Source organism: Collinsella sp. AF08-23, from assembly GCF_003479805.1.
In the GTDB taxonomy this organism is placed as follows: domain Bacteria; phylum Actinomycetota; class Coriobacteriia; order Coriobacteriales; family Coriobacteriaceae; genus Collinsella.
On the sequence record NZ_QUHV01000012.1, the window covers coordinates 1 to 57671 of the forward strand.

The window sequence follows — 57671 nt, forward strand, 5'->3', positions numbered from 1 at the left end:
CACGGAGAGCATTTCCCAGTTGACAAAACTATAGGAACACCTCCCTACAGGCTCGCGAGCGCCTGCTCGACGTCGGCAATCAGGTCTTCGGTGGACTCGATGCCGCAAGACAGACGCACCATATCGGGCGCGATGCCGCACGCCTCGAGCTCGGCGTCGTTCATCTGGCGGTGCGTGGCGTTCGCCGGATGCAGGCAGCAGGTGCGCGCGTCGGCCACATGCGTGGCGATCTGGGCGATTTTGAGGCTCTTCATGAACTGCTCGGCAGCGGCGCGGCCGCCGGTGAAGCCGAAGCTCACGACGCCGCAGGAGCCGTTCGGCAGATACTTCTGGGCGAGGTTGTAGCACTTGTCGCCGGGAAGGCCCGGGTAACGCACGAAGCGCACGGCGGGATGGTTCGACAGGAATTCCGCCATGGCCTGGCCGTTCTTGCAGTGCTGCGGCACGCGCACATGTAGACTTTCGAGACCAAGATTGAGCAGGAAGGCGTTCTGCGGGCTCTGAATGCATCCGAGGTCACGCATGAGCTGGGCGGTTGCCTTGGTGATGAAGGCACCGCCTTGGCCGAATTTCTCGACGTAGGTCACGCCGTGGTAGGTCTCGTCGGGGGTGGTGAGGCCCGGGAACTTGTCGGCATGGGCCATCCAGTCGAAGTTGCCCGAATCAACGATGGCGCCGCCCACTGCGGCGCCGTGGCCATCCATGTACTTGGTGGTGGAGTGGGTCACGATGTCGGCGCCCCACTCGAAGGGACGGCAGTTGATCGGCGTGGGGAACGTGTTGTCCACGATCAGCGGCACGCCGTGGGCGTGAGCCGCAGCGGCGAAGCGTTCGATATCGAGGACCGCGAGTGCAGGGTTGGCGATGGTCTCGCCGAACACGCACTTGGTGTTGGGTCGGAACGCCGCCTCGAGTTCTTCGTCGCTCGCGTCAGGCGCCACGAAGGTGCACTCCAGGCCCATGCGGCGCATGGTGTGGGCGAGCAGGTTGTAGGTGCCGCCGTAGATGGCGGAGCTTGCCACCACGTGGTCTCCCGCGCCGGCGATGTTGAAGACGGCGAAGAAGTTCGCCGCCTGGCCGGAGCTCGTCAACATGGCGGCGGTACCGCCCTCGAGTTCGGCGATCTTTGCGGCCACGTAGTCGTTCGTTGGGTTCTGCAGGCGGGTGTAGAAGTAACCCGACTCCTCGAGATCGAACAGGCGGCCCATATGCTCGGAGGTGTCGTACTTCCACGTGGTGGATTGGTAGATCGGCACTTGGCGGGGCTCAGCGTCCCCGGGACGGTAGCCGCCTTGCACGCAGGTCGTTCCGATATGCTCGGCCATGGGCTCTCCTTCGCTCGCATCGACACGGCGAGCAGCCGCATCGTTTCATAGATAGGTAAAATGGTATACCGTTCACCGCAAACGCGAAGGAAGAACCATGGCAATCAATAAATCGGTTACTTTGACGGATCGTGAGGCGCTGAAGAGGGCCGCCGCGGACTATCACGCGCGCGGCTTCAACTGCGCCCAATCCGTGATCTGCGCCTTTGCACCGGCGCTCGACATCGACGAGAAGGCGGCATTCGCCCTCTCCGAGGGGTTCGGTGCCGGCATGGGCGGCATGTCGGAGACCTGCGGGGCGATCTCGGGCGGCATCATGGCGCTCGGCCAGATAAAGAGCTCAGGTTTCGACGCTCCAGGCAGCAAGGGGGCCACGTACCGTCTCGCTCGCGCGTACTGCGATGCGTTTAGGGAAAAGAACGGCTCGACCATCTGCCGCGAGCTCAAGGGCGTGGGCGGGGACGCTGGTCCGCTGCGCTCTTGCGCCGGTTGCATCGACGACGCCATTGATCTGTTCGTGGACATTATCAAGGGGTAACCGCCTCAGACCGTGCTTTGTTATCCGCACGATCGAAACGCAAAAGTCTGCGTAACTGGCTAAAAACTACCGATTTGTATCGCTTGATCCGCCAAGCGTCTACGTTCAGAACAATTGAGCGCAACAAAACTGCAGGTTGCATGGGCGCAAAACGACTGAAAGGCCCATACGCAACACAACGAGGCTTGCCTGAAGCGGCATTTCGAGACGAACCGGGCGGTTTCACCGCGCCTCTCGATACAAATCGGTAGTTTTTAGCCAGTTACGCGGTTACCCCAGATGGGAATCCAGGGCAGAACTTAAAACTCGTCGAAATGGGGGCTTCCTATCTCGATGCGCTCGCGCCCAGCCATGAGCTCGGTGAGCTTCGGCGCAAGCGCGAGCTCCTCGCCTTCCCGATACACGGCGTGGATAACGACCTCGTCGGTGTAGTCAGTCGCGGTGACCTTGCCGCGCGTATCGGCAATCTTGCGCACAACTTGCTCGTATTGGGGATATGCAACAGTAATGTCGACCGCCACCACACTCGTCATCTTTACAATATCGCCCGCCTGGCGGGCGGCCTCGACCGCCGCCTGCGCAGCAGCCGTATAGGCGCGCACCAGACCGCCCGGCCCCAGCAGCGTACCGCCAAAGTAGCGCGTGGTCACGCAGCAAACGTCCTTGAGCCCCGCGCCGCGCAGCACCTCGAGCGTGGGCATGCCACTTGTCCGCTGCGGCTCCCCATCGTCGCTTGCGCGCTCCGTTCCATCCACCAAGATAAATGCGGGGACGTTGTGACGAGCGTCATAATGCCGCGCTCGGACTGCAGCCTGATGCGCCTGCGCCTCCTCAACGGATTGCACGTGGACCAGCTGCGCAATGAACCGGCTCTTGCGATCCTCGAACTCCCCGGTGACCTCAGCCCCCGCCCTCAACGTGAAATAACTCTCCGCCATAACCCCTCACAACCGTGCCCAATAATATATAAAGGCTTCTTTCGTCTTTTTCATTACACCGTATTGAACCACAGCTCCCTGGACCGGCGAACAGCGCGGCCGCATCTTCCACGCGCAGTTCCGCACGCAAAGGAGAGCCCAGTGGGATCTCCGTCTTGCGCGGGATTGTTTGAGCACGGACGATGTGGGAGTGCGGGAGAGGGGGAACAACTCCTCGAGCTCATGGTACAATACCTCATCGCGAAGCGGGCCAGACGATCGCGCGACCAGTCACTACGTGACAGGCGTGAGGAAAGTCCGGGCTCCATAGGGCAGGAAGCTGGTTAACGGCCAGGCGGGGCGACCCGACGGATTAGCGCCGCAGAAAAGAAGACTCCCGCTGCCCGCATTCATGCGGGTGAGAGAAAAGCTGAAACGGTGGTGTAAGAGACCACCAGCGTCGTGGCAACACGGCGGCTTGGCAAGCCCCTTCCGGAGCAAGCGCGAATAGGAGCGCCATGGGCCGGCCCGGCCCGCGCTCGGGTAGCGTGCGAGGAACTGCACGGCGACGTGCAGGCGAGATAAATGATCGTCCACGACAGAACCCGGCTTATCGGCCCGCCTTCGCCCCTTTAAGGATCTTTGACCGAATCCCCTCCCAATAAATACGGGACCTGTCCCACCACACCTTGTAGCTGGTTCTTCCTTACAGAAGCCTTACATTCCGTTCGTGCTTCAGCTCCGTGTCATGTGTTTGTAAGGAGTAGAATAACAAGGCTGTGTAAACGGGCGCGCTCGCGCGCCGAACGGGAATGTGGTATCAGTGGACGTATCCTTCTCCTATTTCATTGCGCAAGTCTTTTCAAATCCAATACTTGCCATGACGGTCCTGCTCACGCTGGGCGTCATCTTCGTCAACGGCTGGACCGACGCGCCCAATGCCATCGCGACCTGCGTCACGACGCGTTGCCTTCCACCCAGGACCGCGATCATCATGAGCGCCATCTTCAACTTCCTCGGCGTGTTCATCATGACGCACATCAACGCGAGCGTGGCCTCGACCATCTCCAACATGGTCGACTTCGGCGCGAACACCCAGATCGCACTCATCGCGCTGTGCGCTGCGCTGTTCTCCATCGTGGTGTACTCCGTGGGCGCGAGCATCTTCGGCATCCCCACCAGCGAGAGCCACAGCCTCATCGCCGGCCTCACCGGCGCGGCGATCGCCCTGGGCGGCGCCGACGGCGTCAACATGAACGAGTGGGTCAAGGTCCTCTATGGCCTCGTCCTCTCCCTCGGCCTCGGCTTTGCCATGGGCTGGGTCGTCTGCAAGGTGGTCACCCTCCTCTTTGCCTCGACGGACCGCCGCAAATCCAACACGTTCTTCCGCTGGGCCCAGATCGCCGGCGCCGCCGGCATGAGCTTCATGCATGGAGCCCAGGACGGGCAGAAATTCATCGGAGTCCTGTTCCTCGGCGTCGCCTTCTGTAACGGCCAGTCCTCGGTTGACAACATGATCATCCCGGTGTGGCTCATGCTGCTGTGCTCCGTCGTCATGGGCGTGGGCACGTCCGTCGGCGGCGAGAAGATCATCAAGTCCGTGGGCATGGACATGGTCAAGCTCGAGAAGTACCAGGGCTTCTCCGCGGACCTCTCCAGCTCGCTGTGCTTGCTGCTCGCGACCCTTACCGGCATCCCGGTTTCCACCACGCACGTCAAGACGACCGCGATCATGGGCGTGGGCGCGGTTAAGCGTATCTCCGCCATCAACTTCGGCGTGGTCAAGGACATGCTGCTCACCTGGGTGTTCACCTTCCCCGGTTGCGGCCTCATCAGCTTCCTCATGGCAAAGCTGTTCTTGTTGTTTATCTAAGACGAAACGGGCAAACCGAACCATCTTCTGAAAGGACCGATCATGGCCAAGAAAAACGACGCCTTCTACTTTGACAGCTTCGCCAGCGCCGCGGAGCTCGCATGCAAGGCAGCCCAAAAGCTCGACGAGATCATGCGTCATTTCGATCCCGCCACCATCGAGGAGGCCGTCGCCGAGATGCACGAGATCGAGCAGGAGGCCGACGAGATCGTCCATACGGTCAACGACGCGCTGATCACCGCCTTCATCACCCCCATCGAGCGCGAGGATATCGCCACCCTGAGCAACAGCATCGACGTCGTCATCGACCGCATCGAGGGTGTCCTGCACCGCATCTACTTCACTAACGTTCAGGAGATCTACCCCGCCGCGCTCGAGATGTCCGCCAAGGTCATGCGCGCAACTGAGCAGATGCACGACCTGGTACTCGAACTTCCGCAGTTCAAGCGCTCCAAGAGCCTGCGCGAGCACGTGGTAACGGTAAATACCATCGAAAGCGAGTGCGACGACATCTACATCGCTGCGATGCGCGGCTTGCACACCGCGGACCTTGACCCGCTGACCGTCATCTCCTGGCGCGATGTCTATACGTTCCTCGAGTACTGTGCCGACTCCTGCGAGTTCGTCGCCGACACCGTCGAGTCCATCGTGATGAAGAACAGCTAAACGAACGAGTGCTCGACACATGCCGAGCAGGATTAAGAGATCTGAAGCTCAAGTTTCCGCGCGCTAGCGCGTTGCCGCAGAAACTTGAGCTTTTTCGTATTAGTTTTCGAAAGTAACAAGTAGAAGACGACGAATATTCGTTAAAACACCAGCAAATGGCTGGATGAAAACCCACTATACATCGACTTTTTAAAATTCAATACGAAAAAGCTGAACTTTGAGCAGTGCACGATTCAACAGATGGGCATCTGCATATCAAGTCGGTCATACAGTGTCCACATGCCTCGATTTTTCAAATTATGTCTCTACAACGCAGTGAGCCCACGCCATATGGCACGGGCTCACTTTCAACGATGGTGAAATCAAAGTGTCGCACTGCATCTCAGACCGAGCGACCGCTCAAATCGAATCGAGCCCCGGTCTTGACCGATGTCTAGTCCAGATCGTCGGAGCCGAAGTTCGGGAGTGGTGCGAACGGGTCGTCGACGGGCATCGGCTCAGGGGCCGGTACGGACACGGGCTCAGCAACAACGGCCTCGGAACCCGTAGGGGTGCCCATGAGCAAATCGGCAGGAAACTCATTTTGAGCCTCATCCATGAAGTGCTGGATCAGCTTGAGGTACTCGGCCTTGAACTCCTCACGGGAAGCCTTGAGACGATCGATCTCGTTGATCTCATTCTGCTTCTCGGCGAGAGCCTGACGAATGACCTCACGAGCCTTGGCGTCGGCTTCGGCGCGAATGCGGTCGGCGTTCTCGCGAGCGTCGGCGACAATGTTGTCGGCAGACTGCTGAGCCGCGATGAGCGCAGCGGAGATCTGGCTTGCCGTAGCCGTGTACTCGGGATTCGCAACGGGCGCAGGAGCCGGTGCAGCCACGGGAGCCGGAGCAGCCTGAGCCTGGGTCTGGGCGGCCGCGAGCTCCTGCTCAGCTGCCGTCAGACGCGTCTTGAGATCAACGATCTTGTTGAGCATGGCGTCGACCTCAGAGGCGAGCCTCTCAAGGAAAACGTCGACCTCGGCGGGATCGTAACCGCGCTTGGCCTCGGAGAAGGTCTGCGCCTGGATGTCAGCGGGAGTAATTGCCATGAGTCAATCCTTTCGTACGCGAGGGGCACCAACTGGGGGTGCGCTCCGCTCGGCGTCAATCGCTACAATAATAACCTTATTATGAGGTTCTCCAGCAGATTCAACACAAGTATCGCAAGAACGGGAGACCAGTCGATTCCCCCCATGGGAGGCAGGAATCTACGGAACAGGTTCAGATACGGTCCGACGATGCTCTGCAGAACCGCAGCGATGTCCTCCATGAGACCACCGGAACGAATGGGAAACCAACTGAGCAGGCAGTAGGCCAAAACCAAAAAACTGTAGAAGTTGAACAGCGTCTGAACAAGTCGTGCGATGGTAAGGGCGTTAATCGAAATCACGTCAGGCGGCTCCTACTGCTTAAGATAGCCATCTTTGCGGAGGTTGGCGAGATCGGTCTGTTTGACCTCGCAGCCCTGCGGCAAAACAATGAATACACGGTCGCCCACCTCGCGAACGCTCGCTCCAGATCCACAGGCGAAGCCGTAGCTGAAGTCGAGGACGCGCTTGGCGACCTCGGTGCGCACACCCGCGAACACGAGCGCGACGGGCTGACGCGTGCGGACGCGGCGAACGACGGTCTCGACATCATCGTAGCTTTCGGGACGCAGAACGTACGCGGGGAGCTGAGGCGTGCCTTCGAGCACGGCGCTTACACGGGCTTCGGTGGACGTTGGAGCGGCGGGAGTCGGCACGGAGCTCATCGCGGCGCGCTGCGACTGCGCCTGGGCATAACTGGAGGGCGTGTCATAGGCGCCCGGGCGATAGGCACCATCGCGGCCGGTTGCCGTGGGGGCGCCATAGGAGCTGGCATGACGATCCGCCTCGCCGACCAGCTGGCCGGAACGTGTGTACACGGCAACGGACTCCGCCTCGCCACGGCGCGTCTGACCGAGCATGCCGTTCCCGGAATCCGAGGGCTCGTAACCGCGGTAGGTATCCTGTGCGGGCTGTCCGTATCCCGCCGGGTAATCCTCGTAACCGGCATCGCCGTCTTCGCCATAGTAATCGTCATACTGATCATCGCCGTACGGCTCCGAGGCGCTACCGCGCCCTGCGCCAAAACGGCTCTTGATATCATCGAAAAAGCTCACGTCTCTACCTCTCTTCGCGCCTTGTATGGGCGTACCCGCCTATCTTACTGCAAAGGATGGGTCAAAGACCACACGCCCGAGTCGAACGATGGTGGAACCCTCCTCAAGCGCCACCTCGAAGTCCTCGCTCATACCGCACGAAAGTTCCGAAAGCGGCAGGCCGCTCTCCCGCGAAAGCTCGTCACGCAACTCGCGCAAGCCGGCAAAACACGTACGAGCCGTATCTTTATCCCCACGGGGAGCCATAGTCATAAGCCCCTTGATGCGGATTCCACAAAGACCCTGCAGTTCGTTGAACTCACGGCGAAGATCCGCAGGAGAAAATCCCCCCTTTGTCTCCTCGCCGCTCACGTTCACCTCGATGAGGACGTCTTGCGGTACGTCGAGTTCGCCAGTCTCCATGCGACGCTCCACACGCGATGCAACGGCGCATGCGAGGTGCAGCGAGCCGATGGAGTGGACGAGGCCGACACGCCCAAGTACGGCATTAATCTTATTCGTCTGAAGATTGCCGATCATATCGAAGCGCACGTCGGGCAGGTCGTGAACAGCCGATAGTCCTTCGAGCTTGCGATTGAGTTCCTGCGGTCGGTTCTCTCCGAACACGCGATACCCGGCGTCGATCGCAGCGAGAACCTCCCCCACCCCAACCGTCTTCGACACCGCCACGAGGGTCGCGTCACCGGACGTACGGCCGCTCACTGCCAGTGCCGCATCCATACGCGCGAGGATCTCCGCACGACGCTCAACGATATCATTTGCGTACGAAGCATTCATGGTCGGTTACTCGCCATCCGTCCCGACGCGGGCAATGAGGGCCGCGAGCTCGGAACCAACCTCGTCGGGCGCAAGGGCGGAGACGTAACGCGCATCACTCACGGGGTCGAGCGTCACGCCCTCGCCCGAGGGGATGCGCATGCTCTCCAACTCCTCCTCATCCGCATCGGCGATGTCGTCGGCGCCCCAACGCTGACCGGTGAGCAGGAACACGAGGCGATAGGCGGATTCCATGGCGATGTTGGCGATGCGGTCCAGGTAGCGCGAGACCATGACGGTACGACGGAAGTCGTCCATCTGGGCGTCATCGGCCACTTCCATCGTCTCAGTGCGGTTAAAGACACGGAAGAACTCCTGATACGCACCGTGCACGGCCTCGTCCTCCTCCGAGAGGGCGAGCACCGCGGCGAGATCGTTATTCACGAGTGCCGCGACGGTTGAGCCGAGAACCTGGTAGACGCTCGCCGCCTCCTGCTCGATGAGGGCAACCATCTCGGCGGGGAACTCGATGTCGTTGTTCACCTTGCGCTTGGCGGCACGCGCGATACGACGGACCTTGTCGCTCATGCGCTGGAGGTTGAAGTCGATGTAGATGATGGTCTGCAGCAGACGGAAATCTGAGGCGACCGGCGACTGCGTGGCGATGAGGTTGTAGCAGACGGCCTCGAGGTTGGCGCAACGTGCGTCGATCTTGTACGTCTTCTTCTTGGCGCGGCGCGCGAGCTCCATGTCGTCGGTCACGAACGCGGTGACGGCATCGTGAAGCGTGAGGTCGATCGACTCGAAAATGGAAAGCATCTCGTGGCGCGCCTCGATGAGCTGGCTTGAAAACAATTTGCGCATGTGCGCCTCCTAACGGGCAGGTGGTAGAAATGTGTGAAAAGGGGCCTGACCCCCCAATCGCACATCATGATGCAGGTTACCCAAAACGACCGGTGATGTAATCCTCGGTGCGCTTATCCATGGGAGTGGTGAAAATGGCGTCGGTCTCGCCGTATTCGATGAGCGTCGCGGGCTCCCCTGCAACCTCCTGCAGGAAGAACGCGGTGTGGCCGGAGATACGCGCGGCCTGCTGCATGTTGTGGGTGACGATGATGATCGTCATCTCGGGCGCGAGCTCGGCCATGAGGTCCTCGACCTTCTGCACACTCGTGGGGTCGATGGCGGAACAAGGCTCGTCCATGAGCAGTACGTCGGGCTGCACCGCGAGCACGCGGGCAATGCAAAGACGCTGCTGCTGACCGCCCGAGAGGGCCAGACCGTCTTTAGACAGCTGGTTGGAGACCTCCTTCCAGAGGTTGGCACGCTTGAGGGACTCCTCGACGATGTCATCCAGATCGCTCTTGCTCGTGACGCCCTGCAGGCGCGGGCCGAACGCGACGTTCTCGTAGATCGACTTAGGGAAGGGATTGGGCTGCTGGAAGATCATGCCCACACGGCGACGCAGGTCAACGGGGTCGACGCCCTCCGCGTAGATGTTGGAGCCGTCGAGCTCCATCGTGCCCTCGTTGCGCGTGCCCTCGATAAGGTCATTCATACGGTTCATGCAGCGCAGGAACGTGGATTTACCACAACCAGAGGGTCCAATGAAAGCGGTGATCTTGTTCTTGGCGATATTCAGGTTCACGTCGGTGAGCGCATGGAAGTCGCCATACCAAAAGTTGAATTCCTTGACGGTGATGGCGCTCTGCGCCGCCTCGGGCGCGTTACGGTAGACGGTCACGTGGAGCTCCTTACTTGCTCTTGCGGGAAAGCCAGCGGGCGAACAGGTTGAAAGCGAGAATGATGGCCATGAGCAGCAGGGCGGTGCCGTACGCCGCATTCATGTTGATGCCGTCATTCGCCAGCAGGTACAGATGGACCGTCATGGGGCGGCCGGAGTCGAGGGGCGTGATGGGCATGTTGATGGCCTGTCCCATCGTATAAAGCACCACGGCCGTCTCGCCGATGGCACGACCGATGCCGAGCACGATGCCCGTGGCGATGCGACCGAACGCCGAGGGCAGGACGATCTTGCTCACGACCTGCCACTTGGTGGCGCCCAGGCCGTAGGCGCCCCAGCGGATGTAGCGGGGCACGGCGCGGATGGCCTCCTCGGTGGTGCGCATGATGATGGGCAGCATGAGCAGCGCGAGGGCCAGGGCGGCCGAGATCATGGACAAGCCAAAGCCCATCGCCTCGACGAACAACGCGTAGCCGAACAGGCCCATGACGATTGAGGGCACTGAGGCGAGCGTATCGGCTGCGTAGCGGATAATGTTGACCAGACGGCCCTGCTTGGCGTACTCGGCGAGGTAAACGGCCGCGAGCACGGCGATGGGTGTGCAGATGAGCATCGCAAGGGCGGTCACGTAGACGGTCGACACGATCGTGGGCCAGATGCCGCCTTCGGCATTGACGCCCTCGGGCCACCCGAAGATGAAGTCGAGTGAGATATGCGGGAGGCCGTTGACCACCACGTAGGCGATGATGGCAACGAGCACGAGCGTGGTGATGGCCGCAGCGACGCGAAACACACCGAGCATGATCTTGTTGCTCGTGTTCTTGGAGATGCGTTCCTTCTTACCAGAAGCGAGCGCGCGCTTGATGCGCTGGGCGGAGGACTCGGCCTGGACAACCGCCTCAGGAGCGGCGTTGGGGACCTTGGAGGCGTCTTGTGCTTGGGACATGGCCTACCCCTTCCTCATCTTGGAAAGCAGGCGGACAATGCCCACGAGCGATGCCGACACGATAAAGAGCACCACGCCCATGCCGAACAGGGCAGTGCGGTGCAGACCGGAGGAATAGCTCATGTCGAGCGCGATCTGGCTCGTGAGCGTGGAGACCGGGCTCGAGATGGACTCGGGGATGACCGGGGCGTTACCCACGACCATGAGGACTGCCATGGTCTCGCCGATGGCGCGGCCCATACCGAGCACGACGGCGTCGACGATGCCGAATTTCGCGGCGGGAAGCACGACCTTGTAGATGGTCTGCCATTTGGTGGCCCCCATCGCGAAACTCGCCTCGCGGATACCCATGGGTATGGAATTAAGCGCGTCGATGGTGAGCGTGGTGATCGTGGGGACGATCATGATGGCGAGCACGAACCACGCGGTGAGCGCGCCGAAGCCCAAACCGCCCGTGAGATCGGCGACGAAGGGGCGGATGATGACCATACCGAAGAAGCCGTAAATAATCGACGGGATGCCCGCAAGCAGATCGACGGCAGGGCTGATGAGGGCGCGCACGCGAGCAGATGCGATCTCGGTGAGGTACACGGCGGTTCCCACGCCGAGCGGAACGCCCAGGACGAGTGCGCCGACCGTCACGAGCGCCGTGCCGGCAGCGAGCGACAGGATGCCATAGTGTCCTTCAGTGGGCGCCCAGGTGAAGCTGAAGAAGTTCGCCAGGCCGATATCGGTGAACACGGGGACGGCCTGCATCATCGTGAACGCGAAGATGAGCACGACCGTGACGACGGCCAGGAACGCGCAGCCGAAAAACAGGTATTGCAGCGCCTTCTCCTTAAGATAGGTGCTGCGCGAGACGAGCGCCAAGTCACGCTTGCGCGGAGCGTTCTGCTCGGTCATTTGGCTCATGCTCCCTCCCCACTCGTTTCGACCGGAATGAAGCCGGCCTCGCGGATCTGCTCATCCATCTCGTCGGAGAGGACGTACTCGATGTACTCCGCAGCGGCGCCCGTCGGTTCGCCTTTCGTGAAGAAGTACAAATCGCGTGAGATGGGGTACTCGCCCGTGGCGATGGTCCCCTCGGACGGAGCAACGCCGTTGACGCTCATGGCGCGCACGCTCGTTTGAGCGTACTTGGACTCGACGAAGCCCATGGAAATATAGCCGATGGCACCGCGGGAACGACTCACGACATCGCGCACCTGGCCCGTGCCGGAGAGCACGGCGGCGCGACGGTCGAAAGCGGAGCCGTCCATGACGATCGATTTGAACGCCTCGCGGGTGCCGGAGGCCTCATCGCGGTTGACGAGCTGAATCGTCAGATCCTCGCCACCGACCTCGCTCCAATTGGTGATTTGGCCCGAATAGATGCCACGCAGCTGCTCAATCGTGAGGTCATGCACGGGATTCTCCGTGTTCACAATCACCGCGATGCCGTCATGGGCCACCGGCACCGTGGTGAGGCCGAGCTTGGACTCCTCGGCATTGAGCCCGCGCGAGGACGTCGCAATCTCGGCGGTACCGGTCGAGACGGCCTCGATGCCGGCAGAGGACCCAAGACCGCTCACGAGCACGCCGATGCCGGCCTCTTCCTTAAAGAGCTCAGCGGCTTGTTCGGCGATGGGCAGGCAGGTCGTAGAGCCGGCCACGGTAATGGATTCCGTCGCACCCTCCGAGCTGCAGGCGGACAGGGCCGCCATAGTCGACAGGGACACAACCGCTGTCGCGAGAAACAGCGGGATGCGGCGGCGCTTGAGCGGAACCGAACCTTCTTGCCCTCGATCTGCGAAAGATGTCGCTGCACGCGCATTGCAGAACTGGGCGGAGGGAATACGTCGCACGGAGGGACTCCGATCTCTTCGAGCGATTGACGCAGGCACGCGGGTGCACCCTACACCCGCGCCACATCCCGATATGGTATCAAATGTTGTACCTGCGCAAGTGCTCGACGAGCCCAAGCCCCTATAAACACCCTTTGGGCGCGACTATTCCGTCTGTTCGGTATCGGCGCCGTCTTCGATAAGCGACGCGAGCGCCTCGCCCACCTCGTCGGGCGCAAGGGCGGCGACGTAGCGCGCGTCACGAGCGGGATCGAGCGTCACGCCCTCACCCGCGGGAACGCGCATGCTCTCCAGCTCATCCTCATCGGCATCGGCGAGGTCATCGGCGCACAGGCGCTGGCCCGTGAGCAGGAACGTCAAACGGAACGCGGCGTCGATGGAGATGGCGGCGATGCGATCGAGGTAGCGCGACACCATGATGACACGGCGCAGGTCGTCGAGCGATGAATCATCTGCCATGTCCTCGGCGTTCATACGGTTGAAGGTGCGGAAGAACTGCTCGTAGATCTCGTGAACCGCCTCGTCCTGGTTGGAGAGATCGAGCACGATCCCCAAATCGTTGTTCACCAGGGCGGACACCGATGCGCCGAGCACGCGATACACGCTCTCCGCCTCACGTTCGATAAGGTCAACGAGTTCGGCGGGAAGCTCAATTTCCTGAGCGACCTTGTGACGCGCGGCACGTGCGATACGGCGGACCTTGTCGCTCATGCGCTGGAGGTTGAAGTTCACGTAGATGATTGTCTGCAGCAAGCGGAAGTCCGAGGCGACCGGTGACTGCGTGGCAATGAGGTTGTAGCAGACCGCTTCGAGGTTGGCACTGCGCGCATCGACGTGATCGGCGGCCCGCTGAGCCTTCTTGCCAAGATCCTTATCGTTGGCGATAAACGCGTTCACGGCATCGTGCAGGGAAAGGTCGACCGCCTCGTAGATGGAGAGCATCTCGTGACGTGCCTCGATGAGCTGGCGGGAAAACAGTTTGCGCATGGGGGTCCTTCGCGACGTGTGGTTTTATACCAGGCAAGTCTAACGTCGGCCCCGCACGCCTCGCGTAAACGCAATGTCAGGGAAATGAAAGGGCTGCCCTAAGGGAGGCCGTTGACCATCATCGATCCAGATGGTAACAACGTCGAAAACTAGGCTTCAAATCGCGCCGCTTTTCGACATTGTTACCCTCCTTCGGCTTCGACTCCGAGCATCCTGCCAGAAACACACATACAACGGCGTCTAACGAGAGCGCTGGCCAACCCAAGGCTCCCGGCTAGGCGATCACCGCGACAGCGGCGTGCCGCCCGCACGTCCCGCCCTCGGCTCGATATGAGAAGAAGCGGTCGTTATCGCGAACGGTGGACAGGCCCTGGTCCCAAATGCTCGACGCGGGGACGCCGGCCTCGACGAGCGCCTGCCGGATGGCGCGCGACAGGTCGAGCAGGCGCGTCACACCGGAGCCGTGCCAGCCGAACTCTTCATCGAATCGCCCGATGAGCTCATCGGACACCTCGTACTCATCGCCTTGGATGTGCGGCCCGATATAGGCCCGTATGTCCTCGGGCGCGCAGACGGCCTCGTCCGCGAGAGCACGGGACGCCTTGGCGGCGATGCGCGCGATCGTCCCCTTCCAGCCGGAGTGGATCACGGCGAATCCGGATGGAGCCGTAAGGACGACCGGCACGCAATCGGCAAAACAGAGCATCACCGGCGTACCGGGGGCCACGCAGACGATCGCATCGGCGCCCGCGGCGATTTCGGTCCGCACAGAAGCCAGGGAGGTGGGGTCCGAATCGCGCACCACGGCGACATGGTCGCCGTGGACTTGGTTGGGAACAAGGAGACGGTCGAGCAGACCGTCAAAGCCCTCGGCCGCCCACGCGCCCGGGCGGCCGCCGAAAGGCGCGGCTTTACACAGCGCATGAAGCGCGCGCCGCCGGTTCTCCAGAACGGCTTCGAGATCGTCTCCCACGTGGGACCCGAGGTTCAGCGAGGTGTACGGAGCCTCGGACACGCCGCCCGTGCGCTCCGTGAAGCCGAATCGCACCCCGCCGTCGCACCCACCGACAAGCGCCACCCCATCAACCACAACGCGTTCCATAGCGATATCCCCCATCTCGTCAAACACAAGTTCCAGCAAGCCGCCCCGCCGCCCCACCTTACGCGTGAGAGCCGCGAAGCCTCCGAGCTTTCGGCACCTTCAAATTCTCTACCACGTTAACGCAAGGAGGGGTCCGGCACTTGCCTAAGCAAACATTCCGCAGCCGTTGAGCAAAGCTCGACGACGAGGACGTTTGCGTGGCAAGTGCCGGACCCCTCCGACAAGTCACGTGGACGAATTAGAAGTTGCCGCGCTTGAGGAAGTCGGGAAGCTCGAACTGATCGTTGCCGAAATTCGGAAGCTCAGTGCCGCCGATGTTGCGCGTTGCCGCAGGAGCAGCGGCAGGCTCAGAGGAACGCTCGGAACGGGGAGCCTTGGAAGCAGCGAAGAGCTCGTCCTGGCGGTTCACGTTGGAATCAGAGAAACCAGTGGCGATTACCGTGATGCGAACCTGATCGCCCAGGGACTCGTCCACAACGGTACCGAAGATGATGTTGGCATCCGGGTCGACGGCGTTGGCGACGAGGTCGGCCGCGTCGTTGATCTCCTGGATGCCGAGGTCCTTGGAGCCGGCGATGGAGAGCAGGACGCGCGTCGCGCCGTCGACGGAGCTCTCGAGCAGCGGGCTGGAGATCGCCTGCTGCGCGGCATCGACGGCGCGGGTGTCGCCGGAGGCGACGCCGATGCCCATCATGGCGGTGCCGGCCTGCTTCATGATGGTCTTGACGTCGGCGAAGTCGAGGTTGATGACGCCGGGGACGGTGATGAGGTCGGTGATTCCCTGGGTGCCCTGGGACAGGACGCCGTCGGCCGTGGTGAAGGCCTCGAGCATGGTGGTCTTCTTCTCGGCGATGTCGAGCAGGCGGTCGTTCGGGATGACGATCATGGTGTCGACGGATTCGGCGAGGGTCTTGATGCCCTCCTCGGCGGAATTCTTGCGCTTGCGGCCCTCAAAGGTGAAGGGCTTGGTCACGACGGCGACGGTCAGGGCGCCCACGTCGTTCATCGCGATGTCGGCCACGATGGGGGCAGCGCCCGTACCGGTGCCACCACCCTCACCGCAGGTGATGAAGACCATGTCGGCTCCGGCAAGCGCCTCGGCGATGTCGTCACGACTCTCCTCGGCGGCCTTACGACCGACCTCGGGGTTGGCGCCCGCGCCTAGACCGCGGGTGATGTCGGTGCCGATGTGAACCTTGATGTCGGCATCGGAAATGGCCAGGGCCTGAGCGTCCGTGTTGATGGCGACGAACTCAACGCCGCGGATGCCCTCCTCGATCATGCGGTTCACGGCGTTCGTGCCGCCACCGCCCACGCCGACGACCTTGATGACAGCAAGGTAGTTGTTGATCTCGTTCTCGTGCATGTGCGGTCCTTTCGAACGCTATGTTGCTAGCCCTTAGGCGAAACGTCACGACGTTAACCCTCAACTAGAGATTAAAAGTCAAGGTAAACCGTGCTATGTTTGCACAAAGTAGGCTCTCAAGTCAAACCGACCTGCGCATATTGTGAAGTATACGGCATTTCCGCTGGTATTCCCAAAGACCGTTCGGCGAGCGCAAAAATGGCGCGCGTCAGAAACGCGCCAGACCTCGTGAGCATTACCAGTCAACCCTCATCGGCAGCCTATTGTGGAGCGCTACGGAACGTGTAGGCGCCAGGCTCACGGACGTTGATGAACGACACACCCGTCTCTTGGGACAGCAGCTTGGTGACCACGCGCTCTTTCTCGGTGATATTGTCCGGCGCGCCGAGCGAGACCTCAACGCCGGAGATCAGATATGCCGAAATTGCCTCCACCGACGAGACCGACAAACTCTTGATCTGCGCCACGAACTCCGAGGAAAAGCCGTTTGCGTATTCAAGTCCCGCCAAAACCACGTCCGAATTCACCGGCTCGCCGCTTTTGGGGGAGATATCGCTGGGCACATCGGTCAAAAGAAGGGCGCCGGAATCTTGTGCGACCCTCAACGCGGCCTCCTGGGAGGACAGCAGGGTGGCACCCACGGGCACAGACCCATCTTCGCCCACCTCCACTTCGTTGCCCTCCGCATCGACGGCGACCAGAAGGGTCACGGGAGCAATCCAAGTACCGTCATCGCCGATCGCCCAGGCGATCTCGTCCGCGGTGATATACGCGATGGCCTTCAGTTGGCGTTCCACAGGCGTGATGACGAGCGCATGCGGCCAGGAGCGTTCAATCTGAACGCCCTTGATCCACGGGCTCGCCTGGAGCTGCTCGAGAATAGCCTTCTCGTCGACGTTGAGCAGGGTCGTCCCCTCGGGAATATCGACAAGAGCCTGCACCGTCTGTTGCTCAACGTGATCGCTACCCCGCACTTGAATATCGGAGGCCTCAAAGAGCGCAGAGTTCGCAATGACGACGACGGCAAGTGCCACGGCGGCAAGTCCGCCCACGCCAGCGATGAGCACGCCTCGACTCGGTTTGCGGATGTTGAGTTTTGAAGCGAGCGCGGTAAAAAAGCCCCCGATTGCCGCGAAGGCCCCCATGAGGGGACGCAGGACGCGGACGACACCCGTTTTTTTCGAGCTGGGCTTACCAGCAGCGGGCATACTCGCGCGCTTGACCCCGGGCACGACGATCTTTGCGGCCGTCTTCTTGCCGGACGTCAAAGACGAAACATGAGCGGTGGAAGTTTTTTTCTCGGCAGCTCGAACCGCCGCGGGAGAAGCGACGGGGCGCGTGCCGTGGGGCAATTGCCTTTGCCGGGCAGAGGCCTTGGCGCTCTTGCCGGGAACCACGCCACGCTTGGTGGGGACAGGGCGCTTTGCCTTCGAGACGCCCATGGCAGACGCAGGCCGGGCAATCTGCGAACGCGCAGAGACGGGCTTGGACTTCGCCGACGCCCTCGAGACGGGAGCGGGTTGAGGAGCCGACGACGGCTTCCTGGAAGCCGGGGTCTTCTTTGCTGCCGCGGCACGACGATAGGTAGGCTTGGGAGCCCTAGAAGCCGAGGAATTTGACTTCTGGTTGTAGCTCGACGCCATACCTCTCCCTTACCGTCTTGTGCACGTGCCGTATGACCGCGGAGACATCTGCCGCGGAAGCGGTTCCCTTGTTCACGATAAAGTTAGCGTGAACGGACGAGACTTCCGCCCCGCCCTGAGAAAAACCCTTTAATCCGCATTCCTCGATCATGGCGCCCACGGCGCGATCGGGGGGGTTGCGAAACACCGAGCCGCAGGACGGGACGCCGAGCGGCTGCGTACGACGGCGGCGCGTTAGGGCGCGCTCCATGCGAGCGCGAATCTCATCTTTCAAGCCCGGCATGAGTTCAAGTGTCACCTCGAGGATGATCTCATCGCGCGGAATTCCGCACTCGCGATACCCCCAGGCGATGTCGTCGTGCCCGTAATGACGCATCCCCTCGCCCGGCTTATACGTCATGACATCTTGAACAAGCGTTCCAATCCACTCGGTTCGCGAGCCGGCGTTCATGGAAATCGCGCCTCCCACGGTTCCCGGAATGCCCACCGCGAACTCAAGGCCCGCGAGCTCCTTGGAAAGGGCTTCGTTCACCAGGCGCGCGAGGATGGCACCGGCACCGACGGTGATGGTTCGACCATCCTCACCCAGCACGAAGCGGGAGAATTCGCTGCCGAGCGTGATGACCGCCCCACGATAGCCCTCATCGGCGACGAGCAGGTTGGAGCCCTTTCCGATAATGACCCATGGCACCCGCTCGCGGGCGAGTACCTCGATGGTGCGGCGCAGGGAATGATAGCTATGGCAGGTCACGAACAGATCGGCCTTGCCGCCAATGCGATAGCTCGTGTGACGGGCGAGCTTCTCCTGCTCGATAATGTCCGTGTCGATCGTGCCCGAGAGCGACATGACGGCGTTGAACACACCCATCGACTATTGATCCTTGCTCGCGACATACTCGAGATAATCGGGGCCGACGGCGGTGACGTCGCCCGCACCCATGGTGATGAGCAGATCGCCCGCCTGCGCGACCTCATCCAAACAGGCCATGAGGGACTGATGGTCGGACGCGTAGCGCACCTGTTTGTCGGGGTGGGCGGCGCGAATCTTATCAGCGAGCATCTTGCTCGTCACGCCGGGGATGGGCATCTCGCCCGCCGGGAAGACATCTACGAGCACAACGGTATCCGCATCTGCAAACGCGTCGACGAAGTCGTCGCACAGCGCCTGGAGACGCGAATAGCGGTGCGGCTGGAACACGACGATAACGTGCTGGAAGTCCAAAGACTTGGCAGCATGAAGCGTCGCCTTCACTTCGGTCGGGTGATGGCCGTAGTCATCCACGAGCATGACGCCGCGGGTCTCACCCACGTGCGAGAAACGGCGGCGGGCACCCTCGAACGTGGAGAGGGCCGTCGCGGCCTCCTGTGTATCGAGGCCGAGCACATAGGCCGCAACAAGGGCGGCAGTGGCGTTCAGCATGTTATGACGACCGGGATTGTTTTTAATGGAGACGGAGCGAACAGCCCCATCGGGAAGAGCGACCGTAAAATCGGTACCGAAGGTATGGCTGGAAGCCCTCGGCGTGCAGACGGCGTCGAAACCCTCGCCTTCACCATAGGTGAACACCGAACGACCAGTCGAACGGGCGAGCTCGACGAGGCGCGGATCCTCACCACAGACGATGACCGCGCCGTCCTCGTCCACCAAACGCATAAACGCGCAGAACGTGTCTTCGATCTCGGCGAGCGAGCCATAGTGGTCCATGTGGTCGGCCTCGACGTTGGTCACGATGACAACATGAGGATCGAGGTAGAGGAAGGAGCTGTCCGACTCATCCGCCTCGACGACGAAGTACTCCCCATCGCCGTTCTTGCCGTTGGTTCCATAGCCCTCAACGACACCGCCGATCAAAAAGCTCGGGTCGAGCCCCATGCGGTCGAGCATAGTCGCAACCATAGAAGAGGTCGTCGTCTTGCCGTGCGTACCAGCAGCGGCGACCGTCGTGCGGCCATACCCGAGGGCAGAAAGCATCTTGGCGCGGTGCCAAACGGGAATACCGAGCTCACGCGCGCGCATGAGCTCCGGATTAGTCTCGGGGATCGCCGTGGAAACCACCACGACATCGGGCTTGACCTCATCGATCGTGGCGGCTTTATGCCCCACATGGACGTTGACGCCGGAGCGCGTGAGCTGACGAACATAGCGGGAGGTCTTGAGGTCGGAACCCGTGACGGTGAACCCACGCTCATGGAGTACCAAGGCAATGCCGCTCATGCCGGCACCGCCGACGCCGATAAAGTGAGCGCTCTTGAACGTCGGGGCGGTCGTCGCCTCGGGAACTGCAATGGTCGACATGACTCTCCTCGCATGATCGCATACGTAAACTAATCTAGTATACGCCATTCGCATTGCCTCGGATCCCATCGCCCCTCCCCTGCGGACATCATCCCGTGCTCAAACAGCGCTTCGCGGCGGGCACATCCATTGCCTCGGATCCCATCGCCCCTCCCCTGCGGACATCATCCCGTGCTCAAACAGCGCTTCGCGAACTGCGCGCGGGACGATGTCCGCAGGAGAGGGGCTGCGGGGACTCTGTCGATGGGCCCCCTTACACGAGGGCTTCTAGCTCGTCGGCTAGGACTTGGGCGGCTTTATCTTGGGCTAGGCCGCAGGCGGCGTCATGCATCGCGGAGCGGCGGGCGGGGTCGTGCAACAAGGTGAGCAGCTCTTCGCGGAAAGAATCGCCATCGATATCCGCATCCGCAAAGACCACAGCGGCACCGGCGTCGGAAAGCAAGCGGGCGTTGGTGGTTTGATGATCAGCCGTGGCAAAGGGGTACGGAACGAGGATAGAGGGCACCGCGAGGGCGGCGATCTCGGCCACTGAGGATGCGCCGGCGCGGGACAAGACAAGGTCGGCGGCGGCGAGGACATCGCCCATGTCGTCGATATAGGATCGGACCTGCCAGCGTGCGCCCTCGTCGCCACTCAGATCGAGGGCCGCGACGGCGTCATCGTAGCCACCCTTGCCCGTCGACTGAACCACATGTAGGCCCTCGATCGCGAGCAGTGCGCCTTTGAGTTCCGCGAGCCGCTCATTGAGGTGCTTGGCTCCCAGGGACCCGCCAAAGACCAACAACACCGTCGCGTCTTCATCGATTCCAAGAGCGGCGCGGCCACGTGCGCGGTCGCCGTCAAGCACGCTGCGGCGTACAGGGTTGCCGGTGAACACGATGCGCGTGGCAGAGCCGGCATGCTCGCGAAGGATGTCCCCCACGCTCGGCTGACCGGTCGCGATGAGCCGCGCGAGCTTGGCGGAGCGCTTGTTGGCAAGACCGGGAACGGAGTTCTGCTCGTGCAGGGCAACGGGAATGCCGAGCTTAGCCGCGGCGCGCACGAGCGGCAACTCGAGATATGCCCCAAAACCGATCGCAACATCCGGCATGGGCAGGGAGCCAGACTGAAACTCGCCCACCAAGCGGTGCTCCTCACGCGCCAGATGCATAAGGGCCGTGACGAGCGTCCACGGACGCTGTCGATCGAAGCCTGTCACGTGAACGGGGTGGAACGGGAAGCCCGCCTGGGGCACAAGTGAGCCCTCCAAACGACGCGTCTCGCCAAAAAAGTGAACTTCGTGCCCACGGGAGCGCAATTCATCCGCGAGTGCCAAGGCGGGATTCACATGGCCTGCGGTGCCACCTGCGGCGATGGCGACCACCAAATGCTTGCTATCGGTCATAACGGCTCCTCCCCGTTCGCCCTCTACCATCACCGCGACCAGACTCACCGGAACGGCGCGGGCGAGGGTTGCCTGCGATACCACCATAATCCACCCGAGGCCGTGCGTCACGCGAACGGAGTCGTTCGGAGGCACCGCCGCCTAAATCCACGCGCTGATACCCACCTGGGCGCGGCATCCGCTCCGATGCGCGGACATTCCGCGCGTCACGCGGACGCGGACCGCGCGGACGATCGGACAAAGATGGGGCGCCCCCTTCGTATACGCGCAATCCGCCGCGACCGCGCGGCATGGGATCGCCCACACCGGAATCCTCCTCCACGTTACCCGCAGCCATAACATGGAAGCTTGCGCGACGGCGGTCGGCAGAGGTTTGGACGTTGCTTTCGACCGAGACGCGGAAGATGAATCCCGCAAGTATGAGCGACGTGAGCACCGAAGAACCGCCGTAGCTGACGAACGGAAGCGGTTTACCCGTCATCGGCAAAAGGCCCAAGATGCCAAACGAGTTGATGATGAACTGGATGAGCAAGACAAACGAACAGCCCGCAGCGACCAACTGGCCATGGAGGGTCGGCGAGCGGCGCGCGATGTAGAACCCCGCGGCGATCATGGCAAGGAACACGGCGACGAAGATGGCCATGCCAACAAAACCGAGTTCCTCACCAATAATCGCGAGGATATAGTCGTTGTGGGCTTCGGGCAGATAGTAATATTTCATGGTCGCGTTACCGATGCCGCGACCGAACGGACCGCCCGAGGCGAATGCCATGATGGCGACCGTCGCCTGGAAGCCGTCGCCGTACGGGTCGCTCCACGGGTCGAGGAAGACGAGGAGGCGGGCGAAACGGTAGGGCGATGCGGCGGCCAGAATGATACCCGCCAAGACCATCAGCACGAATGCGCCGGCGATCAGGCGGTATGAAATGCCGCAGATGTAGGCCATGGCAAAGACCGTCGCCACAATGATGATCGTGGTTCCCAGGTCGGGCTCGGCAAAGATGAGCACCGCGGGCACACCCACGCAAAGCAGCAGGTAAAACAAGAACGACGAGGTGTCGAGGGTGCCATCGTCGTAATACGCGGCGAGGATGTTTGCCGCGTAGACGATGACCGCGGGCTTGGCGAGCTCGGCGGGCTGCAAGTTGAAGAAGCCCAGTGGAATCCAACGAGAGGCGCCCCACGTCTCGCCACCGGCACCGACCGCCAACACAATGACGAGCAGCGCGACGACTGCCCACCACACGCTCGTCACGAAACGAGTGCGAAACGCCTGCCAGGGAATGATCTTGCGCGTGCCGATAACCGCGAACGCACTGAACCCGATGACCATAAAGATGGCCTGGCGAAAGACGTAGTGCCAGGAGCTTCCCTCCTCCTTGAGGGCTTCGACAGACGATGCAGAGTACACCATCAGCAACCCGAAGGCGCAGATCGCGATCAGGCACGAGATGAACACGAGGCGGGGACGCATAATCCGCGCGGGAACGCCGGCGATCAGCTTCTCCCCCAACTCGGAATGACTGGTCGCCGTGGCACCACGGCGAGATCTCTTGCCGGGACGCGCCTGAGACGCGCTCGAACCGCCCGAAGTTACCGAGCGCTCATCGCGCGTGCGACGGAACGCGCCAAACGGCCTTTTGTCTTTTTTGGCATCGTCGGCCACGCCGGAGACGACGTTGGGCTCATCCACGGTGCGTTACCCCTCGAGGGCGGAAAGCTCCGCCACGTAAGATCGGAACGCATCGCCGCGTTCCTCGAAGCCGGAAAACTCGTCAAATGACGCACACGCAGGCGACAGCAACACGACGTCGCCGCGCTGCGCGAGGGAGCGGGCAACGTCCACGGCATCGCGCAAGTCATCGGCCTCGGCGATATCGATCTCGGTGGAAGCGGGAGCCTCGGCCAAGGCGGCGCGGAATCGCTCGCGGGCGGCTCCGAAGCACACGACGGCAGTGGCGTGCTCCACCACGACGGACATGAACTCATCGAGCGGAGTACCCTTATCGGCACCGCCCAGTAACAAGATCACGCGATCGTTGGGAAAGGCAGTGAGGGCCTTTTCGACCGCGTCGGTGTTCGTCGCCTTGGAGTCGTTGATATAAGTCACGCCGGCAACCTCACCGACGGGCTCAATACGATGAGGCAGCGGCTGAAACGCGACCAAGCCGGCACGGATACCCTCCGCGTTCGCCCCGCAGGCGAGTGCCGCCGTGGACGCGGCGAGAGCGTTCAACGTGTTATGGGCGCCTGCGATATTGAGCTCGTCCACGCGCACGAGGGCGGTTTCCTCGCCGTGCAGGCGCACAACAAGATGCCCGTCACGCACGAACGCGGCATCCGGGCCACCGGCATCGGAAAGCGAGAGCTTGAGCACGCGGCGTCCCGGCACATACACGCGGTCGGCAAAGGCCGCAATGCCCTCGTCCTCCACGTTGACGATGGCGATATCGCTCTCGTCCATATTGCGGAACAAGCCGATCTTCGCCAGAGCGTAATTCTCATGCGTCTTGTGCCAACCCAGATGGTCGGGCGTGATATTGAGCAGAACGGCGACACGCGGATGCAGCTCGCTCGTCGTGGCGATCTGATAGCTCGAAAGCTCGGCGACGAACCACTCCCCCTCAACGCGGCGATCGACATCGTGGATGCAGACGTTGCCGATATTGCCCACCGCGACGCTCGGCAGGCCCGATGCGCGCAGGAGCTCGTTGGTGAGCGACGTCACCGTCGTCTTCCCGTTGGTACCGGTGATGGCGCACCAGCGTTCGGGCGATAGGCGCCACGCGAACTCAGGCTCGCCCATGATCTCGCCACTCACCGCCCCGGCATTGCGGAAAAACTCGGAAAACTCGGAGATACCCGGACTCGCCACGCAAATATCGTATGTGCCTTCGACAACCTCGGTCCCATAGACGAACCGGGCGCCTCGCGCCTCAAGCGCACGCGTGCGATCTGAGGGTTCCGAACTCGCGCCCCCGTACGTTGTGACCGAGCTGACACGCTCGCCCAAGTGATCGACGGCCCATGAGACGACTTCGAGACCGGACCCTCCCTGCCCGAGGACGAGAAGGCTGAAACGTTGCGGCAACGGCATATGAACTTCCTAACCCAGCTGGAAGAAGAGTGCAAGGCCAAGGGCTCCGAACGCCGCGGAGACGATCCAGAACCGGATGACCACCTTGGTCTCCGCCCAGCCCTTCTTCTCGAAATGATGGTGTATGGGCGCCATGAGGAACACGCGCTTGCCGGTAGCCTTGAAACTCGCAACCTGAATCATCACCGAAAGCGTCTCGGTGATGAACAAGCCGCCCACGACAAGGGAGACGACCTCGGTGTTGGTAAGCACGGCGACGGCGGCCAAAGCACCACCCAGGGCGAGGGAGCCCGTGTCACCCATGAAGATCTGCGCGGGATAGGCGTTGAACCACAAAAAGCCGATGCAGCCGCCAGCGCATGCCGCGCAGAATATGGCGAGGTTGGCGTCGTGGCACACAAAGCACACGGCGGCCATCACGATCATGGAGATCATGACCGTACCGCCCGCCAGGCCGTCGAGGCCGTCGGTGAGGTTGACGGCGTTGGACATGCCCGCAAGCAGCAAGAACACGAACACAAGGTACAGCCACGGAATATCGATCGTCATCCCGGAGATGGTCAGCGTCGTGGTGAGGATTCCCAAGTCGATGGAAAAACCGCCGGGAAAGCGTATCACCGGGGCCACATCGCAGTAGTTCACCGCGATGACGAAGAAGACGCAGACGATCAGCGTAAGACCGATCATCTTGCCCGCGGGCGTGAGGCCAAGGGAGCGTTTCTGCACGACCTTGGTCACATCGTCGAAGAGCCCAAGTGCGCCGGTGGCGAGCATCGCGCCCACGGCGAGCATGAGGTCGATGGTGGGCTTAGCCATGATGAAGCAGGTGAGCACCACGGCAAGCAAGATGATCACACCGCCCATGGTGGGAGTTCCCGCCTTCACCAGGTGGGACTGCGGGCCGTCCGCGCGGATCTGCTGACCGATGCCGTCCTTTTTAAGGAAACGGATCCACAGCGGCATGATCAGCCCGGCGATCACCGCCGAGATGAAAATGGCCAAAAAGACTTGGTACGTGGGATACGCGGGGTTACCGAGCATCGGCGCACACCTCTTCCACAAATCGGTCGAGTCCGACGAAACGCGAACCCTTCACCAACACGAGGTCGCGTTCGCCGATCACCCCGGCGAAGCGCTTGATAAGCACGTCGCACGACGGAACGACGTGCACGTCGCCCTCGTCGAGACCCATGAGACGCGCGGCAGTGGCCATCTCCTCGGCAAGCTCACCGCCCACGCAGATGAGCAGGCCGGGACGCTTCGCGGCGGCATAGGCACCGGTGAGCGCATGGAGACGCGGAGCCTCCTCGCCCATCTCGCCCATCTCGCCCAAGATGGCGATACGCGTGCCGGAGCACGGAAGACTCTCGAGCAAGTTGAGGCCGGCTGCCATGGATTCGGGGCTGGCGTTGTACGAATCGTCGATAACGCGGGCACCGCAGGTCGCATGGCGGACCTGCGCGCGGCGGCCAGTCAGTGCAAGCGAGGAAAACGCCTCGTCGATCTCGAAACCCGGAACGCCGAGACGGTGCGCAACGGTCGCGGCGAACAGCGCGTTGGGCACCGACTGGGCACCCGGAATGGACAGGTGCGTCTTGAAGCTCAAGCCATCCTCGAACGTGATGTCGAAGTGCGGACACCCCGTCTCATCAAGCTCTACATGGGTCGCATAGACGTCATCATCGGTCGAGGTGCCCGCAAGCACCACATCGATGCCGCGAGGCCGCGCATACTTCTCGATGATGAGCGGGGTGAAATCATCCTCGCCGTGCAGCACGAGGGCGGAATGGTGCCCCTCGAAGTTCTCGGCACTCGGAGGCATGCCCTGAAGAATCTCGGCCTTGGCGCGGGCGATCCCCTCGCGGCTCCCGAGCATGCCGATATGCGAGGTGCCCACCTTGGTGATGATGGCAAAGGTCGGTTGGGCACACGCGGTGAGGCGAGCGATCTCGCCGAAATCGTTCATACCCATCTCGAGGACGAGCATCTGCGTGTCGGCGGGGGCGGACAGGATGGTCAACGGCAAGCCGATAAGGTTGTTGTAGTTGCCCGCGGTGGCGTGAACGCGGAAGCGCTTTGCCAGACAGGCGGCCAATACGTCCTTGGTGGTGGTCTTGCCGATGGAGCCCGTCACACCGATCACGGTGCAGTGCAGGCGTGCGCGGTAGCCCTGGGCGAGGCGCAAGAGGAACTCGGTGGGGTCGTCGCAGGTCAACAACGAGCAATTGCGCGCGTGGGCGGCGTCGACGAGAGTCTGGTCGGGCTCCCGCGTCATCACGACGGCGGCGGCGCCCTTCTCAATAGCGGCGGCGGCGAAATCGTTTCCATCGACGCGCTCGCCGGGGAACGCGACGAAGATGGCGTCCGGCCCGACTTCGCGGGAGTCGATGACGACGCCGCGGCATACGCGATCGGGATCACCCGCGACGCGGCGCGCGCCCGTGGTGCTCTCGAGGTACTTGACTGCGATCTCAACCATATTAAGTGGTAACCCTTCCTGATCGCGTTCCTTGCAACGTGATATGGTACCCCGCCCGCCCTTCGATGTGGTGCAGGCTGTGTGAACCCTATCGCGTGGGCTTGATGCCCAACGCCGGCAACGCCGTCTCCATGATCGTCTTGAACACCGGAGTCGCCGCATCGGAGCCGGCAGCCGTGCCGTCAAGCGTGATGTAGCACATCGCGCGCGCATCAGTGGTGGACGCGAAACCCATGAAGGAAGACATGTAGTTTCCCTCTTGATAGCCAGATGTGCCCTCCACGGCGCGCTCCGCGGTTCCCGTCTTTCCCGAGATTTCGTAACCGGAGACCTGCGCTCCGGTGCCGGTACCTTCATCGACGACCGTTCGCATCATATCCGCAACGGCGGCGGCGGTCTCAGCACTCAGCACCTGCTGCTCGCCATCGGTCCAATCGACCTCTTGCCCGGCACGTGTCTTGAGGAAATGAGGGGTCGTCATGACGCCCTTGTTCGCAATCGCGCTCATGGCGCGCACCATCTGCACCGGCTCGACGGCAAGCGCCTGACCAAACGACATCGAACCCAGGGTCGCGCCATCATACTCGGATCGACCCTTGATGATGCCAAGCGATTCGCCCGGAAAATCAATGCCCGTCGAGGTGCCGAACCCGAAGTCCTTGATGACGTACTGGTCGAAGTCGTCCGCACCGATCTTCTCGCCCACCAAGACGAACCCTGTATTCGAGGAGCGCCGCATCATCTCGCGCAGCGTCATATTGAGGCCATAATCGCGCTTATCGGCGTCACGGACTTCGTCATCGCCCACCCGGACCATGGCGGGCACGTCCATGGCGGTGTCGGGGGTCATCCCCTCGTGTTCGATTCCCGCGGCCGCCACGAAGGACTTAAAGACCGAGCCCGGCTCGTAGACATCGGTCACCACGCGCAGATTGAGATCCTCGTTCGAGGCGTTTGCCAAGTCCGTAGGATCATAGGTGGGATACGAGCACGCGCAGATGATCTCGCCTGTCGTGGGATCACTCACCAAAACGGAACCGTTCTTGGCGCCCACGCGCTCCACCACCTCGGCAATGGCGTCCTCGGCGACGCGCTGGATATTCGCGTCGATCCCAAGCACGATGTCCATGCCATCTTGGGCGGGGATCTTCTTATACGCTCCACCGGCGATGAACGTGCCATCCAAGGCGCGCTCGCGAACCAACGAGCCGTTCACGCCCGTCAATATCTCGTCATATTGCTTTTCGAGGCCCGAAACGCCCACATTGTCCACGTTCACGATGCCGAGCACCTGCGACGCCAGCGTGCCATTCGGATACACGCGTTTGATTGACGGCTCGAACTCGATGCCCGCGATCTCCTTCTGTGCGAGCAACTCGGCATCTTCGTCATCAACCTGGCGCTTCACATAGGCGAAGCTCGTGTCTTGGTCGAAGAGATCGGCTACGTACTCCTCATCGACGCCCAAAACGTCAACGAGTGCGGCGATCGCCTTCTTGCGCTGCTTCTTCTCAATGAGTTGCGGATTCACATAGACGTTCTTGCACTCGACGCTCGAGACGAGCACCGTGCCGTTGCGGTCGTAAATCGTACCGCGCTTGGCGTAGAGCGTTTGGCTTATCATGCGGCGCGCATCCGCCTCGGCGAGGTAGCGGTTTGCGTTGAAGATCTGGTAATCGGCAAGGCGCGCCGTGATGAGCAGACCGGCGAGCCCCAAACCGCCCATGAGAAAGCCGTGGCGCGAGATGTTCTCATGCGCCAAGTCGGAATGAAGCAGATCGGTCTTGACGCGGGTGTCTCGATGGTCGCGTGAGCCGCGGGCGTCGCGCCCGCGCGACTCTTCACGTGCACCGCGCGCACCACGCGGGCTGCGCGAGCCACGGAGCCCATCTTGGGCACCGCCACGCGAGCCGCCCGTGCGACCGGAGCCCCGCCTCCTATCGTAATTCGAAGACATGAAGACGTGCCGCCCAACTACTGGCCGAGCGCAGAGAGCGCACTCGCGCCGGTGTCGGCACTCGAATCGACATATTCGGTGAAATCGAGCGTGATACCGCTGTCCGCGGTAACCATGCCGTAGCCCTCAGCAAGGTCGCGGATGCGCGTGGACGAGCCATACACGGCACGCATGACCTCAAGCTCGGAGCTCTGCTCCTGAGCCTCGGTAAGTTCGTTGGAGAGGGTCGCGGCGTTGTTGAGCGTTGCGGTGGTAAGGCCGGCAAGAGCCACGCGGAAGACGCCAATCGCGACGAACAGAACCGCGAGCACGGCGAAGACCTTGACGCAATGCGTGAACTGGGGGCTGACCTCCTGGCTCGCCTCACGGCCCGCACCGGTGACGACATCAAGGCGAGGACGCGCAGAAGGTGTGGGGGCGGAAGCGTGCCCGGCATACGTCTCGGGCTGCATATCATAGGCATATGCTGCGTTTGAGGTGTGGTAACCCATGATATGCAACCCTCCGTCCCGGAAGCAGTGACAATACGAGCGGCGCGAGACGAACGGATGGCGAACGCGGAGCTATAGACGCTCTGCGCAGCGAATCTTCGCCGATCTCGCGCGTGGATTGCGGGCGACCTCCTCGGCCGTCGCAACTAGCGGTTTGCGGGTGGTGACCTTGACTATCGGCACGTTCCCGCACACGCACACCGGAATGTCCGGCGGACAGGTGCATCCTTTGGAGAGCTCCTGGAAATGTTGCTTGACGATGCGATCCTCAAGCGAGTGGTACGAGATGACGCATACGCGACCTCCCGGGTTCAACCAACGAACCGCCGCCTCGAGGCCGCGTTCGAGCACATCGAGCTCATGGTTGACCTCGATGCGAATCGCCTGGAAGCTGCGTTTGGCCGGATGCCCTCCGTGCCTACGCGCCGCCGCCGGTATACCGGCTTTGATCGCCTCGACGAAGTCTCCCGTCGTCTGGAGCGGCGTCACCTGCCGACGACGCACGATCTCACGCGCGATCTGGCGAGCGAACTTCTCCTCTCCATAAACGCGAAGAATCCGGGCGAGGTCGGCTTCGGTATAGGTGTTCAAGACCTCAGCTGCGTTTAGGGTGTTGGTTCCCGGATCCATACGCATGTCGAGTGGGGCATCCTCGTTGTACGAGAAACCCCTACCAGGGATATCGAGTTGGGGGCTCGAGACACCCAGATCGAACAGGAATCCATCGACGCCGGGCACCTGAGCTGTGCACAGGAGCTCGTCCAAGTCCCCGAAGTTTCCCTTGAGGAGCTTGTGGGGCGTACCCGGGGCCTCGACGTCAAGCCGATTTCCCGCCGCCTCGAGCGCCATGTCGTCCTGGTCGATCCCGAGCAACAGCCCTTGGGGTCCAACCTGCGCCGCCATCTTCACCGAGTGACCGGCACCGCCGAGCGTGCAATCGCACACAACGGACCCGCTTGCGAGCTGGAGCTGCTCGAGCACTTCTTGGAGCATGACTGGTTCATGCCGATATTCAGGTGTCAACGTACCTGTCCCCCGTTCGCGTCCATAAGGCCTTTCCTAATCGAAGAAGCCCGCGAGGATATCCTCGGTCTCAGCCTGACGTGCCGCATAGGTCTCGCGATCCCAAATCACCAGGCGGTCGTCGCCACCGACGACCGTGACCTCGCGATCCAGGTGAGCCTTCTTGCGGTCATGCTCGGGAAGGCTGATGCGGGCGGCGGAGTCTATTTCGAGTGTGGTTGCCGCGCCGTACAGAGCCTCCTTGACCATGCGGTGAGAACGGTCGGTGGGATTGAACCCGCCCTTTGCCTCAAACACAGAGTCAACCCAGACCTTGAACGTGTCCTCAGTGAACACGTACAGGGCATCGACTTCCTTTTCAGGAGCGGGAAGGACGCGCACATGACCCTCGAGCTGCTTTTTGAAGGCGGGCGGCAGCGACAAACGTCCCTTCGCATCGAGATTTCGATCGTAGGTACCGTTGAAATACACTGGCGCACACCCCCTTAGGCTTACTCGTGGGCATATGCGGGAGCCACCCCGCCGTCGACGCTTTTCATTCTATGGGGGCTTCTCCCCTTTCGCAACACTTTTTCCCACTTTCTCCCCCACAGCTCCCCACGCGCCCCGAACGCCCCATCAAACGGACGCGAACAGCCGTTTGGACACACACAACATCTTGTGTTTGGGCAATGTACGACCACCACGGGTCGATGCGATATCCGCAGGTTAAACCTTCTAGTTGAGGTTGAACCGATTTTCGAGTTGTGCCCGACTTGTGGGCGGCGTGTGGGCGAGCATCCCACCCCATGCGGCGGCGCAGACGCCAAGGCAGGCCGTGAACCTAGGCGCGTGGATGGGCGGCAAGGTAGACTTCGCGTAACTGCGTCTGATCGAGATGCGTGTACAGCTGGGTCGTGGAGATATCGGCATGCCCCAGAATCTCCTGCAAAGCGCGCAGGTCGGCGCCACCGGCGAGCATATGCGTCGCGAATGAGTGGCGCAAAGTGTGGGGATGCAGGCCCTCGATGCCAACCATGCGGCCGTAGCGCTCGCAGATACCGTGAACGCTTTGACGCGAGAGCCTGGTGCCACGAGCATTGAGGAACACCGCCGGGGAGATGGCGGTGCCGCGGGAATGACGGAGCAGGTCATTGCGGGCACCATCTGTAAGATAGGAGTGCAGAACCCTGAGCGCGGAGCCTGTAATGGGGACAAGGCGCTCCTTGGATCCCTTTCCCACCACACGGACAAACTCATCGTCAAGATATAGGTCACGAATGTCGAGACCCGTGAGCTCACTCACCCGCATCCCGCATCCGTAAAGAACCTCGAGCACCGCATGGTCCCGCTCTCCAGCGGCGGTTTGAGGAAACTCCTGATCGAGCAGGGCGTTTGCGCATTCGATCGAGATGACGTCCGGAAGGCGCTGCTCGGCCTTGGGGAGTCGAATGGTCGATGTCGGATGCGTATCGACCAGCCCCTCGCGGACAAGAAAGCGGTGAAGGCCCTTGACGGCCGAAAGGGCGCGATTGACCGACGCATCCGCCGACCCGGCGTCGCGACGCGAGGCCACAAACTCCTCCACATCACGCCGGGTCACCGCGGATGGACTTGTGATACCGCGCCCGAGCAGGAACGCTCGATACCCCTCGAGGTCGCGGCGGTACGCGGCCACCGTATTCCGCGAGAGGTTGCGCTCCACCACCAGATGGGCAAGGTATTCCCGGCAGCAGTCTTCGAGGTCCGTCATGGGGAACACGGTTTAGCGGTGGTAATACCCGCTACGCTCGAACTTGGGCTCGCAGCATACGTTGATGCCGAGCTTCCTCAGCAGTGCCTCATCCGAACTCGAGATGATCACCGAGAAGAACGCATCGCAGCCGCGCAGTTTGGGGAGACCGGCGAGCACGCGCGCGGCAACCTCGCTCGTGGCGGAGGTGATGGACAGTGCAATGAGGGTCTCGTCCGGGTGAAGACGCGGGTTGACGCTGCCCAGCTGACTCGTCTTGAGGCGGCTGATGGGCTCGATGGCGTCGTTGGAGATGACTTCGAGCTCGATGTCGACGCCGGTAACGGCCTTCAGCGCGTTCATCATGAGCGAGCTCGCGGCACCAAGGCGCGTGGATGTCTTGCCCGTGACGACCGTGCCATCGGGCAGCACCATGGCTCCCGCGGGCGACCCCGTGGTCTCCTCCTTAAGCAAGGCTGCGGAACGAGCCGGAGACTGATCCTTGGTGACGCCGACCTTCTGCATGATGGCCTTGAGCTTGTCGACCTGCTCAGAGCCGCAACCCGTGCGCTTGACGTTGGCCGCGGCGCCGAAGTACCTGCGGACGATCTCCATGTTGGCCGCCTCGCGACAGGCGTCGTCGTCGCTGATCGCGTAGCCCACCATGTTCACGCCCATGTCCGTGGGGCTCTGATAGGGGCTCTCGCCCAAGATCTTCTGCATGAGTGCCTTGACCACGGGGAACGCCTCGACGTCGCGGTTGTAGTTGACCGTGGTGACACCATGCGCCTCGAGATGGAACGGGTCGATGATGTTCGCGTCGTCGAGGTCGACCGTCGCTGCCTCGTACGCGATGTTGACGGGATGCGTGAGCGGCAGGTTCCACACGGGGAAGGTCTCGAACTTGGCATAGCCCGCGGCGACACCGCGCTTGTGCTCATGGTAGAGCTGGGACAAGCAGGTAGCGAGCTTGCCGGAGCCCGGACCCGGCGCCGTCACGACGACGAGCGGACGAGAAGTCTCGACGAACTCGTTCTTGCCGTAGCCCTCCTCGCTCACGATAAGGTCGATATCGTGGGGGTAGCCCTCAATGGGGTAATGGAGCTTGCAGGTAATGCCGAGCATGGAGAGGCGGCGGCGGAACTGGTCGGCGGCAGGCTGACCGGAGTACTGGGTGAGCACGACGGCACCCACGAGGAATCCGTTGGAACGGAAAATGTCGGCAAGGCGCAAGACATCCTCGTCGTACGTGATGCCAAGGTCACCGCGGGCCTTGTTCTTCTCGATATGGTTGGCGTTGATGGCGATGATGATCTCAACGTCATCCGCCAGGCTCTTAAGCATGCGGAACTTGCTGTCGGGCTCGAAACCGGGCAGCACGCGGCTCGCATGGTAGTCGTCGAACAGCTTGCCGCCGAATTCAAGGTAGAGCTTGCCGCCGAACTGGGCGATGCGCTCCTTGATGTGCTCGGCTTGGTTGGCAATGTACTTCTCGTTATCGAAACCCTGGCGCATGCGTTCGGCTCCTTTGTCATATGGCGGTACCGAAACATAGTAGCCGAGTTTCGCTCCCCCGCCCGCGCCGCTCGCACACTTCACGCAATCGCCCCGACACGCACAGGCCCCACCGCCGCGAAACACAAGCGCCCCCTCCCGCGCACGGAAACGGAAGGGGGCAGAAAGGTAGGTCGCAACCGATCGCAAGACGATTCAAGTGACCGGTCGGACGGCTATTGAGCGACCGCGGAGCCCACATGGGGTGCTTACGCTATGATCACGGCCGCAAAGCACCCATCGGGTACTAGATCACCATGCAGGCCACCGTCGTGATAACCATGCTCACAAGCGTGAGGATCACAATGAGCGGCATGGCGAACTTGAGCCACGTGGTCCACTCGATCTTGGCGAGTGACAGGCCACCCATGATCGCGCCGGAGGTGGGAGTAAACAGATTCACGACACCGATGGCGGACGAGAAGATCATGACCATGACCTCGGGCGAGAAGCCCAGACCGGCAGCCAGCGGACCCATAATGGGCATGGACACGGTTGCCATACCGGACGTGGACGGAATCAGGAAGGAAAGCCAAAGTAGACCAGGAACGCCACAGGGGCGAAGATGAAGCTCGGAACGCCCCTGAGCATGGCGGCGGCAGCGTCGAGCACGTACATGTCCAGACCGGTGGCGGCCATGAGAACGGAGATGCCACGGGCCAGCGCGATGATCAGGACGACGGACATCATGTCGGCGGCACCGGTGATGAACGTGTTCACGATCTGCTTCTCGGACAGGCCGCCCACGATACCGATGACGATCGCCATGACGAAGAACCACGTGGAAGCCTCATCGAAATACCACTGGCCAATGGGAAGGCCGGTGACAACTGCGGACCAAGCCTGGGTAATGGTATTACCGTCGGCGTCGTACACACCGTTGTCGAAAAAGCCTGCGACGTTCGCATTAAGGTCGCCCAGCGGGATGAAGCCGACGATCATGACGACGAAGGTGAAAGCGAAAATGCCCAGAACGGCCTTCTGACGACCGGTGAGCTTGACCTCCTTGGCGGCCTCGGCGGCAGCTGCGCCATGGGCGGCCTCGGCGTCCTTCTGCTCCTGCAAAGACAGGAACGTGGAGCCCTTATCGGCCTTGACCTTCTTGGCGTACCGCATCACGAAGATAATGGAGATCAGCGTGGTCACAACGGTGAGAAGGAAGCCCAGACCAATGATGATGGTCTGATCAACCTCGATGCCCTTGGAGGAAAGGGCATCGACGGCGGCACCGACGGCGAACGGGTTGACCGTGGAACCCAGGCAGCCGCATCCCGCGCCGAGCAGGACGGTAGCGGCGCCGACCAGCGGGTCGAAGCCGGCAGCCATCATGGTGGCGGCAAGCAGGGCGTAGAACGGGACCGTCTCTTCACACATGCCGTAGGAGGTTCCGCCGAGGGCGAACAGGCACATGAGCACCGGAATAATCCAAATCTCACGGCCCTTGAGCTTCTGAACGAGCACGGCGATGCCGTTGTCCAACGCGCCGGTCTCGGTCATCATGCCGAGGAAGCCGCCGAGGATCATTACGAAGAGGCAGACGGGCAACGCATCGGCGAAGCCCTTGACCGGCGCCGTGAAGAAGTCGCTGAACGTAGCGGCGGTCACGGCATCCGTCGTACCGGAAACAATTACGGTGATGACGGCGACGATTGCCAATAGGGCAAGAAGAATGGTGAACGATGAGGGCATGCCGCGCTTTTTCTTGGCGGTTTCAGTCATTGTTCTCATCCCCCCTTCTTTGTATTACTTAGGCTTATCCCGCATGGACGGGGCGCAATCCGTGCCGTGCGACGCCCCAAGCGGCGGGAAAACTACCAAAAGGACCGCTCGGGACGCGCAGCGATGCGCCCCGAGCGGGCAGACGATGCGCTCTTACTTGAGCGTGGCGTACATAATCGCCTTGATGGTGTGCATGCGGTTCTCGGCCTCGTCGAACACCTTGGACTGCGGGGACTCGAAGACGGCGTCCTCGACCTCCATCTCGGTGACGCCGAACTTCTCGGCGATCTCGGCACCAGTGGTGGTGTTGGTGTCGTGGAAGGCCGGCAGGCAGTGCAGGAAGATGGCGGAAGGATCGGCCATGGCCATGAGCTCGGTGGTGACGCGATAGGGCTCGAGCTGCTTGATGCGCTCGGTCCAAACTTCGTCGGGCTCACCCATGGACACCCACACGTCGGTATAGATGACGTGAGCGCCGGTGCAGGCCTCCTTGGGATCCTCGGTAAGGGTAATGGTGCAGCCATTGGCCTCGGCGATCGGCTTGCAGGCGTCGATCACATCGTTGGCGGGCATGCACTCCTTCGGGCCGCAAGCCACGAAGTTCATGCCGAGCTTGGCGCACACGACCATGAGGGAACGAGCGACGTTGTTCTTGGCGTCGCCCATGAAGACGAGGGTCTTGCCCTTGATGTCGTAGTTGAAGTTCTCCTGGACGGTCAGGATGTCGGCGAGCATCTGGGTGGGGTGCCACAGGTCGGTCAGGCCGTTCCACACGGGAACGCCGGACTTGGCGGCGAGCTCCTCGACGTCCTCCTGGTCGAAGCCGCGGAACTCGATGCCGTCATACATGCGGCCGAGGACGCGGGCGGTGTCCTCGATGGACTCCTTCTTGCCCATCTGGGACGAACCGGGGTCGAGGTAGGTGACGCCCATGCCAAGGTCCATACCGCCGACCTCGAAGGCGCAGCGGGTGCGCGTGGAGGTCTTCTGGAACAGCAGGACGATGTTCTTGCCCTCGAGGTAGCGGTGCGGGGTGCCCGTGCGCTTGAGGTCCTTGAAGTTCTTGGAGAGCTTGAGCAGGTACTCGATTTCCTCGGTGGTGAAGTCGAGCAGACGCAGGAAGCTGCGGCCAGAGAGGTTAACGCCCATGTGGGCTCCTTTCACATAGAAGGTAGAGCGAATGCCGCGGATGATACCACGGCGAAGTGCGACGGCGCACCGGAGCCGATGCGCCGTCGAAGCTAGTGCTTAGAGATCCTCGCGCCAGAAGGGCATGCTCATGCAGCGCGGGCCACCACGGCCGCGGGAGAGCTCGGCGGACGGGCAGACCAGAAGCTCCAAGCCCTCCTTGTAGAGCACGTCGTTGGTGACGGTGTTGCGGGCATAGACGCAGATCTTGCCGGGGGCGACAGCCAGCGTGTTGGAGCCGTCGTTCCACTGCTCGCGAGCAGCCGCAATGGGATCGCCGCCGCCGCAGGGAATCAGCTTGATCTGGTCGACGCCGGTGGCGTCCTCGAGGACGTGCTCGAGCGTGTCGACCATTTCCTTGATGTTGACCTCGCCGGGGTTCTTGCCCGGAGTGAGCTCGTACACCTTGAGGGTGCCCATGATCGCCGGGTGGATGGTGAACTTATCCACGTCGATCTGGGTGAAGACGGTGTCGAGGTGCATCATGGCGCGGTTGTTCGGGATGTCGAAGGCGAGGATGCGATCGACCTTGGAATCGCTGTTCCAGAAGATGTTCTGGGCCATGACGTCGATGGCGGCAGCCTGGGTGCGCTGGGAGATGCCGACGGCCAGGGTGTGCTCGTTGATGTTGAGCACGTCGCCACCCTCGGTGTGGTAGGCGGCGTCACGACGGAAGTACAGGGAGACGTCCTTATAATCCGGGTGATACTTGAAGATGTACTTACCGTACAGGGTCTCGCGGTTGCGGGTGACGGAGTACATACGGTTCAGGCAGACGCCGTTGCCAACGACCGCGAACGGGTCGCGGGTGAAGTAGAGGTTCGGCATCGGGTCGATGATGAGATCGGACTCGGACTCGGTGTTGACCATGGAGTCGAGCGTGACGGAGCTCACATGCGGCATCTCGATCTCGGCCTTGGTGAGACCAGCCATGGTCTTCTGGACAAACTCGAGGTTGTCCTTGATGGAATCGAGCTTCTCTCGGACGACGCGGGGCATCTCCTTGCCCTTGATGCCGGCCTCGGCGATGTACTGATCCAGGAACTCCTGGCGAGCGTCGGGGTTGGCATCAAAGACCTCGGCGACGAGCTTCTCGAGATAGAGAACCTCGACACCCTGATCACGAAGAATCTGGGCAAAGGTGTCGTGCTCCTCTTGGGCGACCTCGAGGAACGGGACGTCGTCGAAGAGCAGACGCTCAAGCTCGAACGGCGGCAGATTCAGCAGTTCCTCGCCGGGCCTGTGCAGGCAGACCTTCTTGAGCTGCCCAATCTCACTTGGGACATGCAAGCCTTTCGTCATTGCCTCCTACCTTTCTTATTCTGGGACCGCGCGGCGATCCCGTCTTAAGTCCTTTACGGGACTCCGTTCACACCTACCGTTATATCCAATTTTCGGCTTAATGATACCGTCACCGCCAAACGGTCGTAAAACTGGCGGGAACGGTATATCATCAAAACTCCCGCAGGTCGTTACTTTTATCCAGTAAAGCGTTTTACATGGGAGAATAGCAGCACATGGCATGTGCAAGGCAAGGGATAAATGCCTGAATCTATACCTCAAAGTGAATATTTTTCTACTTGTCCTGCATATTATGAACAAGATTCAAAAGCCTAATTTACGGTTTGTTAATATGCATTTTAATCAACTATTTATGCAATTGCCTGTGAATTAAAGCCGCTCATGGCATTATTACGACCGTCTACGCGCTTTTTTGTGCACGGGAGTGCCCCGCGCTGTGAGCTAAAACTTACCACCGGCACCACGATTTCCAAAAGCGGGAGCCGACTCCCTGTAAGGGCATCCATCGCACGGCCGAAACCAGCCGCCCATCTCCTGCCCCTTGTGCTTGTACCGTGCCCATGCGCGAACGCGGCATATCGAGCGAGGCGCTTCTAGTATCATGATTAAGATTGCGCGTTTCGCGTATGACGTCCACTCCCGACCGATGGTGGTATCCATGGAACAAGCCATGCCATATTTCCTTGTGGCTGTCGCCGCCTTCCTTGCCACCTACCTATGCGTCCCGCCCGTCAAGCTCCTCGCGCGGAGGCTTGGTGCCATCGACTACCCCTCTAAACGCCGCATCAACACCAAGCCCATCCCACGTTTGGGAGGCCTTGCCATGTTCGCCGGGCTCTGTCTCGCGCTCGTCGTCGAGATTGCGGGAATCAAACTACTCGGATGGCCCCCCATTCTCATTCCCCATCCAAGCATGACGATCAACTACCCCCTGCTGGGCGTCGCGTTTCTCATCATCGTCATTACGGGTGCGGTAGATGACGTGCGTTCGCTCAGCCCTAAGAAAAAGCTGCTCGGCCAGATTGTCGCCGCATGCGTGGCAGCTACCGCGGGCCTGCTCATTGGGAATATCGTCAATCCGTTCATCCCGGGAGCCGAGATCGACCTCGGGTGGTTCGCCTACCCCATCACAGTGATCTACCTCGTGGCGTTCACCAACATCATCAACCTCATCGACGGACTCGACGGACTCGCCGCGGGCATTTCGGGCATCGCCTCGCTTTCCATGTTTTCCTTTGCCGTTCTCGCGGGGCGTCTCGACGCCGCCTCTCTCGCCATCGCGCTCTTTGGTGCGTGTCTCGCCTTCCTGCGCTACAACTTCCATCCCGCATCCATCTTCATGGGCGATTCGGGGTCCTTGCTCTTGGGCTTTGGCCTGGGCACCATCTCGCTGCTCAACGTGAGTCGAACCGCGGCGCTCACCTCGCTCATCATCCCGCTCATCGTCGCAGGCGTTCCCATCCTCGACACCCTCTCCGCCATCGTCCGTCGCAAGCGCGCGCACGTGAGCATTGGTCAGGCGGACAAGGGCCACATCCACCACCGCCTCATCCAAGAGGGGTATGACCAGCGTCAGGCGGTCCTGCTCATCTACGCGTGGTGCCTGTTGCTCTCGCTGGGTGCGGCTCTCATCAACCAGGTTGCCATCGAGGCGCGCATTGCGATCTTCCTTGCGTTGCTCGCCTGTTCTGCGATTTTCGCGGCGCGCCTTCATTTGTTCGAGCCTGTTTTACGGCATCACTACAACCCAAAGACGCAGCAAGACGAAATCGTGACCCCCGAGGATCCGGCGTTCGCCGACGAGGAGCGCGCTGCGGAGGAGCTACACGAAAGCCGGATCGAACGCCTTGAGGAGATGCTGCCCGGAAAGGGCCCAACGCACAGCCACAGCTCATCCGACCACACCGACCAGTAACCTCTTGTCCCCTTCGTGCAAGCGTAGAGCGCGAACGGGATGTGCCATCGATCGAACACGCAAAGGAGACATCATGCCCAACGAGCTCAGCTACGAGGTCAGCCTCGAGCGCAGCAACCAGATCCGCGCCGACCTGCCGCTGCATCCCGAGAAGTACACCATGCTCACCGGCGACCGCCCCACCGGGCGTTTGCACCTCGGCCACTACTTCGGTACGCTCAAGAGCCGCGTGGAGCTGCAGGACATGGGCGTCCACACCAATGTGCTCATCGCCGACTACCAGGTCATCACCGACCGCGACAGCACGGACAACATCCAGGATAACGTCTACAACATGGTCATCGACTACCTCGCCTGCGGCCTGGACCCCGACAAGACCATGATCTACACGCACTCAGCCGTCCCGGCGTGCAATCAGCTCATGCTGCCGTTCCTCTCCCTGGTCTCCGAAGCGCTGCTGCAGCGCAACCCCACGGTCAAGGCCGAGATGGAGGCAAGCGGCCACGAGCTCACGGGGCTGCTCCTCACCTACCCTGTGCACCAGGCATGCGACATCCTCTTCTGCAAGGGCAACGTCGTGCCCGTCGGCCGCGACCAGCTGCCGCACATCGAGCTCACCCGTACCATCGCCCGTAAGTTCAACAACCGCTACGGCCAGGTGTTTCCCGAGGTCGATGCCCTGCTCTCCGATACCCCGCTACTGCCGGGACTCGACGGGCGCAAGATGAGCAAGTCCTACGGCAACGCCATCAACATCTCGATGACCGCCGAGGAGACCGCCAAGCGCATCAAGAAGAGCCAGACCGACGGCGAACGCATGATCACGTTCGATCCGGAAGGAAGGCCCGGCGTGTCCGGCCTGCTCTCCACTGCCGCCATCTGCACCGGCCGCTCTGAGGTCGAGATCGCGGAGGAGATCGGCATGGGCGGCTCCGGCCAGCTCAAGAAGTACGTCACCGAGAGCGTGAACGAGTATTTCGCCCCCATCCGCGCGCGCCGCGAGGAACTCGCAGGTGACATGGACTACATCAAGGACGTCCTGCGTGAGGGAAATCGTCGCGCCAACGAGGTCGCCGAGGCGACGCTTGCCGAGGTGCGCGAGGCGATGGGCATGGTGTACTAACATGTACCGTCTTGTCGCCAGCGACATGGATGAGACCTTCCTCGATGCCAACCACGCGATCCCCGAGGCGAATCTCCGCGCGCTGCGCCGCATGAAGGAGCTCGGCGTGTTGTTCGTCCCCTCCAGCGGGCGCTGGTACTCCAGCATCATGGACAACTTCACGGGCGAAGCTCGGGAACTACTCGAAGGCAGCTATGTGCTGTCATACAACGGGGGCTTCATCAACCGCGTGGGCGACGAGACGCCCCTCAGAACCTGCGGCCTTTCGCGCGCTTGCGCGGAAGAGCTGTACGCGAGGGGCCGCGAACTCGGCTTGTGCATGCACATCAACGTCGCCGACGGCCACGTCTTCGTACCCGATGCGGACGAGGACGAGCGTGCGTACCTTAGTTCGATTTCCGGCGTGACCCACATCTCCAGCGCCGACCATCCGGACCTGTCGTTTCTCGATGGACGCGATATCGTGAAGATCCTGTACGTGAACCGTGACTTCGAGGCGCTGCAGGGTCTGGAGCCACACCTGGCACCCATGGCGAAACGCCTTGGGGTCGAGATCACGTTCTCGTCCAAGCGGTATCTCGAATTCATGCCCGCGGGTGTGGACAAAGGCACCGGTCTTGCGCGTCTCGCAAAGATGCTGGATATTCCGATGTCCGAGGTGATCGCCGTCGGCGATTCGGCAAACGACCTTGCCATGATCAAAGGGGCAGGCCTGGGTGTGGGCGTGGCAAACGTCACCGACGACGTACGCCCCTACTGCGACGCCATCCTCGAGACGACGGGCATGGACGGGGCATTCGAGGAGCTTGTCGAACGATTCCTCACTACGTGAAAACCTGCGACTTCGTTCGAGCACAGCTCGACCCGCCCCATCCGAGCCGATGCGCCATCTCCAGCGATACGCATTTGTAACCCTTGGTTAACTTATGGAGACGATATGTACCGCCTTCTTTAGCGCATCTTTGCCGACGACTGCAGGTATATTCATCGCAGCGAAGGACACAGGCGATACAAGGACCTTCGTTATTGCTCAGAAGCGCGTTTTCCCTCCCCTCTGCGCGCGACTACATTTGGCGCCGTCTTCCTGCTGGAAGGCGGCGCCATTTGCTTGAAATGTTATTCAGCGAACTGGGAGTTGTAGAGGTCGGCATAGAAGCCGCCGGCGGCCAGCAGCTCGTCGTGCGTGCCGCTCTCGATGATGTCACCCTCCTTCATCACCAGGATGAGGTCGGCGTTCTTGATGGTCGAGAGGCGGTGCGCAATGACGAAGCTCGTACGGCCGCGCATCAGCTCATCCATCGCCTGCTGGATCTTGAGCTCGGTGCGCGTGTCCACGTTGGAGGTCGCCTCGTCCAAGATGAGCATCGGCTTGTCGGCGATCATAGCGCGCGCGATCGTCATCTGCTGCTTCTGCCCCTGGGAGAGGTTGACCTGGTCGTTCAGCACCGTGTCGTAGCCATGCGGCAACGAGCGGATGAAGTGGTCGAGCCCGACGGCGCGGCAGGCGCGCTGCACCTCCTCGTCGGTCACCCCCTCGTCGCAGTAGACGAGGTTCTCGCGTACCGTCCCCTCGAACAGCCAGGTGTCCTGCAGCACCATGCAGAACAGCGCATGCACGTCCTCGCGGCGCATCTCGCTGGTCGGCACGCCGTCGATGCGGATCTGCCCGCCGTCGATCTCGAAGAAGCGCATGAGGAGGTTGACCATGGTGGTCTTGCCCGCGCCCGTGGGGCCTACGATGGCGACCTTCTGGCCGGGCAGTGCGTGCGCGGAGAAGTCCTTGATGACCGGCTTATCGGAGCCGGCGTAGGTGAAGCGCACATGGTCGAACTCGACCTCGCCGCGTACGCCCTGCGCACGACGCGCCGGCTTGGCAGACTCGTCGGCCATCTCGCGCGCCTCGAGGAACTCGAAGACGCGCGTGCCCGCGGCGCCTGCGGACTGCAGCGCCTGCACGCCCTGGGCGATCTGCGAGAGCGGCTGGGTGAAATAGCGCACGTACAGCATAAAGGCGACGATTACGCCGAAGCCGATCTGGCCATCGAGCGCCAGCGCGCCACCCACCACGCATACGGCGACGTATCCAAAGTTGCCGATGAACATCATGATGGGCATCATAAGGCCCGAGAGGCACTGGGCGCGGAAGCCCGCGTTCACGAGCTCGCCGTTCATGCGGTCGAACTCTGCGCGCACGCGGTCCTCGGCGTTATATGCCGCAATAACCGAGTGACCGGTGTAAGACTCCTCGATATGGCCGGACAGGGCCCCCAGCGCGGATTGCTGGCGTACGAAGTACTTCTGGCTATGGCCCATAATACCCATCATGAGTACAAAGCCCAGCAGGCTCGCACCCACGGCGGCCAGCGTCATCCATCCGTTGGTGGTGATCATCATGAACAGGCTGCCAAAAAAGAGGACAACGGCGGAGAGCAACGTGCCAACACTCTGGCTGAGCGACTGGCCGAGCGTGTCAACATCGTTAGTGATGCGCGAGAGGATGTCGCCGGTGGGCACCGTGTTGAAGTACGACATGGGCAGGCGGTTGATCTTGGCCGAGATGTCGGCGCGCATGCTGCGGCCGATGCGCTGCGTGACGGTGGTCATAATCCAGCCCTGGACCACGGAGAGCACGTAGCTCGCCACGTAGAAGGCGACGAGGGTGAGCGCGATGCGGGCGATCAGATCCATGTCGATGCGCGGCTCGACCAGGCTCTTGACGGAGGCGGGAAGCTCATCGAGGGCCGCCATGGCCGCCTCGGTGTCACTCATGTCGAGGTTGGAGAAGATGTCGAGCAACTTCTGCTGGTCGGCACCGGTGATGATGACACCGTCCACCTCGACGTCGGTGAGCAGCGCGTCTCGCGTCTCAGCGGGCATGCTCGCGAGGTCGTCCAGGGAGGGCGCGGCGGATGTGGCGCCCTCCGCGGTGTCTGAGCCGGTGGCGGCGGCACCCATCCCCGCCGCCGACATCGCGTCGACATCGCCCACACCCACAGGCGCACCGGCGGCGGCCATCGCGGCAGCCTGCTGTTGCGCCATCGCCGCGGCGTTCGCCTCGATATTGCGCGTGACGGCCTCGACGACCTGCTCGAGCTTGTCGCTATTTGGCGCAATGCCGTCTTGCACGGCATCCGTGATATCGGAGAGCATATTGGGTCCCAGCAGCGTGAGCACCGTGCCGACCATCGCGCAGATAAGCGCCACCGCAACGGCGGGGAGGAAGCGCCGGCAATAATTGAACAGCCTGCCCCAGGTCCCCCGATCGATACGCTGTCCCGCGGCACCACGTGCGCCGTGCCCCACGGGCCCGTGGCCCATGGGGCCGCGCGGCGCAGACGAAGTATGCATGCCCGCCATCTACATCAACTCCTCTTCACTCAGCTGGGACAGGGCGATCTGCCGATAGGTCTCGCAATCGTGCATGAGCTCCTCGTGGGTCCCCTGCCCCACCACGCGGCCTTCGTCCAGAACCACAATGCGATCGGCATCGCGGATGGTGCCGATGCGCTGCGCCACGATGATGCGCGTGGTATTCGCAAACTCACGCTCGAGGGCATCGCGCAAGACGCGGTCGGTCTTGTAATCGAGTGCCGAGAAGCTGTCGTCGAAGATCAGGATCTCGGGCTTGCGGGCAACCGCACGGGCGATGGACAGGCGCTGCCGCTGTCCGCCGGACAGATTCGCGCCGCCCTGAGCCACCTGTGCGTGATAGGCACCCTCCATCTTCTCCACAAACTCGGATGCCTGAGCGGTCTCGATGGCGTCCGCCACGTCCTCCTCGCCCACCGGGCCGCGACCGTTGTCGCCGTATGCCACGTTGGTACTCACCGTGCCACCGAACAGCGTCGCCTTCTGCGACACATATCCGATCTTGTTACGCAGGGCTCGCACGGAATAATCGCGCACGTCCACGCCGTCCACGAGGACCTTGCCCCACGTGGCGTCATAGAACCGCGGGATAAGATTGATCACGGTGGACTTGCCCGAACCGGTGGAGCCTATGAACGCGACCGTCTCGCCACGATGCGCAGTAAAGGAGACATGGCGCAGCATGCTACCCTCGGCATCTGGATAGCGGAAGGTCACATCGCGGAACTCGATCTCGCCCACGCGACCAGGCTCGCCCTCTTCGCGTGTGCCGTCCTTGATGGTCGTTTCGGTTTCGAGCACCTCGTTGATGCGGTCCGCGGCCACCTGCGCACGCGGCAGGATCATGAAGATCATCACGAGCATCATGAACGCCATGACCACCTGGATGGCGTACTGGGAAAACACCATCATGTCGGAGAACAGGGAGATCTTATTCGCCATGGCGGAGGAGTTGATGAGCACGGCGCCGATCCAGTAAATGGCGAGCGACAAGCCGCTCATCGTGGCCTGGATCGTGGGCATGAGGAACACCATCGTGCGGTTGCCCACGAGCTGATTGTTCGTGAGCGTGTCGTTCACCGTGTCGAACCGGTGCTGCTGGTAGCCCTCGGCGTTGTAGGCGCGCACAACCGAAAGGCCGGAGAGGTTCTCACGCGAGACGCGATTGAGGTCGTCGGTGAGGCGCTGCATGCGGCGGAATCGCGGCGTCGCCACGGCGAGGCAGACCGCCACCACGGCGAGGAGTGCCACAATGGAGACGGCCGTGGCAGCCGTCCACTCCCAGCGCTTGCCGGCGATCTTGGTGATCGCCCACACCGCCGTGATGGGCGCCTTGATGAGCATTTGCAGACCCATGACGATAAGCATCTGAATCTGCATCACGTCGTTCGTGGAGCGCGTGATGAGACTCGGCGTGGAGAATCGTCCGATCTCCTCCATGGAAAACGACTGCACCTTGCCGAACAGCTTGGCGCGCATAGTGCCACCGAACCCGGTTGCGATGCGCGATGCACACACGGCGGTGGCGACCGAGGCGAGCAGACTTCCCAGCGAGCAGGACAGCATCTTCCCGCCAGCCGTGAGGATCTGGGGCATGGTCGAGCCCTCGACCTGCACGAGGCGGGTGATCTCGGCCATGTACTCAGGCGACTTGAGGTCGAGCCAGACCTGGGTGACGATGAACGCCAGCGCCAGGACGGCAAGCCCCCGTTCCTGCTTCGTTAGGTTTCGAAATAGCTTGAGCAACATCTTCTCCTTATCTAACCCTATGAGATATGCACGCGTGCCGAACCGGCTCCGCCATGCGCGCAGGTCGGTTCAAGACGACAGGACGTACGACGAACGCAAGGACGCATCGGAAACCCGAACGTGCAGCGCGGGCATCCTACAGCTGCATCGTGGGCGGGCGCAGGCGCGACCGAATCTCGCATGCCGTGAGGAAGAACGCTCGCAGACGCTCCTCGCCCAGCTCGTCGATCAACATGGCCACCTGGGCGCGCATCTCCCCGTAAAACGCGTGCACGCAAGCCGCGCCCTTATCGGTGAGCACAACCTCGGTGACGCGGGCATCCGCCTCGCTGCGCCTGCGCGCGATGAGCCCCCTGGACTCCAGGCGCTTGAGCAGCGCGGCAACACGCGCCGTACTCACGCCGAGCCGCTCCGCTATGTCTCCCGCCGTTACCACGGTTTCGGCCTTACGCGCCTCCGCCAGCATACGGAGCGTCCCGCCAATGCCCGCGTTCGCCTCGTCCATACAGCGAAACGCATCGGACGAATGGACACGCTCGGCTAGACGGATGATCTCATCAACCTGCGTCTCTGTTGCCATATCGCTCCTTTCGGAATCGAAGGTGCCCGTTGTTGGGATGCGAGCGTTACCGCGTGAGCCATTATTACCTCATAGGGTTAGATGTTTCTTAAGCAGGCCGTTGTCGCCGTATCTCCATCGTGTCACCATATGCCTGGAGCCACCTCGAGCAGCCTAGCCGATCGCTTCTAGTACGTCCTCGCCACGCTGCATCATGTTCTTCTCCCTGGGTCCGCTCCTGAACCAATCGCGCAAGCCCTCAAGCGTGCTGGCCGCAGCGTACACCTTGATCTTCCGACCGTCCTTCGTGGTCACGATGCAACGGTCGCCGCTCTCGCTCCCCTCGGGCTCGGACACCTTCTTGAGGTAGTCGCGTCGGAACGCCACGATGCGCGCATTGCTGATTGAGACGAACCAATCATCATCCTCAAGCTCCGTCCCCGTGGCGCCTCGAGCCGCCATCTCGTCGGCGAAAGAGAAGCCGAGCTCGCGCTCCTGCCTGTAGATCTCGTAAATTCCGCGGAGGGGCATGCTCAACATGAGTAGGGGCAGGAGAACGCCGATGAATAGGAAGAGAAACGGGACGAGCAGAAGCAGGCGAGCGCCATTTTCGGTGAAGACGGCCATGAAGGCGATTACGAGCGAGAAGACGAGTGCCATGCCGTTGAACACGATAGCCAGCGGTTTGATGGCAGCCCAGCACAGACCAGCTTTGGTCATGGGGCCCTTAATGGCGTCCGAGACCTCGATCCCCTCCTTCTCCAGCCGTGCAAGGAGGTTGAGCGAGCACACGCCCTCGAGGCTGACCGAGCAGAACTTGCGCTCGCCCTCATACAGATCGATTCTCATCATCTGCGTGTGAAGCGTCACGCGGGTGATGCTGGAGAAGGTCGTCTCCTTGCGGATGCCGAAGGCGTTACGCGAGAGAATGCGCCCACCGTCCACGTCGATACGCGGGATGCTCAGCAAGGCCCAGATAGCCATACCCGCGAGCGCCATGGCATGACCGAACCACACAAGTTCGTGGTCCCACTCGCCCAGCGAGACGCCCTGCCAGACGTAGACACCCAGCATGAGCAGTTCGAACGCGACGGCGCAGCAGGCGATGATCGTGCGGATGGCTGCGGGCATGCGCACCGTGAAGCAATCGAGGCTGTCCGTTGCCTCGCTGCGCTCGCGCGCGCCGCGGCGGGCGACCCATGCAGTGAGCGGGCCGACGATGAACACGGTCATACCGACGCGCAGAATGGATTCGAGCAGATTACTCATAGGGGCCACCGCCTCGAGCTCTGGAGATTAACTGCAGGAAACGCTGCCAGAACGATGGGATGCGCACAACGTAAGGAGCCGCGTATCGGCAAGCGGCGGCATCGCAATCGCCCGGCGAACAGATGATGATCGGCGCCGGGCCAGACGAATTAAACAAAAGGGTGGTCGACGGCGCCCTCGCAGGCGCACCGTCGACCACCCTTCACGTCGCAGCGGCCCTACGAGCCGTCCGAAACGAAACGCACTCCGCCAGAGCGCTACCCAATCTTGCGGATGCTCGGGATCGCCCAGGTGATGCCTGCTAGGATCACCATTGCAGCACCGATGAGCACGAAACACGCGCTTACGCCGATGGCGTCCGCGAACAAGGTCGATGCGACGAGCCCCACGGGCATGGCCCAGCTGCAGACCGCTCCGTACAGACCGAAGACGCGGCCCATGCACTCGGGATCGACGCGCTCCTGCATGAGCGCCATCTGCGGCGCGCTGTACAGCGGACTCGAGACCCCCATCGCGAACGTAAGCCCCAGAAACACAACGAGCGCGGAAGGGGGCACGAGGCCGCCCGCGAGCGTGCCCGCTCCGAAGAGGCCGATGGCCAGCGTGCACGAAAGCGCGCGGTTCTTAAGGCCACCCGTCGCCCCGATCCAGCCGCTCGCCGCGATCATGCCGACCGAGAACGCGATCTCCGCGATAGCCGACTGCGTAGTGGTACCCCCAAAATGGTCGAACACCATGAGCGGGAACAGCGCGGATATGGGCGAGAACAGGACCGAGAAGGCGAAGCCGATCCAGAGCATGGCGAACAGACCGTGATGGCGTTTGAGCTCGCGGTACCCGTTGGCCGTCTCCAATAGGAAGGCCCGCACCGCGTGGTGCGACGCCTCGGCGTTCTCCTCGGGCGTATGGCGCTCGGGCGCCGGCGTCTTGATGCCGGAGGTCGCCACCGCGATGCTCGCGAGCACCGCGCCGGCGACATCGAGCGCGATCATGAAGGTCAGACCAAACGCCGGATAGACCACCGCGGCGATGGCGTTGCCGATGATATAGCTACCCGACTGCATGAACTGCAGCATGCCCGCCAGCTTGCCGAGCACCTCGGGCGGGGCGATGAGCGGTGTGAGCGCGTTGAAGGCGGGCGTATGGAGCGTGCTGCCCAGCGCACGGACGAACAGCACCGCCGCCACAACGGCGACAGAGAGGTCGCCCCGAAGCGAGCCGAAGACAAGCGTGAGGCTCACGGCCGCGATGAAGAGATCGGCGCCGATCATGAGACGCTTGATGGACGTGCGGTCCACGATGGTGCCCGCGAAGGCGCCGAGGAGCGCCATGGGCAAGAAGGCCGCCAGGCTCACGAACGACAGGGCGCTCGCGGAGCCGGTGGTGAGGGTGACGTGCCAGATGAGACCCATCTGCAGAATGGAGCTCGTGAGCACGGAGAAGAACTCGCCGATCCAGACGATGGCGAGCGAGCGCTTCCAAGAAAGCGCAGGGATTCGGTTGTGTCATGGAATAATCCTTTGATGCGATCGGTGGTATGCAGCGAAGTACCGGTCGCTCACGCGACCGTGGCTAGAGCCAAATCCTCATGGAAGCAAGCATGGTGCAGCTCCCCTTTCCAAATCTCGAGGTAAACCTTCAGCCGTGAGTGGGGCTATTATAGGGACTTGCGAGCCAAGATGCAACAGGAAGACCTCTACGGAGCGTAGATGCCGGGCGCCCCGAACCACTTATGCCATGAGAGACGGCATCCGATTCTCCTTGACTTGGTCTCAATGTGATATCACAATGCAATCAGCAGCCGCACGGACTGCTCGGGGACTCGCCTCCTCCCCATCGCAATCTGGAGCGCGGCGCCGGGGACGTCACGCGAACGCCGACGCAGTCGTGAAAGGAACTCACAATGAGCGTGGAAAAGCAACTCAAGGCCAAGTCGGGCTACGGCATGCTCGTCGCCGTGGCGGTGGCGCTCATCGCCATCATCGGCCTCTTTATCTGGAGCACCATCGGGCTCGCGAGCACGCCCGACGGCGTCGACGCGCCCGCAGTCTACGGATGGGGGCTCGGCCTCAGCATCCTCGCGTTTTGCCTGTGGTTCATCCCACTCAACGGATTCTTCTCGCTGCAGCCCGGCCAGGCGCGCGTGTGCATCCTGTTCGGCAAGTACGTGGGCACCGTCCGCGACGAGGGCTTCTTCTGGGCCAACCCGTTCTTTAGCAAGAGCATGGGCGGATCGGCCGGGATCGGCGAGATGATCGAGCTCGAGATGAGCGATTCCAAGGCCGCCAAGGCCGCGGCGCAGAAGGCCGCCAAGGGCAACCCCACCACCATCTCCACCCGCGTGCGCACCCTGAATGGCGAGCGCCTGAAGGTCAACGACAAAATGGGCAACCCCATCGAGATCGCAACCGTCGTGGTGTGGCACGTCGCCGATACCGCCAAGGCGCTCTTCGACGTCGACGACTACCAGAGCTATGTCGCCATGCAGGCCGAGACGGCGCTGCGCCACGTGGCGAGCGTGTACGCCTACGACCACCTGGAGGACGAGTCCGATGCCGCCGGCGCCATCACGCTGCGCGCCAATGTGGAAGAGGTCTCCGAAGCCCTGCGCCGCGAGCTCGCGATGCGCCTGGCGCCCGCCGGCGTCGAGGTCGACGATGCACGTCTCACGCACCTCGCCTACTCCCCCGAGATCGCCCAGGCGATGCTGCGCCGCCAGCAGGCGGAAGCCGTCATCGCCGCGCGCAAGAAGATCGTCGAGGGCGCGGTCTCCATGGTCGACATGGCCGTGAAGGAGATGGCCGCCGGCGGCACCATCGAGCTGGACGACGAGCGCAAGGCGCAGATGGCCAGCAACCTCATGGTGGTCCTGTGCGGCGAGTCCGAGGCGCACCCGGTCCTCAATGCCGGCACCCTGTACTAATATCTACGCGCGTGTACGCCTTTTCCGGGTGCTGCAGATTGGGGCGAAAGAGGAGGGCGCGCGCCTGGCGTGCGGCGCCCGACGATTGAGCCCCAAGATGCGGTGCCTGGGAAAGGCACTGGGATAGAGACGATAGGAACATGGCACGCAAGCAATACCCCCTCCGCATAGACCCCGCCATATGGGAGGCCGTCCAACGCTGGGCGGACGATGAGATGCGCAGCGCCAACGGCCAGGTGGAGTGGATCTTGCGCGACGCCCTCAAGCGCGCGGGAAGGCTACCTAAGAAGGAAGACGTGCAAAGGGCCAATGAGCACACACGCACCCCGTGATGGGAAGGCGCACCGAGAAGGATACCGAAGGAGGGCACATGACCGAATCCGGACAAGACGGCTTCTTCGACCGCGTGTACGAGATGGTGGCGCAGGTCCCCGCCGGCATGGTGGCGACCTATGGTCAGATCACGAAGCTCGTGGGCGAGCCGCGCAAGGCGCGATACGTGGGTTTTGCCCTGCACGTCAACCCCCAGCCGGGCATCATCCCCTGCCATCGCATCGTGTTCGCGGATGGGCGCCTGTGCGAGGGCTTTGCCTTTGGCGGGCCCGAGGCGCAACATGAAATGCTCGCGGGCGAGGGCGTGTCCTTTTTGCCGGACGGGCGCGTCGACCTCGCGCGTCATCGCTGGCCCGCGGGCATGGAATAGCCTCGGCGCAGCATCCACGAAACCTCCGCACCGCGCCCGCAAAGAGTCTTTGCAGCACATCACGCGAACATGGCGCGAAATGCGGCGCAGAAAGGCCGGAAAAGGACGGACGCCCCTTCTGCTCTTCTTGACATTCCGCTGGCTTGTACCATAATCCTCGATTGTTAGATATTCTTCTAATTATTCCTCTAGCAAAGGAGACATAATGGACATCCTGTCGGTCCGCGGTTTCCAAAAGCGCTATGGCGACAAGATCGCCGTGCGCGACCTCTCGCTCACCGTGGAGGCGGGCGACATCTACGGGTTCATCGGCCATAACGGCGCCGGCAAAACCACGCTCATCCGCTCGATTGTGGGCGCGCAGGCCTTCGACGGAGGTGCCATCGAGATCTGCGGGCACGACATCGCGCGTGAGCCCATCGCAGCCAAGCGCATGCTCGCCTATGTGCCCGACAACCCCGACATCTACGAGTTCATGACCGGCATGCAGTATCTCACCTACCTGGCGGACATCTACGAGGTGCCTGCGCAGAATCGCATGGAGCGCATCGAGGGGCTGGCACGTCGGCTCGATATCGTCGACGCGCTCGGCGACCCCATCTCCTCCTACTCGCACGGCATGAGGCAAAAGCTCGTCATCATCGGGGCGCTCGTCCACGACCCGCGCCTGCTCGTGCTCGATGAGCCCTTTGTGGGCCTCGACCCCGTCGCCTCACACGAACTCAAGCTGATCTTGCGCGAGCACGCGAACGCGGGCGCCGCGGTGTTCTTCTCCTCGCACGTGCTCGAAGTAGTTGAGAAGCTCTGCAACAAACTGACGATCATCCGTGCGGGCGAGGTGCTCGCACAGGGCACCACCGAACAGGTGCGCGGTGACGACACGCTCGAAGACGTGTTCCTCGATCTAGTGGAACGGGAGGCGTAACGACCCATGCGCGCTTTTCTCCTGCTCACGCGCGTCCAGGTGCTCGGGCTCGTCAACTCACTCGCACCGGTGCGCAGCGGGCTTTCGCGAAGCCAGCGACGCGGGCGCATCGCCCTCATCGCATGCGGGTTCGCCCTGCTCGCGATCATCATGATGGGGTACCTGGCCATCATGGCGTTTGGCCTTGCAGTTCTGGGGCTCGCGCGGGTGCTTCCCGCCCTCGCCGTCGCCCTGGGCTCGCTTGCGGGCGTGGTGTTCACGTTCCTCAAGGCAAACGGGACGCTCTTTGGATTCAAAGACTACGACCTCGTCATGTCCCTCCCCGTCTCGCGCCGCGCGCTGGTTGCGTCGCGCATGGCGGCGCTAATGGGAAGCTCAATTACCTTGGCGTTCTGCGCCATGCTTCCCCTCTATGCCGTGTACTTCATCTCAGTGCCGCCAAGGGCGCTCTCCGTTTTCGCTGCCGTCGCGTCGATGGTGCTAGCACCGCTGGCTCCCACCGCCCTCGCCACCCTCGCGGCATACGCCGTGACATGGGTCGCCGCGCGCTTTCGCCACGCCAACCTCGTGTTCGTCGCCCTCGGCTTCATCGCGCTGCTGGCGTTTTTCGGGGGATCGGCCTCGTTTTCCGCAAGCGTGAACAGCCAAAATAGCGCCGAGGTCCTACAGGGGCTCGGCCAGATGGGCACCATGCTCGAAGGAACCGTCTGCGCGCTCTACCCGCCCGCGGCTTGGGCGGGCTCGGCGATTACCGAGGGCTCGCTTGCCGGGCTCATCGAATTCACCGCGTTCTCGCTGGGCGTCGCCGGCACATGCCTCGAGGTCATGCAGCAGCGTTACCTCGCGCTCAACGCCTCACTCGCCGCGCGCAAACTCAAGACGCGCTCCGGGCGGACGGCCACAGGCGAGCAGGCGCCCATGGGCGGCGCGGCACGCACGCGCACGCCGTTTTGGACGATCGTCCACAAGGAGCTGCGCACGCTCATCGGCATCCCCACCTATGCGTTCAACTGCCTGTTCGGCTATGTCTTTACCATCGGCATCGCCGTGTTCCTGGGTGTGACCGGGCTGCAGGACTTCGTCGCCTCGGGGTCGATCAACGGGATCGAGGTGAATGCCGAGCAGGCCGCCGAGATGATCGGCAACATCCGCCTGATCCTGCCGTGGGCGTTCTCGTTTTGCGGCATCATGTGCACGAGCTCCGTCGTGTCCATCTCGATCGAGGGACGCGCGGCATGGCTCATGGCGACGGCCCCCGTGAGCACGCGCACCATGCTGGGGGCAAAGCTCACGAGCAGCGCGATTCCCTTTGGCGCCTCACTCGCAGTCGCCGTGGCAATCTTGTTCGCGAGCGGCGAAGCAACTCCCCTGATGGCCCTCGAATGCCTGCTGGTGGGGCTGGGTGCTTTCGCGCTCTGGGTATGCCTGGGCATGTCGGTCGATGTGCGGCGCCCCAATTTGAGTTGGATGAACCCGCAGGATGTGGTCAAGCGCGGAGCACCGATGAACACGTGCATCCTAGGCGGGCTCGTCTACACGTTCTTGGCGGGCGCCCTCGTGTTCGCCGCATCGCTCTCGCTTGGGCTGGTCATCGGCCACGTGGCGAACGTCGCGCTCGGCATCGCCTCGCTTTGTCTGGGAGCACTCATCTTCCACCACACCGTGACGTCAACGCCCGCACTGCGCGCGTAGGCGCAGATCCGGTGCAAAACTTTCGGATGTGTACACTTCGTTCTCATAGCGCGGAGTGGCGGCCGCCTCCGCCCGGCAAAACCGCAGGATTTCGTCGGGCGAAATGTCCACCTACTCGACCAGTCGGACCCGAAGCGTGCACATCCGGAAAAATGACCCCGCCCCGCCCCTAGCCCACCCCGATTGAGGGGGGCCGTCCCCAAATCGAGGTCTGCTGTCCATAGAGCCACCGCGCCCCTGGGATGTCGTGCCAGGAACCCATTTCAAGCGCGCTTGCAAGGTGCGTGCCCGCGATGGATGGGCAAAGGTTCCACCAGCTCAGCGCCGTGTATAAAGCCTTTTGGCAGCGCGACTTAACCCCTCGGGGACTCGCTATAAAGACCTTTGATGGTACGATTTGCCCGTCAATGCCATGGTGACCCTCGACAAGGGTCACCCCGACCCGCAAGGAGCAAACGCATGGAGCTGGGCTCTCACATCAAGGAGCATCGCACGGAGCTCGGACTGTCCCAAGACGACCTGGCGGAGCGCATCTACGTGTCGCGCCAGACCATCAGCAACTGGGAGTGCGGCCGCACGTATCCTGACGTCCAGAGCCTACTCTTGCTTTCCAACGTGTTCGGGGTGACCGTGGACTCCCTCATCAAAGGAGATGTGGAAACCATGGCACAGGTGATGAACGAAGCGGTCAAGAAGTACAACGCCCTCTCCACGGTCACGGTCGTGAGCGCGGTCGTGTTCCTGGGGCTGAGCGCGTGGGCGGCGTTCCAGTTCGAATGGGGTTGGGGCGCTCACATCGCGCCCACCGCGGCGTTCGCCGCCGTGGCGCTCGTCGTGATGCTCATGGCGTTCGTGTATATGGAGCGCATGAAGAAGCAGCACGACCTCGTCACGTACCGCGAGGTGCTGGCGTTCAGCCGCGGCGAGCAGGTCGAGCGCGACACGCTCGAGGGACACCGCGAGCGCGAGATGAGCCCCTGGGTTAAGGGCGCGCGTAACGGCGTGCAGATCATCCTCGGCGCGATCGCCGGCGGCATGGTGGGCGTCGGCATCGGCATGCTTGCCAAGATGTTGAGCTAAAGGCGATCTTCACGCATATCACGAGCGGCGAGGAAGCTAGACGTCCTCGCCGCTTTTGCATGACCGGGGCCTCGATTTGAGAACAGGCGCCCGGGTAAGCCTGCGCGTTCATTCGAACTTGATAACCAGATTCTTTCCCAGCGCATCGGCAATTCTCTCAAGCGTCTTGAGCGTGGGGTTGGCACCGCCGCGCTCAAGTACGCTCACCGCCGTCTGGGTCATTCCGCTTTGCCTGGCAAGATCGACCTGCGTCTTCCCTGCCGCAAGGCGCTCCTTTTCGACTAAACGCCCAAGGCACCGAGCACTTTTGGCGGATGCCCCAATCTCACGCATGTAAAACCCGTCCTGCGAGCTTCTCCCTGCACTGCTTGCGAGCAGGGCGGCGGAATCATATTCCATCAACCCGTGAGACCTGAGCACCTCACCGATATTCTGACGGCCGGGAGGGGCAATCCGCTCATCGACCCAAGCCTGAACCCATTTGCTCGGTATGTCCCGTTCCCCTCGGGCGACAAACGCCGCGAAGATCGCCGGCACGTCCCCCGGCTCCGCCCAATCCTCAACACGAGCGCCATACGCGCCGGTCGCTTCGTCATACGAAATAATCGCACTGGGGCGCAACTCCCGCCCCTCACCGTCAATCAACTCAAAGCGCCGCATAGTAAGACCATCTCTCTCGAACGATCTCCCACATTTTTTCGAGTAGGTAATCCGGGGCGGCATGTTCCAACCCGGCGAACAGCGCGGCACGATCTTCCAACTTAAGCTCATGCGTAAGCTCTACCGGGGCGATATCGCGCAGATTGTCCTCCAAGAAACGCGAACCGATGTAGTTCGTCGTGGCAACGCGACGGAGTGGATCGAACGCCTCGATAGCATCCCGCTGCCCCGCGAAGGGGGCGACGAATGACAGGCCGTTGTCGAAAATGGGCGCAAGCCTGGCCGACCCGTCGGGAGACAAAATGACCTCGATGTTCGAGCCGTGCCGGTCGCGGTTGGCAATAAGGTAGTCGACGAGCATCATCTGCTTGATTTGCCCTTCCCAACCGTGTGCGCGACACACTTCATAAGGCGATGCGCCCTGCTCGCCGTAGAGGCTCACATATGCGGAGAGGGACAGCTTGCGCTCTCTTGACTTGCGGAAATTCTTGGAGCTGTTGAGCCAGACCTCCCGCTCTCGACCATCAACCACAACGCGCGCGTGGATGAGGCGATATTCCAAGTGATCGATTTCCAGGAGCCGCATCAGACGTGCCGCGACGAGTTCGTTTATGCACTCGTGTCCATCAAACTCGATTCCGTTGTACCGAGGCAGCTTGTAGTAGATGGCACGCGCGCCATGCCCCGTACGTGCCTTGAGGTACGTCCCCGCCGTTCCCGACGAATTGACGCGCTCGCCCCACTCAAGCGTCGTGAGGTCTTGCTCCTTTTGGACGATGTCATATGAACGCACCGTGCGCCCCTCCTCACTATACTGCGGGTATATATCTTATATTATATAACCATACACCATGAAGAACGTTCAAGTTACGTACACGAAGTCTCTCAGTGGAATTACTAGGTCAGATTCCACCGAGTGCATACGCGCACAACATGGTCCGCTCGATCAAAAGGTGCCCCATCCCTCGTGCGATCAGTCCTCGCTCCGCCTCAACCAGCGTTAATTTCCGCAGGTAGCGATAGCGCAAAACAGATTTTGCAGCGCCTAGCAGACCTCGCCGCGTAAGATGTACAACAGATTCGATGGCGCCCGCGGCAGATCAGCGGGACGCTCCTTCACGACCGGGAGGTGACGATGGACATCAGCAACCAGATCAAGACGCGACGCGAGGCGATGGGCCTTTCGCAAGAGCAGCTCGCCGAGAAGCTCTATGTATCGCGCCAGACCATCTCGAACTGGGAGCGGGACAAGACGTATCCGGACGTCCAGAGCCTGCTCATGTTGAGCATCCTGTTCGACACCTCCATAGACACGCTCGTGAAGGGAGACGTGACCGTTATGGAAGAGGCTGTCGAGAGGGACCGCAAGCTCGCGGGAAAGCGCATGGTACGGCTCGCCCTGCTCATGGTCGCACTACTTGTCTTGGCATTTGCCCTGCTGCTGTCGCCCGCCTTTACTTGGCTGGAAAGGGCTTGGGGCACGGGCCCTGCAGCGGGAATGGTGTTTGCCCCGGCGGTTGGCGCGCTTCTCGTCGCGACGGTCCTGGAACGCATCAAGCGCGAGAACGACCTAGTGACCTACCGCGAGATCCTCGCATTCATGAACGGCGAAGTC

Annotated in this window: 50 protein-coding genes, 1 other RNA gene and 1 pseudogene (1 of these 52 running past the window's edge); 14 read left to right on the forward strand and 38 right to left on the reverse strand. The window is 62.0% G+C overall.

The window, feature by feature from the left end; genetic code table 11:
- Positions 1-44: 44 nt before the first annotated feature.
- Entirely contained in the window at positions 45-1325 is a 1281-nt protein-coding gene (locus tag DWV48_RS07200) for an O-acetylhomoserine aminocarboxypropyltransferase/cysteine synthase family protein (RefSeq protein ID WP_118654142.1), read from the reverse strand.
- A 97-nt stretch (positions 1326-1422) separates the two neighbouring features.
- Here DWV48_RS07200 and DWV48_RS07205 point away from each other — a divergent pair, with 97 nt between their 5' ends.
- On the forward strand, positions 1423-1863 hold the full coding sequence (locus tag DWV48_RS07205) for a C-GCAxxG-C-C family protein (protein ID WP_118654143.1): 441 nt from the start codon (positions 1423-1425) through the stop codon (positions 1861-1863).
- A gap of 299 nt (positions 1864-2162) precedes the next feature.
- Here DWV48_RS07205 and DWV48_RS07210 read toward each other — a convergent pair whose 3' ends face one another.
- A complete protein-coding gene (locus DWV48_RS07210; RefSeq protein ID WP_118654144.1) occupies positions 2163-2801 on the reverse strand; it encodes a YigZ family protein in 639 nt (212 codons plus the stop codon).
- Between the two features lie 242 nt (positions 2802-3043).
- Here DWV48_RS07210 and rnpB point away from each other — a divergent pair.
- The 3 genes from rnpB (at position 3044) to DWV48_RS07225 (ending at position 5319) form a co-directional block, all read left to right on the forward strand.
- Positions 3044-3410: RNase P RNA component class A (rnpB, locus tag DWV48_RS07215), an RNA gene on the forward strand.
- 250 nt (positions 3411-3660) lie between these two features.
- Entirely contained in the window at positions 3661-4653 is a 993-nt protein-coding gene (locus DWV48_RS07220) for an inorganic phosphate transporter (RefSeq protein ID WP_233546220.1), read from the forward strand.
- A 42-nt stretch (positions 4654-4695) separates the two neighbouring features.
- Entirely contained in the window at positions 4696-5319 is a 624-nt protein-coding gene (locus DWV48_RS07225; protein WP_118654146.1) for a DUF47 domain-containing protein, read from the forward strand.
- 433 nt (positions 5320-5752) lie between these two features.
- Here the strand turns inward: DWV48_RS07225 and DWV48_RS07230 are convergent, their stop codons facing one another.
- The 29 genes and pseudogenes from DWV48_RS07230 to arcA form a co-directional block, all read right to left on the reverse strand.
- Positions 5753-6406: a DivIVA domain-containing protein gene (locus tag DWV48_RS07230; protein ID WP_118654147.1), complete on the reverse strand. Its 654-nt coding sequence runs from the start codon at positions 6404-6406 to the stop codon at positions 5753-5755.
- A 62-nt stretch (positions 6407-6468) separates the two neighbouring features.
- Positions 6469-6747: a YggT family protein gene (locus tag DWV48_RS07235; protein ID WP_118654148.1), complete on the reverse strand. Its 279-nt coding sequence runs from the start codon at positions 6745-6747 to the stop codon at positions 6469-6471.
- Positions 6748-6759: 12 nt separating this feature from the next.
- Positions 6760-7500: a cell division protein SepF gene (locus DWV48_RS07240; protein ID WP_118654149.1), complete on the reverse strand. Its 741-nt coding sequence runs from the start codon at positions 7498-7500 to the stop codon at positions 6760-6762.
- Positions 7501-7539: 39 nt separating this feature from the next.
- Positions 7540-8277, reverse strand: a complete 738-nt coding sequence (locus tag DWV48_RS07245; protein ID WP_118654150.1) for a YggS family pyridoxal phosphate-dependent enzyme — start codon at positions 8275-8277, stop codon at positions 7540-7542.
- A gap of 6 nt (positions 8278-8283) precedes the next feature.
- Complete coding sequence (locus DWV48_RS07250) at positions 8284-9120, reverse strand: PhoU domain-containing protein (RefSeq protein ID WP_118654151.1); 837 nt, start codon at positions 9118-9120, stop codon at positions 8284-8286.
- A gap of 76 nt (positions 9121-9196) precedes the next feature.
- Positions 9197-10000 carry a phosphate ABC transporter ATP-binding protein PstB gene (pstB, locus tag DWV48_RS07255; protein WP_118654152.1) on the reverse strand — a complete coding sequence of 268 codons (804 nt, stop codon included), beginning with the start codon at positions 9998-10000 and terminating at the stop codon, positions 9197-9199.
- 10 nt (positions 10001-10010) lie between these two features.
- Positions 10011-10946 (reverse strand): phosphate ABC transporter permease PstA, encoded by a 936-nt coding sequence (gene pstA / locus DWV48_RS07260; protein WP_233546221.1) that lies wholly within the window; start codon positions 10944-10946, stop codon positions 10011-10013.
- A gap of 3 nt (positions 10947-10949) precedes the next feature.
- Positions 10950-11858, reverse strand: a complete 909-nt coding sequence (gene pstC / locus DWV48_RS07265; protein WP_118654153.1) for a phosphate ABC transporter permease subunit PstC — start codon at positions 11856-11858, stop codon at positions 10950-10952.
- A complete protein-coding gene (locus DWV48_RS07270) occupies positions 11855-12790 on the reverse strand; it encodes a phosphate ABC transporter substrate-binding protein (protein WP_233546222.1) in 936 nt (311 codons plus the stop codon). The genes pstC and DWV48_RS07270 overlap by 4 nt, the downstream gene beginning before the upstream one ends.
- Before the next feature lie 144 nt (positions 12791-12934).
- Entirely contained in the window at positions 12935-13777 is an 843-nt protein-coding gene (locus DWV48_RS07275; RefSeq protein ID WP_118654154.1) for a phosphate uptake regulator PhoU, read from the reverse strand.
- 274 nt (positions 13778-14051) lie between these two features.
- Positions 14052-14879 carry a polyphenol oxidase family protein gene (locus tag DWV48_RS07280; protein ID WP_118654155.1) on the reverse strand — a complete coding sequence of 276 codons (828 nt, stop codon included), beginning with the start codon at positions 14877-14879 and terminating at the stop codon, positions 14052-14054.
- A gap of 238 nt (positions 14880-15117) precedes the next feature.
- On the reverse strand, positions 15118-16245 hold the full coding sequence (gene ftsZ, locus DWV48_RS07285) for a cell division protein FtsZ (protein ID WP_118654156.1): 1128 nt from the start codon (positions 16243-16245) through the stop codon (positions 15118-15120).
- Positions 16246-16505: 260 nt separating this feature from the next.
- Positions 16506-17888, reverse strand: coding sequence for a cell division protein FtsQ/DivIB (locus DWV48_RS07290; RefSeq protein ID WP_118654157.1), 1383 nt, complete (start codon positions 17886-17888; stop codon positions 16506-16508).
- Positions 17845-18756 carry a UDP-N-acetylmuramate dehydrogenase gene (murB, locus tag DWV48_RS07295; RefSeq protein WP_118654158.1) on the reverse strand — a complete coding sequence of 304 codons (912 nt, stop codon included), beginning with the start codon at positions 18754-18756 and terminating at the stop codon, positions 17845-17847. Before murB ends, DWV48_RS07290 begins: the two co-directional genes overlap by 44 nt.
- A gap of 3 nt (positions 18757-18759) precedes the next feature.
- Positions 18760-20184, reverse strand: a complete 1425-nt coding sequence (gene murC, locus DWV48_RS07300) for a UDP-N-acetylmuramate--L-alanine ligase (protein ID WP_118654159.1) — start codon at positions 20182-20184, stop codon at positions 18760-18762.
- Between the two features lie 253 nt (positions 20185-20437).
- Entirely contained in the window at positions 20438-21568 is a 1131-nt protein-coding gene (gene murG / locus DWV48_RS07305) for an undecaprenyldiphospho-muramoylpentapeptide beta-N-acetylglucosaminyltransferase (protein ID WP_118654160.1), read from the reverse strand.
- Positions 21558-23261: a putative lipid II flippase FtsW gene (gene ftsW / locus DWV48_RS07310; RefSeq protein WP_118654161.1), complete on the reverse strand. Its 1704-nt coding sequence runs from the start codon at positions 23259-23261 to the stop codon at positions 21558-21560. Before ftsW ends, murG begins: the two co-directional genes overlap by 11 nt.
- Before the next feature lie 6 nt (positions 23262-23267).
- Positions 23268-24665, reverse strand: a complete 1398-nt coding sequence (gene murD / locus DWV48_RS07315; protein ID WP_118654162.1) for a UDP-N-acetylmuramoyl-L-alanine--D-glutamate ligase — start codon at positions 24663-24665, stop codon at positions 23268-23270.
- Positions 24666-24674: 9 nt separating this feature from the next.
- Complete coding sequence (gene mraY, locus DWV48_RS07320) at positions 24675-25706, reverse strand: phospho-N-acetylmuramoyl-pentapeptide-transferase (RefSeq protein WP_118654163.1); 1032 nt, start codon at positions 25704-25706, stop codon at positions 24675-24677.
- Complete coding sequence (gene murF / locus DWV48_RS07325; protein ID WP_118654164.1) at positions 25696-27144, reverse strand: UDP-N-acetylmuramoyl-tripeptide--D-alanyl-D-alanine ligase; 1449 nt, start codon at positions 27142-27144, stop codon at positions 25696-25698. The genes mraY and murF overlap by 11 nt, the downstream gene beginning before the upstream one ends.
- Before the next feature lie 88 nt (positions 27145-27232).
- The gene (locus DWV48_RS07330) at positions 27233-29101 is read right to left on the reverse strand and encodes a peptidoglycan D,D-transpeptidase FtsI family protein (RefSeq protein ID WP_369834841.1); all 1869 of its coding nucleotides are present in this window, start codon (positions 29099-29101) and stop codon (positions 27233-27235) included.
- A 17-nt stretch (positions 29102-29118) separates the two neighbouring features.
- Entirely contained in the window at positions 29119-29592 is a 474-nt protein-coding gene (locus DWV48_RS07335) for a hypothetical protein (protein WP_118654165.1), read from the reverse strand.
- Positions 29593-29664: 72 nt separating this feature from the next.
- Entirely contained in the window at positions 29665-30615 is a 951-nt protein-coding gene (gene rsmH, locus DWV48_RS07340; protein ID WP_118654166.1) for a 16S rRNA (cytosine(1402)-N(4))-methyltransferase RsmH, read from the reverse strand.
- 36 nt (positions 30616-30651) lie between these two features.
- Positions 30652-31086, reverse strand: a complete 435-nt coding sequence (locus DWV48_RS07345) for a division/cell wall cluster transcriptional repressor MraZ (RefSeq protein ID WP_118654167.1) — start codon at positions 31084-31086, stop codon at positions 30652-30654.
- Positions 31087-31438: 352 nt separating this feature from the next.
- On the reverse strand, positions 31439-32347 hold the full coding sequence (locus tag DWV48_RS07350) for a site-specific tyrosine recombinase (protein WP_118654168.1): 909 nt from the start codon (positions 32345-32347) through the stop codon (positions 31439-31441).
- A 12-nt stretch (positions 32348-32359) separates the two neighbouring features.
- The gene (locus tag DWV48_RS07355; RefSeq protein WP_118654169.1) at positions 32360-33841 is read right to left on the reverse strand and encodes a DUF1846 domain-containing protein; all 1482 of its coding nucleotides are present in this window, start codon (positions 33839-33841) and stop codon (positions 32360-32362) included.
- Positions 33842-34127: 286 nt separating this feature from the next.
- A pseudogene (locus DWV48_RS07360) lies at positions 34128-35608 on the reverse strand (YfcC family protein).
- Positions 35609-35752: 144 nt separating this feature from the next.
- The gene (argF, locus tag DWV48_RS07365; protein ID WP_118654170.1) at positions 35753-36748 is read right to left on the reverse strand and encodes an ornithine carbamoyltransferase; all 996 of its coding nucleotides are present in this window, start codon (positions 36746-36748) and stop codon (positions 35753-35755) included.
- Positions 36749-36847: 99 nt separating this feature from the next.
- A complete protein-coding gene (gene arcA / locus DWV48_RS07370; protein WP_118654171.1) occupies positions 36848-38089 on the reverse strand; it encodes an arginine deiminase in 1242 nt (413 codons plus the stop codon).
- A 658-nt stretch (positions 38090-38747) separates the two neighbouring features.
- Between arcA and DWV48_RS07375 the strand changes: the two genes are divergently transcribed.
- From DWV48_RS07375 to DWV48_RS07385, 3 genes are all read left to right on the forward strand, one after another.
- A complete protein-coding gene (locus DWV48_RS07375; RefSeq protein ID WP_118654172.1) occupies positions 38748-40004 on the forward strand; it encodes a glycosyltransferase family 4 protein in 1257 nt (418 codons plus the stop codon).
- 73 nt (positions 40005-40077) lie between these two features.
- On the forward strand, positions 40078-41127 hold the full coding sequence (gene trpS / locus DWV48_RS07380; protein ID WP_118654173.1) for a tryptophan--tRNA ligase: 1050 nt from the start codon (positions 40078-40080) through the stop codon (positions 41125-41127).
- Position 41128: 1 nt separating this feature from the next.
- Positions 41129-41959 (forward strand): HAD-IIB family hydrolase, encoded by an 831-nt coding sequence (locus DWV48_RS07385; protein ID WP_233546224.1) that lies wholly within the window; start codon positions 41129-41131, stop codon positions 41957-41959.
- 284 nt (positions 41960-42243) lie between these two features.
- Here the strand turns inward: DWV48_RS07385 and DWV48_RS07390 are convergent, their stop codons facing one another.
- The 5 genes from DWV48_RS07390 to DWV48_RS07410 form a co-directional block, all read right to left on the reverse strand.
- A complete protein-coding gene (locus DWV48_RS07390; RefSeq protein ID WP_199588922.1) occupies positions 42244-44484 on the reverse strand; it encodes an ABC transporter ATP-binding protein in 2241 nt (746 codons plus the stop codon).
- Complete coding sequence (locus DWV48_RS07395) at positions 44485-46245, reverse strand: ABC transporter ATP-binding protein (RefSeq protein WP_199588923.1); 1761 nt, start codon at positions 46243-46245, stop codon at positions 44485-44487.
- A gap of 136 nt (positions 46246-46381) precedes the next feature.
- Positions 46382-46825, reverse strand: a complete 444-nt coding sequence (locus DWV48_RS09450; RefSeq protein ID WP_118654174.1) for a MarR family winged helix-turn-helix transcriptional regulator — start codon at positions 46823-46825, stop codon at positions 46382-46384.
- A gap of 153 nt (positions 46826-46978) precedes the next feature.
- On the reverse strand, positions 46979-48073 hold the full coding sequence (locus tag DWV48_RS07405; protein ID WP_118654175.1) for a hypothetical protein: 1095 nt from the start codon (positions 48071-48073) through the stop codon (positions 46979-46981).
- Positions 48074-48330: 257 nt separating this feature from the next.
- Positions 48331-49569, reverse strand: a complete 1239-nt coding sequence (locus DWV48_RS07410) for an MFS transporter (RefSeq protein WP_118654176.1) — start codon at positions 49567-49569, stop codon at positions 48331-48333.
- Positions 49570-49976: 407 nt separating this feature from the next.
- Here DWV48_RS07410 and DWV48_RS07415 point away from each other — a divergent pair, with 407 nt between their 5' ends.
- The 6 genes from DWV48_RS07415 (at position 49977) to DWV48_RS07440 (ending at position 55396) form a co-directional block, all read left to right on the forward strand.
- On the forward strand, positions 49977-50996 hold the full coding sequence (locus DWV48_RS07415) for an SPFH domain-containing protein (RefSeq protein WP_118654177.1): 1020 nt from the start codon (positions 49977-49979) through the stop codon (positions 50994-50996).
- Between the two features lie 140 nt (positions 50997-51136).
- Positions 51137-51328 (forward strand): Arc family DNA binding domain-containing protein, encoded by a 192-nt coding sequence (locus tag DWV48_RS07420; protein ID WP_118654178.1) that lies wholly within the window; start codon positions 51137-51139, stop codon positions 51326-51328.
- Positions 51329-51366: 38 nt separating this feature from the next.
- Positions 51367-51699 (forward strand): MGMT family protein, encoded by a 333-nt coding sequence (locus DWV48_RS07425; RefSeq protein ID WP_118654179.1) that lies wholly within the window; start codon positions 51367-51369, stop codon positions 51697-51699.
- Between the two features lie 205 nt (positions 51700-51904).
- A complete protein-coding gene (locus DWV48_RS07430) occupies positions 51905-52624 on the forward strand; it encodes an ABC transporter ATP-binding protein (RefSeq protein ID WP_118654180.1) in 720 nt (239 codons plus the stop codon).
- Positions 52625-52630: 6 nt separating this feature from the next.
- Positions 52631-54316, forward strand: a complete 1686-nt coding sequence (locus DWV48_RS07435) for a hypothetical protein (RefSeq protein WP_118654181.1) — start codon at positions 52631-52633, stop codon at positions 54314-54316.
- A gap of 459 nt (positions 54317-54775) precedes the next feature.
- The gene (locus DWV48_RS07440; protein ID WP_118654182.1) at positions 54776-55396 is read left to right on the forward strand and encodes a helix-turn-helix domain-containing protein; all 621 of its coding nucleotides are present in this window, start codon (positions 54776-54778) and stop codon (positions 55394-55396) included.
- 108 nt (positions 55397-55504) lie between these two features.
- On the opposite strand, the gene DWV48_RS09295 is transcribed toward DWV48_RS07440, so the two are convergent.
- Both DWV48_RS09295 and DWV48_RS07450 read right to left on the reverse strand, forming a co-directional pair.
- Complete coding sequence (locus tag DWV48_RS09295; RefSeq protein ID WP_199588924.1) at positions 55505-56056, reverse strand: helix-turn-helix domain-containing protein; 552 nt, start codon at positions 56054-56056, stop codon at positions 55505-55507.
- Positions 56043-56849, reverse strand: a complete 807-nt coding sequence (locus DWV48_RS07450; RefSeq protein WP_118654183.1) for a hypothetical protein — start codon at positions 56847-56849, stop codon at positions 56043-56045. The genes DWV48_RS09295 and DWV48_RS07450 overlap by 14 nt, the downstream gene beginning before the upstream one ends.
- Positions 56850-57191: 342 nt before the next feature.
- Between DWV48_RS07450 and DWV48_RS07455 the strand changes: the two genes are divergently transcribed.
- Positions 57192-57671, forward strand: partial view of a helix-turn-helix transcriptional regulator gene (locus tag DWV48_RS07455; protein WP_118654184.1) — the 5' portion only. It continues 141 nt past the right edge of the window; the window shows 480 of its 621 coding nt (coding positions 1-480); it begins with the start codon at positions 57192-57194; its stop codon lies beyond the right edge, outside the window.

Excerpts from the sequence above, each read along its gene's own strand:
- pstA (WP_233546221.1), bottom strand. The coding sequence starts at position 10,946 with ATGTCCCAAGCACAAGACGCCTCCAAGGTCCCCAACGCCGCTCCTGAG.
- DWV48_RS07395 (WP_199588923.1), bottom strand. The coding sequence starts at position 46,245 with ATGTTGCTCAAGCTATTTCGAAACCTAACGAAGCAGGAACGGGGGCTT.
- murF (WP_118654164.1), bottom strand. The coding sequence starts at position 27,144 with ATGGTTGAGATCGCAGTCAAGTACCTCGAGAGCACCACGGGCGCGCGC.
- trpS (WP_118654173.1), top strand. The coding sequence starts at position 40,078 with ATGCCCAACGAGCTCAGCTACGAGGTCAGCCTCGAGCGCAGCAACCAG.
- DWV48_RS07250 (WP_118654151.1), bottom strand. The coding sequence starts at position 9,120 with ATGCGCAAATTGTTTTCAAGCCAGCTCATCGAGGCGCGCCACGAGATG.
- DWV48_RS07245 (WP_118654150.1), bottom strand. The coding sequence starts at position 8,277 with ATGAATGCTTCGTACGCAAATGATATCGTTGAGCGTCGTGCGGAGATC.
- DWV48_RS07225 (WP_118654146.1), top strand. The coding sequence starts at position 4,696 with ATGGCCAAGAAAAACGACGCCTTCTACTTTGACAGCTTCGCCAGCGCC.
- mraY (WP_118654163.1), bottom strand. The coding sequence starts at position 25,706 with ATGCTCGGTAACCCCGCGTATCCCACGTACCAAGTCTTTTTGGCCATT.
- DWV48_RS07210 (WP_118654144.1), bottom strand. The coding sequence starts at position 2,801 with ATGGCGGAGAGTTATTTCACGTTGAGGGCGGGGGCTGAGGTCACCGGG.
- DWV48_RS07375 (WP_118654172.1), top strand. The coding sequence starts at position 38,748 with ATGGAACAAGCCATGCCATATTTCCTTGTGGCTGTCGCCGCCTTCCTT.
- DWV48_RS07420 (WP_118654178.1), top strand. The coding sequence starts at position 51,137 with ATGGCACGCAAGCAATACCCCCTCCGCATAGACCCCGCCATATGGGAG.
- pstC (WP_118654153.1), bottom strand. The coding sequence starts at position 11,858 with ATGAGCCAAATGACCGAGCAGAACGCTCCGCGCAAGCGTGACTTGGCG.
- DWV48_RS07230 (WP_118654147.1), bottom strand. The coding sequence starts at position 6,406 with ATGGCAATTACTCCCGCTGACATCCAGGCGCAGACCTTCTCCGAGGCC.
- argF (WP_118654170.1), bottom strand. The coding sequence starts at position 36,748 with ATGGGCGTTAACCTCTCTGGCCGCAGCTTCCTGCGTCTGCTCGACTTC.
- DWV48_RS07355 (WP_118654169.1), bottom strand. The coding sequence starts at position 33,841 with ATGCGCCAGGGTTTCGATAACGAGAAGTACATTGCCAACCAAGCCGAG.
- arcA (WP_118654171.1), bottom strand. The coding sequence starts at position 38,089 with ATGACGAAAGGCTTGCATGTCCCAAGTGAGATTGGGCAGCTCAAGAAG.
- ftsZ (WP_118654156.1), bottom strand. The coding sequence starts at position 16,245 with ATGCACGAGAACGAGATCAACAACTACCTTGCTGTCATCAAGGTCGTC.
- DWV48_RS07275 (WP_118654154.1), bottom strand. The coding sequence starts at position 13,777 with ATGCGCAAACTGTTTTCCCGCCAGCTCATCGAGGCACGTCACGAGATG.
- murC (WP_118654159.1), bottom strand. The coding sequence starts at position 20,184 with ATGTCGACCATTGCAGTTCCCGAGGCGACGACCGCCCCGACGTTCAAG.
- murB (WP_118654158.1), bottom strand. The coding sequence starts at position 18,756 with ATGGGTGTGTTCAACGCCGTCATGTCGCTCTCGGGCACGATCGACACG.
- DWV48_RS07330 (WP_369834841.1), bottom strand. The coding sequence starts at position 29,101 with ATGTCTTCGAATTACGATAGGAGGCGGGGCTCCGGTCGCACGGGCGGC.
- DWV48_RS07440 (WP_118654182.1), top strand. The coding sequence starts at position 54,776 with ATGGAGCTGGGCTCTCACATCAAGGAGCATCGCACGGAGCTCGGACTG.
- DWV48_RS07385 (WP_233546224.1), top strand. The coding sequence starts at position 41,129 with ATGTACCGTCTTGTCGCCAGCGACATGGATGAGACCTTCCTCGATGCC.
- DWV48_RS07200 (WP_118654142.1), bottom strand. The coding sequence starts at position 1,325 with ATGGCCGAGCATATCGGAACGACCTGCGTGCAAGGCGGCTACCGTCCC.
- DWV48_RS07405 (WP_118654175.1), bottom strand. The coding sequence starts at position 48,073 with ATGAGTAATCTGCTCGAATCCATTCTGCGCGTCGGTATGACCGTGTTC.
- DWV48_RS09295 (WP_199588924.1), bottom strand. The coding sequence starts at position 56,056 with ATGCGGCGCTTTGAGTTGATTGACGGTGAGGGGCGGGAGTTGCGCCCC.
- DWV48_RS07205 (WP_118654143.1), top strand. The coding sequence starts at position 1,423 with ATGGCAATCAATAAATCGGTTACTTTGACGGATCGTGAGGCGCTGAAG.
- DWV48_RS07415 (WP_118654177.1), top strand. The coding sequence starts at position 49,977 with ATGAGCGTGGAAAAGCAACTCAAGGCCAAGTCGGGCTACGGCATGCTC.
- murG (WP_118654160.1), bottom strand. The coding sequence starts at position 21,568 with ATGACCGATAGCAAGCATTTGGTGGTCGCCATCGCCGCAGGTGGCACC.
- murD (WP_118654162.1), bottom strand. The coding sequence starts at position 24,665 with ATGCCGTTGCCGCAACGTTTCAGCCTTCTCGTCCTCGGGCAGGGAGGG.
- DWV48_RS07425 (WP_118654179.1), top strand. The coding sequence starts at position 51,367 with ATGACCGAATCCGGACAAGACGGCTTCTTCGACCGCGTGTACGAGATG.
- DWV48_RS07435 (WP_118654181.1), top strand. The coding sequence starts at position 52,631 with ATGCGCGCTTTTCTCCTGCTCACGCGCGTCCAGGTGCTCGGGCTCGTC.
- DWV48_RS07390 (WP_199588922.1), bottom strand. The coding sequence starts at position 44,484 with ATGGCGGGCATGCATACTTCGTCTGCGCCGCGCGGCCCCATGGGCCAC.
- DWV48_RS07280 (WP_118654155.1), bottom strand. The coding sequence starts at position 14,879 with ATGGAACGCGTTGTGGTTGATGGGGTGGCGCTTGTCGGTGGGTGCGAC.
- DWV48_RS09450 (WP_118654174.1), bottom strand. The coding sequence starts at position 46,825 with ATGGCAACAGAGACGCAGGTTGATGAGATCATCCGTCTAGCCGAGCGT.
- DWV48_RS07290 (WP_118654157.1), bottom strand. The coding sequence starts at position 17,888 with ATGGCGTCGAGCTACAACCAGAAGTCAAATTCCTCGGCTTCTAGGGCT.
- DWV48_RS07335 (WP_118654165.1), bottom strand. The coding sequence starts at position 29,592 with ATGGGTTACCACACCTCAAACGCAGCATATGCCTATGATATGCAGCCC.
- DWV48_RS07350 (WP_118654168.1), bottom strand. The coding sequence starts at position 32,347 with ATGACGGACCTCGAAGACTGCTGCCGGGAATACCTTGCCCATCTGGTG.
- DWV48_RS07430 (WP_118654180.1), top strand. The coding sequence starts at position 51,905 with ATGGACATCCTGTCGGTCCGCGGTTTCCAAAAGCGCTATGGCGACAAG.
- DWV48_RS07220 (WP_233546220.1), top strand. The coding sequence starts at position 3,661 with ATGACGGTCCTGCTCACGCTGGGCGTCATCTTCGTCAACGGCTGGACC.